Below are 54641 nucleotides of genomic sequence, written 5' to 3'. Positions count from 1 at the left end.
GTTTCATGGGGTGGATTTTACCATCCAAGAGGTCAAGCCTTGGTCAGGGGCTTCTTTAGCGCCTCTCCACCCCCATGGCCTTCCTCTGGGCCTCCTCGAGGGCCATCTGGGGCTTCACCCCCTGCTTCAGGCTTCGTTCCAGGGCTTCCTCCAGGTAGCTGTACCAGACCACCAGCTCCGGGTCCTGGCTCCACGGGCGCCCCACCTCCGCCTGGGCGAAGACCGCCTGCCTTTCGGGGTCTTTCAGGAAGTCGGCAAGCTCCCTTTCCGCTTCTTTTCGCAAGGGCAGGTACCAGGTGGTCCGCACCCACTCCGCCTGGCGTTTGGGTTCCAGGAAGTGGAGCCAGAAGGCCACGGCTCCCCGGGCCTGCTCCGGGCTTGCCCCCTTGAGCACCGCCAAAGCTGCCCCGGAAAGGGGTACCGCACCCCCTTCCCGCCGGGGCAGGGGGGCCAGGCCCACACCAAAGGGCAGGGAGGTTTGGGAAAGCACCACCGGCAAGGCGGTGGTGGGTCCGATTCCCATGAAGGCCTTGGTGCGCAGGAAATCGGCCACGGCGAACTGGGCCTCGGCCAGGTTTCTGGCCTGGGCGTGCCCCTTCTGCACCATGCGGTAAAGCATCTCCAAGGCCTCCACCACCTCCTTGGAGGTGAAGGCGGGAAGCCCATCCCTGACCAGGCTACCTCCCAGGCTCATCACGAGGGCGTTGAAGCTCCAGATGTCCGTGGAGATAACAAGCCCCTTACTGGTGCGGCTGGTGAGCCTGCTGGCGGCTTCCTCCACCTCGGCCCAGGTCCTGGGGGGCTTAAGGCCCCGGGCGCGGAAGGCATCCTTGTTGTAGTAGAGGACGGGCACGGATAGCCCCAAGGGAAGGCCATAGGTCTGCCCCCGGACCTGGGTGGTTCGCATCATCTCCGGATACAGGTCCTTGGGCAGGTTCTGGAGGTAGGGGTTCAGGGCCAAGGCCACCCCTTCCTGGGCCAGGCGGGGGAGGAAGGAAAGCTCCCCGTGGAAAAGGACCGGGGCACCCCCTGAGCGCAAGGCGGCCAGGAGCTTTACCCCCGCCTCCCGGTAGTCCCCCACGTAGCGGGCCTCAATCCGGTAGGTGCGCTGGGACTCGTTGAAGCTTTTTATGGCCTCCTCCAGGACGGTATTCCCTGGGGGGCCTGCCGTGTGCCAGAAGGGGATGACCACCTGGCCCTGGGCCAGGGTGGCGACGATCAGGGAGAGGGATAGAAACCGCCTCATCCCCTAAAGGTTATCCCGCCCGGGGTGAGAGGGCTGAGAGGGGGAGGGAGAGCTTTTTAAGGAAGGGTTCGGTCTGCCGGTAAAGGGTTTCCCGAAGGGAGAGGAAGCGCTCCCGGGCGAAGGGGCCTGGGAAGCCTGGGGGAAGGAGCTCGGGGGGAAGAAGAGGGTCCAGGAAAAGGAGCTTGCGCATCTCGTGAACCAGGCGGGTCAGGGTCCGGAAGGCCAAGAGGGGGTCCTCGAGCACCGGGGGCACGCTGGAGAAGAGGGTTTGGTAATGGGCCGAGGCCTCCTTAAGGGAAAAGGCGCGGAGCACTTCCTCCTTCGGCCCGAGGTGCTCCGCCCGGAAGAGGGTGGCGGAAAGCCCGTAAAAGGCGAGGAGCTCCTGGGTGGCGGCGAGGTCCGCCCTCGCCCCCAGGTAGACCCCGCTTTGCAGGCTCCCAAAGCCCAAAAGGGCCATCTCCCGCCGAAACCGCTCCCGCTCCCCCCGCGTCCTCGGCCCCTCGGGCAGGACCAGGAGGAAGGTGCCGTCCCAGGGGGGTAGGGGCCCGTAGAGGCGGCGGCGCACCTGGCGCACCTGCCAAAAGACCCGGTCGGAGAGGGCGTAGTGGGCGGCCCGGCCCTCCTTTAGGGGCACCACCCAGCCCCGCTTGGCGCTCCGGGAAAGCGCCGCCCGCACCGCCGCCTCGGAGAAGCCTAGGGCCTCCATCATGGCGATGAGGGTTCCCACGGGGGCCCTGCGGTCGGGGTAGATGTATTCCAGAAAAATCGTGAAGAGGGTGGACCTCGCCCGCATCAGAAGGCCGACTCCAGAAGCCTATCCCGGTATTCCCTGAGGACCCCTTCCAGAAAGGTGGCGAGGGGCATGCTCCCCAGGTTCCCCCGGTGCCGCCTGCGCACGCTCACCGTGCCCTCGGCCTTCTCCCGCTCCCCCACCACGAGGATGTAGGGCACCTTCTGCACCTCGGCGTCCCGGATCCGGGCCTGCATCCTCTCGGGCCGGGTGTCGGCCTCGGCCCTAAGGCCCGCCTCCTTGAGCCTTTGGGCCACCCAAAGGGCGTAGTCCTCCTGTTTCTCGGACACGGGGACCACCACGGCCTGCACCGGGGCGAGCCACAGGGGGAAGTCCCCGGCGAAGTGCTCGATGAGGATGCCGATGAAGCGCTCCAGGGAGCCGAAGGGGGCCCGGTGGAGCATCACCGGCCGGTGCTCCTCCCCGTCTTGGCCCACGTAGGTGAGGCCGAAGCGCTCGGGGAGGTTGTAGTCCACCTGGATGGTCCCAAGCTGCCACTCCCGCCCCAGGGCGTCCTTCACCACGAAGTCCAGCTTGGGGCCGTAGAAGGCGGCGTCCCCCGGCTCCACCGTGTACCGGAGCCCGGCCTCGGCCGCCGCCTCCTCAATCTGCCGCTCCGCCAGGGCCCACTTGGCCTCGTCCCCCACGTACTTGTCGCTTCTCGGGTCCCGCACCCCGATCCGGGCCCGGTAGTCCTTGAGGCCCAGGGTGGCGAAGACCTTCAGCACCAGGTCCAACACCCCCAGAAACTCCCCCTTCACCTCCTCGGGGGTGCAGAAGATGTGGGCGTCGTCCTGGGTGAAGCCCCTCACCCTTGTGAGGCCCAGAAGCTCCCCCGCCTTCTCGTAGCGGTAGACGGTGCCGAACTCGGCGAGCCTCAGGGGAAGCTCCCGGTAGGAGCGCTTCCTGTAGGCGTAGATCCTTATGTGGTGGGGGCAGTTCATGGGCTTGAGGAGGTACTCCTCCTCTTCGCCCCTCTCCTTGAAGCTGATGGGGGGGAACTGGCTTTCGGCGTAGTAGGGGTAGTGGCCCGAGGTCTTGTAGAGCTCCAGGCTCCCGATGTGGGGCGTGGCCACCAGCTGGTAGCCCCGCCTCACCTGCTCCTCCCGCATGAAGGCCACGAGCTCCTCCCGGACCACGTTCCCCTTGGGAAGCCAGAGCACCAGCCCCTTCCCCACCATGGGGTCTATGAGGAAGAGCTCCAGCTCCCGCCCAAGCCGCCGGTGGTCCCGCTTTTTGGCCTCCTCCAGCTGCCAGAGGTACTCCTTAAGCTCCTCGGCGGTGCGGAAGGCCACCCCGTAGACCCTTTGCAGCATGGGGCGCCGCTCGTCCCCCCGCCAGTAGGCCCCCGCCACGTGGGTGAGCTTGAAGTGGGGGGGGATGCGGCCCGTGGAGGGGACGTGGGGCCCGCGGCAGAGGTCGGTGAAGCCATAGGCCTCGTCCCCCTGCTGGTAGAAGCTGATCTCCTCCCCCTCGGGGATCTCCAGGATGAGCTCCGTCTTGTAGGGGTCCTTTCCCCGGTAGCGGGCCAGGGCCTCCTCCCGGGGGAGGACGAAGCGCCTCAAGGGGAGGTCCCGCCTCAGGATCTCCCGCATCTTCTCCTCTATGGCGGGGAGGTCCTCCTCGGAGAGGGGCTCGGGGGCTTCTATGTCGTAGTAGAAGCCCTTCTCAATCACGGGCCCCACCCCGAGCCTCACGCTTTCCGGGTCGTAGCCCTTCTCCCGGAAGAACTCCTTCACCGCCTGGGCCAGGACGTGGGCCAGGGTGTGGCGGAAGAGGCGCTGGTACTCGGGGTCCTTCTCCGTGAGGAGGCGCACCTTCGCCCCCTCGGGGAGGGGCTTGAGGAGGTCGTAAAGCTCCCCGTCCACCAGGGCCCCCACCGCCCGCCTCTCCCAGCCCTCCCCGAGGGCCCGGGCCACGTCCCAGGCGGTGGCCCCCTCGGGAAGCTCCAGGGGCTTGCCGTCCTGAAGGTAGACCGTCATGCCCTCTACTATACGTTCCCCGTTCACCCCCCGTTCAGGGGTCGTTCAGCCCCTTCCGGCTACCCTGACCCTGCCCTGACGGGGGCGTGGTACCCTCGGGGGAAGAGGGGGTGAAAGAGTGGAAACCGCTAGGAAAAACCCGGCTAAAGGAGGCCTTAAGGAAGGCCAGGCCAGGCTTGACATGAGGGGGCGGTGTGCGTAAGATTAGCCTCGGATGCCGCGCGAGGAGGGGCTTCAGGCAAGGCGGGCCCGGCCCGCGCGGCGCCGGACCCGAAGGGGGCAACGCGGAAACCCTTTCGGAAGCAGAAAAAGGAAAGGGAGGTAAGAGGCTATGAAGGGAAACAGGCTTAAGACGCTAGGCTTCGCCTTGGTGGGCGGCCTCGCCCTGCTCTTCGCGGGGTGCGGGCAGCAGGTGCAGACGCCGCCGCCGCCCGGCACGCCCACCACGGTCGCGGTGGAGGGGCTGTATAACGCTAATACCTCCATTCCGGTGGACCCCAACAACGTCTCCGGGCTCGTCATCGTGCGGGCCAAGGTGGTCCTGGGCTCCGTGGTGCCGGACAAGGTCCAGTTCCTGCTGGACAACAACGTGGAGTACGAGGTGAACTTCGGCGCTGCCACACAGGGTATCCGGCCCCAGCAGGCCACCTACACCTTTGAGTGGAACCTGAACACCGCGGCCCTGGCTAACCTCGCGCCCAAGTACCCCAACGGCGCCCACACCGTTCAGGTCCGCTTGGTCAAGGGCGGCAACCCGGTGGCCACCAGCACCGCTACGAGCGTCAAGTTCAACAACTCCGACTTCGCCGTCCTCAAGATCTCGGGCAACGCCCTCAACAAGGGGGGTAAGCGCTACTACGGCGGAGGCCCGGTGACCCTGGAGGTGGTGCCCGTTCTCTACTCGGGCAAGGGCGTGCAGAGCGTTGAGCTGGATCTAAGTGGGGTTGGCGGCGGCGTTGACCTTGACGCGAGCACCTCTGGGGTCCAGTCCACTGCCACCCTTACCAGCGCGCCCTACGTCTTCACCATCCCCTACAACAGCACCAACAAAAACTCCTCTCTAGATGGCGCCGCTCTGGGGGCGATGCTGGTCACGGTTACCTACGCCGACACGACTTCCCTCTCTGTCCCTCCTAGCGCCGTGTTGGATGGCTCGCAAGTCCTGGTGGACAGCACCGGGCTCTTCTCCAACAACCCCCCCTTCGCGCTGAGCACGTTGAGGCTTGACTTCTACGTGCCGACGATCGGGACCGGTGCCCTGGTGTGCAAGGCGACTACCTCCCTTGGCCCCGGGCAGTTCGCCACCTCGGGCAATCTGCTTGTCGGGTTCAGCAGCTACACCCCCGACGCTGGCGTGGGCGGCGATCAGATCGTGGTGGACGTCAACACCACCACCAACACCCCGGTTCTCACCGGTCAGGCGGTGAGCATCACCGGCGGTGGGTGCGCGGGGGCCGGGGCGCTCGCCGGCCTTCCCGAGGGCGGCTTCTTCCAGGTCTACGTGAAGGCGGTGAAGGACGCCCTGGGCAACACCTACACCTACTCCACTCCCCCCGCGAGCAACGCCTTCGGCATTGACAACACCAAGCCCACCCTCGCCCTGAGCACGGGCTACGACAACCGGGCCTACTTCAACTCCGCGTCCCTGAACACCGGGAACGTTTCTGGCAAGGACCTGAACGGCAACAGCGTGGGCACCACGATCGTCGGCTGGCTCACGGTCAACGACCCGGCCAGCGGGACGCCGCCCGTGGCCTCCGGGATTAACACGAGCGGGTACATCTGGAAGGTGAACGGGCAAACCATCACCGCCGTTACCACCAACACTATCCCCGGCCTGAACGACATCGCCGCCACCCTCGGTAGCGCGCCCCAGGGCTACTACACCCTGACCGTGCAGGCCACGGACAACGCCGGGAACGTCTCCGACCCCGTCACCCTCAACGTCCTCTACGACAACACCGCGCCCAACGTGGTCTTCACCCAGCCCACGGTCACGGCCCTCACCGGCGGCACCAGCTTCACCGCCACCGCCCACGCCACGGACAACGTGGACCTGCGCCAGGGCCTGATCTACTGGAGTAAGGGCACCATCCGCTTCACCGCCCTTACTTCCACCCCCAAGGCCTTCGGCGCACCGGGCGTCACCAGCGCCGACTATACCGGCACCCTCACCGCCCTCAAGCCCAGCACCGGCGGGGACTTCACCCTCTTCGCGTGGGTGCAGGACATGGCGCGCAACGCGCCGGCGACCAGCACGCTGGCCATCAGCGTGACCCCGGCCAACGCCAACACCGCCGGTACTCTGGGGGGCTTTAGCGAAGTTCCGGACATTAACCAGGCATCCGGTGGTAGCACCACGCTCACCTTCACCCACACGGGCGGTACCGCGCAGGTCAAGGCGGTGCACGTCTACCTCTGGAGCAGCAACGACGGCACCAACGATTACTACAACTACGTGGCCGACGCTACCCCGATCGGCGGTGGGCAGTACGCCGTGGTCTTCTCTGCGCCCGCCAACTTGAGCACGCCCCAGGTCTTGGTGGTCGTGGAGTACGACAACGGCTTGGCGATAGGCTACACCTATAACTACGGGACGAACACCCCTACCCCCGTCTTCTAGCCCCTAGGCCTGTCTCCGGGCCCCCGGCGGTGCCGGGGGCCCGGGCCTTTGGGCGCCCCTCCGGCGCACCGGGGCGGGGCGAGCAACCCCTTTCCCCTGGCATCGGCGAGGGGTTGGCGTTCCCAGGCCCTTACCCTTCCTCGGGAAGCCTCTTCGCGAGGAGGAGGGCCAGGGCGTAGAGGAGTGCGGCCAGGAGGAAGAGGGCGGGAAAGCCCAGGCGGTCCGCCAGGTATCCCCCAAGCACCGGAGAGAAGGCGAAGAGGCCTGCCAGGGTGTTGGTGAGGCCGATGGCGGCGCTGCGCTCCCCCGGGGGGGCCAGGTTGAGGAGGTAGGTGGTGGTGGAAAGGCCGAGGGCGGCGAGGTACGCCCCTTGGAGGAGAAAGACGAGGCCGAAAAGCCCCGGGGGCAGGAGGAGGGCGAGGAGGGGGCTAAGGAGGGCGAGGAAAGCCCCCGCCTTGAGCACCCCCTTGGAGCCCCGTTCCGCCATGCGGGCCCAGAGGAGGTTGGAGAGGGTGAAGGCCAGGGCGTAGAGGGAGAGGTAAAGGCCAAGCTCTTTCCCCTGGCCCAGGGCCCTCACGGCGTAGGCGGCGTAGAAGGGCTCGGCGAGGCCCGCGAGGGCCAGGAGGAGCCGCACCCCCAGGTAGCGGCGGAAGGCGGGGCGGAGGAGGGGGGCCTTCAGGTCCAGCCTCGCCTCCTTGGGGGCCTCCTCGGGTTCCTCCGTGAGGCCGAAGAGGTACCAGCCAAGCCCGTAGGCCAAGGCCCCCAGGGCGAAGAGGAGGGCGTAGGGCAGGGGGAAGGGGAGGGGGAGGGAAAGCACCTCCCGCACGAGAAACCCCGCCAGGAAGGCGAGAAGCCCCCCCACCAGGTTCCGGGCGGAGAAGAGGTGGGCCCGCCTCCCTTGGGGCGTGGTCTTGGCCACCACCTCCCAGAAGGGGAGGCTGGAGACCCCGGTGAAGAGGGCGTTTAGGAGGAGGCCGAGGAGGAAGCCGAGGAGGAGGAGGGAGGGGTTTTGGCCGAAGAGGAAGGCGGAGAGGGCCATGAGGACGAGGCCGGATAGCCTCAAGGCGGCCACCTTCCGGTAGAGGACGATCTTCCGGGGAAAGCGGGCCACGTAGGGGGCCAGGAAGGCCTGGGGGATCATACCTCCAGCCTGCAGCAAGGCGGGGAGGAGGCCGATCAGGGCCCCGGGGGCCCCCAGCTTGGCGGCGAAGCTGGTGAGGACGATGTTGGGGTTCAAGAAGGTATCCCCCAGCCACACCAGCCAGCCATTGAGCGCCGCCAGGCGGTAGTTGCGTTCCCGGAGGTCTAAGATGGTGAGGATGCTGCTTCTTCCTTCCCTTGGGCCCTTCCACATCCTGCATCCACACTACAACGCCGCCACGGTGCTGGCCCTTTTGGAAAAGGCCGGTGCCCCCGTCCTCTACCTGGCCTCCCACTCGGAGGAAAGCCTGCGGGAAGGGCTTTGGCGGGAGGAGGACCCCCTCCTCTTCCACCTCCTCCCCTGGGCCGAGGAAAGGGGCGTCCCCGTGGTGGCCCTGGACCGGGAGGCCCACCTCAAGGCCGAGGCCGAGGCCTTCCGGGAGGCCCTGGGCCAGTTCCCCGGGGGAAGGCCCCACCTGGAGGCCATGGCCGCCTTTGACGAGGCCCTTCTCGCCCTCCTGAAGGAGCCCCTGACCCCGGAGGCCCTGGGCTCGGAGGCCTTTTTGGGGCGGCTTCGGGAGGTCTATGGGGGCTTCGCCCGGGCCTTCGGGGAGGGCCCGGCCACGGGCTTCCGGGCAAGGCGCATGGCCCGGGTGGCGGAGGCCCTAAGGGGGAAGGAGGGGGCGGTGGTGGCGGAGCTTTTGGACTACCTCTTCCTGGCGGAGGCCTTCCCCGGGGCGCTTCCCAAGGCCCACGAGCCCACGGAGGCGGAGAGGCAAAGGGCCCTTTTGGACCGGGCCTGGCGGCTTAAGGAAGAGGACGACTGGGCGGGGCTCTTGGAGGAGCTCTTCCAAATAGGGGATCCCGAGGCCCTGTACCTGGCGGCCCAGATCTACCTGGCGGCCGGGGAGTGGCAGGAGGCCTTAAGCCTCATGGAGGAGGTGTTCCGCATGGACTTCCAGCACCCCGGCTACCTGCCGGGCTACGTGCTGGCCCGCTTTGGCCAGCTTCTGGACCTGGCGGGGGAGCGGGAAAGGGCTCTGAGGGCCTACCGGGGGGTCCTGGCCCTCTCCTGGGCCCCGGAGGAAGCCAGGACCCTCGCCTTGGCCGGGCTGAGGAGCCCTTTCCGGCTTCCCTAGCCCTCTGGGGCATTTGTCCCGGTGGCCCTTGTCTAAGATGGAACCATGGAGGTGGAGATTCGCCGTGCCCGCCACGCTGCGTACCTCCGCCTGGCCGCGGCCCACGCGGGGCCCCTGGGGCCTGCCCTTTTAGGGCATCCCGAGCTGGCTCCCCTGTACTCCAAGGCCTATGCGGCCTGTGGGGGTGCGGAGGGTCTTCCCTGTGCTGGGGTGGGGGGGGAGCCCAGGGTGTGCGTGGTGCGGCGGCTGGAGCATCTGGCCTACAGCGCCCTGCGGGGGGGCAAGCGCCGGCGGGAGCAGGAGAAGGCCATGGTGGAAGGGCTTCTGGTGTGCATGGGCCACCTGACCCGGGAGTTTCCCCCCGAGTTTACCCCCGTTCTCGAGGCCACCCGCAAGGCCCTGGAAAAGGACCTGGAGTATCTTCGCAAGGAGCTTGCTGAAAGGGAAACAAGCCGGGTTTCCTGAGGTGGGAAACCCGAAAGTGCAAAAGGCGCCCTCCTTTGGCCGGAGGGCGCGGAGTTTAAAGCAGGTGGTGCATCTTGCCCAAGATCAGCATCAAGGCCACCGTGCCGGCGGCCAGGATGATGAGCATCAGCATGAAAAGGATAAAGCGCAGGTCAAAGGTTTCCCCCTCGGTGGTGAGCACGCGGGGGTTCAGGATCAGGTAGAAGAGCAGGGTAACCAGGGCGGCTCCCAAGGCAAACAGCGCGATGTACATCATATTCTCCCTCCTGTTACCAGAGGCTGAGAAGCGCCTCCAGGCTTGCCCGTAAGTTTACCAAACCCACCCCGTAGGTGGGAATCCCCAAGGCCAAGCCCACGCTTCCCCAATAGGGCCCTGGGCTTATGGGTAGGTCCAGGGGAAGGGGAGGGCTTTCCCAGGGCCCGTAGGCCCGCACCTCCTGGTAGGTGAGGCCCGTGGGCGCCTCCACCCGCAGGACCAGGGGTTCCTCCTCAGCTTCCAGGGGTTGCCAGCCCCTTGGGGTTTCCTTGGCTCCCGGGAAGCCTTGGCCAAGCCCCTCCCCGGGAAAGGCTAAGAGGAGGCGGTCTGGGCGGGTTTTTTCCAGGAGGTGGGCCAGGGGTGCCCGGGTGGGGCCGGAAAGGGGAAGGCCCTCTAAGGTGGGAGAGAGGGGCGAGGGATCCAGGGCCAGAAGGATCCGTCCCCGAAAAGAGAGGCCGTTTAGAGCCTGGAGCACGGCCAAGGCCTCCTCGTAGGGGGCGTGGAGGAGGTAGGTCCTTCCTCCTCGGCCGCCTTCCAGGTAGCAGTAAAGGGTGCCGAATTCGTCCAGTCCTGCCCGGAGGTGTTCCGAGAGGACCTCGAGGTCCGCCGAAAGCTGTTCCAGCAGGGAAGAAGCCATGTTCTCATGGTATCCTGAACCCCGTGCGCTACCTGGTCCTCTCCGACATCCACGGCAACTGGCCGGCCTTGCAGGCGGTCCTCGAGGCGGCCCCTTCTTTTGATGGGGTGCTCTTCCTGGGGGATGCGGTGGGCTACTATCCGGATGGGGACCGGGTGCTGGACTGGCTCATGGAAGTGGAGGCCCAGTGCGTCTTGGGCAACCACGATGCCTGGCTTCTGGCCCTGGACCGTTTGCCCCAGGAAGGGGTGGTCCTGGAGATCCTTTCCTGGCAGCGGAGGAGGCTTTCCCAAAGGCACCTGGATTTCCTCTCCTCCTGGCCCTGGCAAAAGGAGGTGGAGGGGGTGCTTTTGGTCCACGGCAGCCCCTGCGATCCCATGGAGTACCTGGATGCGCTGGAACTGGCCCGCCAGGCCTTCGCCTGTACGGACCACCGCCTCACCTTCCACGGGCACACCCATCTGGCCGGGGCCTTTCTGGAGCTTTCCGGGCCCCGGCCTTGGGTGCGCTACCAGCGCTATAGCGCAGGAGGAGAGCTCCTTTTGCCTCCCACGGTGCGGGCCCTGGTCAACCCAGGTTCGGTGGGCCAGCCCCGCGACCACGTGCCGGGGGCGGCCTTTGCCCTGTGGGAGGGGGACGGGATCACCTTTTTCCGGGTGGGGTACAACCTGGACCAGGTGGCCCATCGCCTGGCGGAGGAGGGGTTTCCCACGTGGCTCTACGAGCGTCTGACCCTGGGGGAATAATCGGCCACGAGGCCATTTTGGAGCTCCTACCCCGGCTTGGCGCCTCCACCCTGCTCTTTTCGGGGCCGGAAGGGGTGGGGAGGCGCCTGGTGGCCCGCTGGTACGCCTGGGGGCTGAACCGGGGGTTTCCTCCCCCCGCCTTGGGGGAGCATCCCGACCTTCTGGAGATAGGTCCCCCGGAGCGGGGTTTGAAGGGGCGGGTGGAGATCCGCCTCGAGGAGGTGGAACCCCTTTTTGAATGGTTCGCCACCCACCCCCGGGAGCGGGTCAAGGTGGCCATCCTGGACTCGGCCCACCTCCTCACCGAGGCTGCGGCCAACGCCCTTTTGAAGCTTCTGGAGGAACCTCCCTCCTACGGGCGCATCGTCCTCATCGCCCCAAGCCGCGCCACCCTGCTTCCCACCTTGGCCAGCCGGGCCCTGGAGGTGGCCTTTGCCCCGGTGCCTGAGGAGCGGCTTTACCCCTTGACCCAGGACCCGGAGCTTCTGGCTTACGCCGGCGGGGCTCCAGGCCGGCTCTTAAGGGCTCTGGCCGACCCCACTGCCTTTCGCGCCCGCATGGAGAAGGCCAGGGAGGTGGGTGGCGCCTCCTCCTGGCGGCGGTTTGCCCTCCTGAAGGAGCTCTTCGCGGACGAGGAAGGGATTTTCGCCCTTTATGTCGCCTTCCGCCACCGTCCGCAGGCGCTTCTGGCCCTCGAGGCCGCCCGGGAGGCCCTGGAGCGGTATGTGAGCCCGGACCTGGTCCTGGCCCGATTGGCCTTAGACTTGGAAACATGACCGTGGGCGTTCGCCTGCACGCCGATCTGCGCAAAGCCCGCACCCCTGTCCTGCGCTACTTCCGTTTCCAAGGGAATCCCCCACCCCTGGAGGCGTATGTGGTGGTGCGCACCAGCCGGGGCCTGGAGGTGGGCAAAGTGCGCACCCCGCCCCGCAAGGAGAAGGAGGCCGGGGAGGTGGTGCGCCTGGCCACCAAGGAGGATCTGGACCTGGCCTCGAGGCTCCGGGCCAGGGCGGAGGAGGCGGCCTTTTACCTGCGGGCCCGCCTTCAGGAAGAGGGAGTGAGGGCCAAGGTCCTGGGGTGCGACTTCACCCTGGATGGCCGCCACCTCACCGTGCACTACGCCGCGGAGGAGCGGGTGAACCTCAGGCGTTTTACCCGGGAACTTGCCGAGCGCTTCGGGGCCCGGGTGGAGTTTTTGGCCGAGGGCCCCCGGGAGGAGGCTGCCTACCTGGGCACCCTGGGTGCCTGCGGGATGGAGTCTTGCTGCTCCACCTGGCTACAGGGTTTCGCCCAGGTATCCATCAAGCTGGCCCGCGACCAGGGGCTTCCCCTGAACCCCGAGAAGATCTCGGGTCCTTGCGGACGGCTCCTTTGCTGCCTGGCTTACGAGCATCCCGTGTACCAGGAGCTTTTGGCGGAGCTTCCCCGCAGGAACGCCCGGGTCTGCACCAAGGAGGGGGTGTGCGGCAAGGTGCAGAAGGTGAACCCCTTGAAGGGGACGGTGGAACTCCTCCTGGAGGAGGGGAAGGCGGTGGAGGTGTCCAAGGAGGAACTGGCCTGAGAGGATGAGTGGGGCCCAAGTGTTCGCCCGAAAGGTGCGCCGCCTGGTACTGAACCGCCAGGGCACCGAGGCCCAGATCTTCCTCCTCTCCCCTTGGGAGGAGGGTTTCCTCTACCTGCGCTCGGATGGCTTCGCCCACTTTGCCCAGGGTCTGGGGGCGGAGGAGGTGGTGGGCTTCGCCTTGGGAAAGGGGCGGGTGGAGCTCCGCTTCCAAGACGGCAGCGCCCTCACCCTCCGCTACCGCCTGGGGCGATGGGTCAAGGTCCTTCACTTTTCGTAGGGCCTTCCCACCGCCGCCGGGGGTCGGCTCTTGCCCATGAAGCCCGCCAGCACCAGAACGGTGACCACGTAAGGGAAGGCCTGCACCAAGACCGCGGGCAGGATCTCCGTGCCCTGAAGCTGGATGGCCAGGGCGCTGGCGAAGCCAAAGAGCAAGGTGGCGAAGAGGATGCCCAAGGGGTGCCACTTCCCGAAGATCATGGCCGCCAGGGAGATGAACCCCATCCCCGCGGACATGCCCCGCACGAACTGGTTGAGGAAGCCGATGGCCAGGTAGGCCCCGGCGAGGCCCGCCAAAACTCCGGAGAGCACCACCCCGATGTAGCGCATGCGGTACACGTTGATCCCCAGGGTGTCGGCAGCTTCGGGATGCTCGCCCACGGCCCTGAGGCGCAGGCCAAAGGGGGTTTTGAAGAGGACCCACCAGGTCAGGGGAACCAGGAGGAAGGCCAGGTAGACCAAGGGGGAAAGGGCAAAGCCCTCAGGCCCCCAAAGGGGCAGGCGGTTTGCCACCTCCTTGGAGTTGGTGGCGTTGCCGTAGAAGTAGGTGAGCACCAGGCTGGGGGCTCCCAGGGCCAGGAGGTTGATGGCGGTGGCGCTGATGATCTGGTCGGCCCGGTATTTGATGGAGACCACCGCATGCACCAGGGCCACCAGCCCTCCCACCAGCATGGCGCTTAGGACCCCAAGCCAGGGAAGCCAGGGATGGGGGCCGGGGCCTAAGGTGTGTTCCACCCTTTCCACCACCACTGCGGCGGTGAGGGCTCCGAAGAGGATGATGCCCTCGAGGGCGATGTTCACCACCCCGCTCCTTTCGGAGAACATGCCCCCTAAGGCGGTGAGCAAAAGGGGCGTGGTCTGGCGCAGGGTGGAAAAGAAGAGGGCGATCCAAAAGGCAGCGTCCAGGTTCATGGGGTCTCCTCCCTTTCCTCTCGCTTTCGGCTTTCTTCCCTAAGCTCCACCTCGGCTGCTCGCAGGGGGTCGGTGAAGTAGCGGGGCAAAAAGCCCCCGGCGGCGATGAAGAGCACGATCAAGGCCTGCAATACCGCCACCAGCTCCCGGCTGATGCCCAGTTGCAGGTTCACCTGCAACCCCCCGGTGAGGAGGATGCCAAATAGCCAGGCGGCCAGGCCCACCCCCAAGGGGGTGTTCTGGCCCATCAGGGCCACGGCGATGCCGTCAAAGCCCACGGAATAGGGAAGGGATTGCTTCAGGCGGTACTCGTCAATCCCCCCGCCCAGCACGTAGTGGGTGGCGGCCAGACCCGCCAAGGCCCCTGCCAGAAACATGATGAGGACCATCTTCCGCCCGGCCAGCACCCCTCCGTACTCCGCCGCCTTGGGGGCCAGGCCCATGGCCCTAAGCTCGTACCCTCCCACGGTGCGGAAGACGTAAAAGTGGAAGAAGAAAAGGGCCAGGATGGCCAGAAGAAAAGCGCCGTTAAGGCGCACGGAGGTAAGGTCGGGGCCCAAGCTCACCGCAGGTCCCGGTAGAAGGCCGCCCACCGCGTAGCCCGCCACTCCTCCGAGGAGGCCCATGAGCACCCGGTGGCCCAGGCTCTTCCGGGTGAGGAAGTAGCCCAATAGGCCCAGAAGGAGGGCGAAGGGCAAGGCCCAGGATAGCTCTCCCCCCGGGGCCAAAAGCTCGGTCCAGTGGGGGATGCGGGCCTCTGGTCGGATCTCGTAGCTCCGGGCCTCGTACCCTGGGTATTTGAAGGGCAGGTACAGGGTGCGGCCGAAGAACTTGTACTCGTTGGAGGAGATAAGGAAGAGGAAGAGGCTTGCGGCGATGTAGTTCAGCATGATGGTGTTGATGACCTCGTGGGCCCCGAAGCGGGCCTTGAGCCAGCCGGGCAGGGCACCCCATAGCCCCCCGGCCAAACCGGCGGCCAGGATGGCGAGGGGCAGTACCAGCCACCTGGGCCCTGGCAGGTACACCCCCACCAGCATGGCGGCGATGGCCCCCAGGATGAGCTGCCCCGGGGCCCCGATGTTGAAAAGCCCCCCGCGGAAGCTTAAGGCCACGGCTAAGCCGGTGAAGATCAGGGGAGTAGCCAGGAGGAGGCTTTGCAGGAAGCCCGAGGGGTTGACCAAGGGGCTATAGAGGAGCTGGTAGGTGTAGGTGATGAGGTCCAGCTTCAGCATCCAGGCTTCCCTTAGGGTCTCGGCCTCTCCTGGGGCCTTCTTCATCACCGCCACGATGATCCCGCCCAACAAGGAAGCCAGGAGGAGGGAGAAGAGGGGCACCACCACCCCCCGGCGGCGCACCAGAAAGGCCACCCCTCCAGGGGAGAAAAGCCGGGCCAGAAGGAGGAGGTAGAGGCTATAGGCCAAGGTGGCGTAGCTGCCAAGCCCCAGGGTGTACCGCCTGAGGATGGGCCTTTCCGCACCCGCGTTCACCTGGGCCACGCTGGCTTGGAAGAGAAGGTAGGTGAGGAGGAAGAGGCCTAGGCCCAGGATCCCCATGAGGAAAAGCTTCCGGGCGGGCTTGGGAGTCCAGGCCAGGACCAGGGTGAAAGCCAGCCAGGCCAGGGAGGGATAGAAGACACCCCAAAGCCAGCCGTCCCCGTAGCCCGGGGGCAAGGTTCCCTGGGGGAGATGGTGGCCGAAGGGGCTTAAAAGCACGCCTTCCCCGCCAAAAAGGCGATGGGGTACCGCCCAGGGCGCCAGGTACCAGAGGAGGAGGAGAACCCCTCCCCCCAAGGCCACCAGGATTCCCAGGCGCTTACGGTCCTTCCACACGCCCACGATTGTACCCTAGCCCCGTAGGTCTACGGCCCGGGGCGGTGCTAGACTTCTTTCGTGGAGATTTCTCCCCGGGAAAAGGCCGAGCGGGTGCGGCGCATGTTTGCGGAGATCGCTCCCCGCTACGACCTTTTGAACCGGCTTCTTTCCTTTGGCGCCGATCTTCGCTGGCGCAGGCGGGCGGTGGCCCTGGCTTTGGAAAAAAATCCCGGGCGCATCCTGGACCTGGCCACGGGCACGGGAGACCTGGCCCTTATGTTGAAGAGGAAGGCGCCCACGGCCCAGGTGGTGGGGGCGGACTTCGCCCTGCCCATGCTGGAGATCGCCCGCAGGAAAGCCCGGGCGCAGGGCCTTGCGGTGGAGTTTCTGGAAGCCGATGCCCTGTCCCTGCCTTTTCCCCAAGGGAGCTTTGAGGCCATCACCATCGCCTTCGGTTTCCGCAACTTCGCCGACTACCGTAAGGCTCTTTTCGAGCTCCGCCGGGTCCTGGCCCCGGGGGGGCGGCTGGTCATCCTGGAGTTTCCCCCGCCTCCCAGGGGGGCCTTTGGCCTGGTTTATCGGGTTTACTTCCAGAGGCTCCTTCCCTTCCTGGGGGGGGTGGTCTCGGGGAGCTTCGGGGCCTACCGCTACCTGCCGGAAAGCGTGGAGGCCTTTCCCCCGCCGGAAGCCTTAAAGGGCATGATGGAGGAGGCGGGCTTCAAGGTGCGCTACGAACTCCTCACCTTCGGGGTGGCGGCCATCCACATTGGGGACCTCGAGGCCGGGTCAGCCCGATAGGGCTACCTTGCGGCTTCCTCCAGCTCCTCGTCTGTGGGGATACGGCCAACTTTCAGGTTTTCCACCAGGTAGCGGGCCATGCGCCCGAGGGCGTCCCGCACCCTGTGCCACTCCTCCAGGGGCTTTCCCGAGGGGTCGGGGAAGGAAACATGGCGCTTTTCCGTCTTTGCGGGGTAGGCGGGGCAGGCTTCCTTGGCGGCATCGCACACGGTGAGAACCAGGTGGAAGTTCCAGGGATCGGGGAGCTCAAAAAGGGTTTTGGAGAAGTGCCCCGTAAGGTCAATCCCCACCTCGGCCATCACCCGCTTGGCCTCTTCCTTGACGAAGGTCTTCTCGGTGCCGGCGGAGTGGACCTCGAGGTCCACTCCCATTTCCCCGGCCCAGTGCCGGAGCCAGCCCTCCGCCATCTGGCTGCGGGCGGAGTTGTGGGTGCAAAGAACCAAAAGGCGCATCCTATAAACCTAACCTTCCCCAGGTCAGGGAAAGGTCAGGAAGGTGCCCGGCTGGACTAGGCAAGCCTCCTCTCCAACTCCTCCACCTTCTCGGCCAGAACCGCAAACCCCTTTCGCCAGAAGGCGGGGCTTTCCAGGTCAAAGCCGTAGCGGGCCGCCAGCTCCTTGGCCCGGTACATGCCCGAGGTGGCCAGAAGCTCCTCGTAGCGCCCGGCAAAGCCCGGGTCCTCCTTGGCCTCCTGGTACACGGCCAAGCCGAAGAGGAGGCCGAAGGTGTAGGGGTAGTTGTAGAAGTCGGAGCCGTAGTAGTGCCCCTTCACCGCCCACATGTAGGGGTGGTGGGTGGCGAGGACCTCCCCGTAGGCCTCCTTCTGGGCCTTCAGCATGAGCTCCTTGAACTCCCTGGGGGAAAGCTCCCGGGCCTTCCTTCCCTCAAAGACCCAGGACTCAAAGAGGAAGCGGCTATAGATGTCCACCACCACCTGGGCCGCTCCTTGCAGGTAGGCGTCCAGGATCAGAAGCCCCTCTTCCGGGGAGACTTCCTTAAGGGCCGCCTCCACCACCAGGGTTTCGTTCATGATGCTGGCGGTCTCCGCCAGGGTCATGGGCACCTCCCGCAGGCTGGCGGGCACCCGGGCCAGGGCGAAGTTGTGGTAGGCGTGGCCCAGCTCGTGGGCCAGGGTGGAAACCGACTCAAAGCTTTCCTCGTAGTTGGCCAGGATGAGGCTTTTGCCCCCGCCCCTTCCCATGCAGTAAGCCCCGCCGATCTTGCCCTTGCGGGGCAGGAGATCCATCCAGCGCTCGTGGAATGCGGTTTCCGCCACTTTAGCGGCGTTCGGGACCAGGGTGGCGAGCTTTTCCCGGATGAAGTCCCGGGCCTCCTCCAGGCTCCAGCGCCGGCCCTTTCCGATGGGGGCAAAGAGGTCCCACCAGTCTAGCCTTTCCTTGCCCAGAGCCTTGGCCTTCAGGAGGTAGTAGCGGTGGAAGAGGGGAAGGCTTTCCCGCACCGCTTCCAGGAGGGCCATGAGGGCCTTCCGGGTGATGCGGTTTCGGTGCAGGCTGGGCTCGAGGTCATCCCGGTAGCCCCGCCTGCGGTTCAGGACCGAGGCTTCCCCCTTGACCCCGTTTAGGGCGTAGGCCAGGGGCACCTCGTGGCCTTCCCAGGCTTTGAGCTCCGCCTGGTAGGCCTTCTTGCGCACCTCCTCCTCGGGGCGGAAGTAGAGGTTCCGCACCTGGGTGATGGGCAACTCCTCCCCGTCCACCACCGCGGTGATCTGGCTGGTGAGGTTCTCGTGGAGCTTGGACCAGGCCTGGCGCCCGGAGAGGGATAGCTCCGCCGCCAGGACCTCCTCTCCTTCAGGCATCATGTGCAGGGCCTCCTCCCGGGCCTCCTCCACCAGGATGCGGTAAGGCCCTGCCTCCTCCGGGTCCTGTAGGGCCAGGTAGCGGGTGAGGCGGGGCCTGAGGCGGGCGAAGTCCAGGAAGAGCACCTCCAGCTCGGAGAGCTTGGCCAAGGCGGCCTCGTCGGTGGTGTCGGCGGTGAAGCGGGCGTAGAGGTAGGCCCAAAGGGGGGTGGATTCCTCCAAAAGGGCGTCCAGGGAGGCCAGGACCTCCTTTAGAGGGGCTTGTTGGTCCACCTGCTCCTTGAGCTGGCCAATCCGCTTCCTCACGCCTTCCCAGGCTGCCTGGAACTCGGGGCTTTCCAGGCCGGGGAAAAGGGGGGTTAGATCCCACGTGGTTTCCATGGCCCCACTATACCTGACCCGCGGGTCAGCCCTGGTATACTCTGGCTTCGTGGAGGGTTTTCCCGTATCCGTACCCATACAGGTGCGCTTCCGCGACCTGGATGCCCTGGGGCATGTGAACAACGCGGTCTACCTCACCTACTTTGAGGTGGCCCGCGCCGCCTACTTCCAGAGATTGGAAAGGGACTGGGTGGAGAAGGGGCATTTCATCCTGGCCCGGGCGGAGGTGGATTTCCTGCGGCCTATCCTCCTCGAGGATCCGGTGGAGGTGGGGGTGCGGGTGGTGCGCATCGGTCGGAGTAGCTTTGACATGGAGTACCTCCTCCTGGCCAGGGGGGAGGAGGCCGCCCGGGGCAAGACGGTCCAGGTTTGGCTGGAAGGAGGCAGGCCTGCTCCTTTGCCCCCGGTCATCCGAGAGCGCATAGAGGCCCTGGAAGGCCGCTCCTTCTAGCCTTTCAGCACCACCACCGTGACCCCGTGCCCGCCCTCGTGGGGAGGGGCGTCGGCGAAGGTTTCCACCCGTTTGTCCCGCCTTAGGGCCTCGCGGATGGCCTGCCTGAGGGCTCCGGTACCCTTGCCGTGAAGGAGGCGCAGGGTGGTGAGGCCCAAGGCGCGGGCCTCCTCCAGGGCGGAGTCCACCTCCAGGAGGGCTTCCTCCACGGTAAGCCCCCTGAGGTCCACCTCCTTCACCTCCCTTCGCGGCTTTAGGCCGATGGCCTTGGGGGTTTCCTGGGCCTTGAGGGGGGTAAGCTCCTTGGCCTTCACCGTCATCTTCACCGGCCCCACCTGGACCAGGGCTTCCTCTCCCCTTAGCTCCAGAAGCCTTCCCTGACGCTTCAGGGAGGGGATCTCCACCATCTGTCCCGCCTCGAGGCCCCTAGGCACCTCCAAGGCCCCCTTGGGCGTGGCCCTGGCATACCTTTCCCTCAGGGCCAAAAGCTCCCGCAGGGCGTCCTTTTTCCCCTGGGTTTTGGCCTTTTCCTTGAGGGCTTTGAGCTCGGCCTCCACCTTTAGGAGCTTCTGGCGGACCTCCTCCTCCAGGGCCTTGAGCCTTTCCTGCCGCTCCTCCTCAAAACGGGCTTCCCGCTCCTCCAGCCGCTTCCTTAAGGCCTCCACCTGGGCCATCTGGGAGAGGAGCTGGCTTCTTTCCTCCTCCAGGCGTAACCTTTCCGCCTCCAGCTCCTCCAGGAGGGCTTCCAGCCTTCCCCCTTGGGGCAGAAGGCTTTCCGCCCGCTTCAGCACCGCCTCGGGCAGGGAAAGCCTCCTGGCGATGGCCAGGGCGTAGCTCCGCCCAGGCACCCCCAGGACCAGCTCGTAGGTGGGGCGCAGGCCCTCCAGGTCAAAGCGCATGGAGGCGTTTTGGATGCCCGTTCGCCCCTGGGCGAAGGCCTTCAGGGGGGAGAGGTGGGTGGTGACCAGGCCCTTGACCCCTTTTTCCAGGAGGGCTTCCAGGATGGCCTGGGAAAGGGCAGCTCCCTCCTCGGGGTCGGTGCCGCTACCCAGCTCGTCGATGAGGACCAGGCTTTGGGCCGTGGCGCTTTCCAGCATCTCCTTGAGCCTGCTTAAGTGCCCGGCGAAGGTGGAAAGGTTTTCCTGAAGGGATTGCTCGTCGCCGATGTCGGCGAAGACCCTGTCGGGCCAGGCCAAGGTGGCCTTCTTGGCCGCCACGAAAAGCCCCGACTGGGCCATGAGCACCCCAAGGCCCAGGGTTTTTAGGAGGGCCGTCTTTCCCCCCATGTTGGGGCCGGAGATGAGGATGAGGCGCCTTTCCCCGTCCAGGGCCAGGGAGTTGGGGACGGGATTGGGGATAAGGGGGTGGAAGGCTTGGAAAAGCTCGTAGGTTTCCCCGAAGCGGGGCCGGCTAAGCCCGAAATCCCGGGCCAGGCTCGCCTGGGCCTGGACGAGGTCCAGAAGGCCCAGGGCCTCAAGGGTGCCGGGCAGTTCCTCATCGGCCGCCAGGGCCTCGGAAAGCTCCCGTAGGATGCGGTTTACCTCCTCCTCCTCCTGAAGGCGCAGGGCCTGGAGGCGGTTGTTCAGCTTCACCACGGAAAGGGGCTCTATGAAAAGGGTGGCCCCGGACTCGGACTCATCCAGGAGAAGGCCGGGGATCCTTTGGGCCATCCCCGCGCGCACGGGGATGCAGTAGCGCTCGCGGCGCAGGGTGACGAACCGGTCCTGGATCGCCTCGGGGTGGCGGTCCATAAGGGCGTAGAGTTTGTCCAGGATCTGCTGGCGCAGGGGCTTGAGTTCCCGGCGGATGGCGAAAAGCTTGGGGCTTGCCTCATCCCGCACGGCTCCTTCCTCGTCCAGGGCTTTCCTGACCTTGGTGAGGAAGGCCCCGTGGTCCCCGATGCCCGCCGCCACCTGGCTCAGGAGGTTTTGTAGGGGAAGAAGCTCTTCCTTGAGGGCTATGGCCTCCTCCAGGGCCTGGGCTCCTTTTAGGAGCTCGAGGCCCGAAAGCCTGGCCCCGCCTTGGGCCTTTTGGTAGGCTTCCTCGAGGGCCCCCGCCTCGGGAAGGGTGTAGGGATAGGCTAAGGCCTCCTGGGTTAGCTGGTGGCGCCTTTCCGCCTCCTCCTGGGAGAGGGGGGCAAGGGCCAAGGCCAGCCTTCGCCCCAAGGGGGTCTTGGCCCTTTCCGCAAGGAGGGCGCGGACCTTGGGGAACTCCAGGACCTCGAGGACATCCCGCACAAAAGCCCAGTATAGCTCTTGGACCCTAACGCTTCAGGAGGCGGAGCAGGGCGGCAAGGGCAAGCTGTCCCCCAGGGCCTAAAGCCTTCCTCAAGAGCAACCCTACCCGTCCGAGCCGCCCCCAAGGCAGGAGGGAGAGCAAGGTGGTAAGAGAGGCAAGGATGGCCTGTTTTTGTTCCTGGGGGAGGCTATTCCAACGGTCATGAGCTTCTTGAATCAGAGCGATGAACCGCTTATAGAAGCCAGGGTCCTTGGGGTTTTCCCCCTTTAGCGCTTCCATCTGGGCCAATAACTCTTCTGAGGAGACCCTTCCCCCAGCCTGGGCTTGAAGGGGGGCTGCATCCTGGATGCCTTCCCCTGGCTTGGCGTCGGTGCTCCCAACCCGCCTCACCCTTCTATTGAAACTTTTGAGCCGCATCTGGCTTGCATTATACGGGTTGGAATAACAGGAAGGAGGTTTCCACCTCCCCCGCCACTTCCTTCTCGGCAACGAGGTCTATTCCAGGGGGAAGGGTGAGCCTTGTCCCTTCCGGGGCGAAGAAGGCCCAGACCTCCTGGCCTCGGTACCGCCTTTTGAAGGCCAGCACCTCTTTGCCGGCCTCTAAGGGAAGAAGCCCTCCCAGGCGGAGGGCAGGGTGGGTGCGCTTGAGCTTTACCAGCCTGCGGATAAGGGTCAAGACCTCAAGGTTCCATGCGCTTTCGTTCCAGGGGAAGGGGGCCCGGCAGTAGGGATCCCCTTGCCACTTTGCGTAGGGGTTGGGTTGGGAAAGGCCCACCTCGTCCCCGTAATAGATGGCGGGGCTTCCCGGGAAGGCGAAGAGGAGGGCATAGGCCAGCTTGAACCGTTCCACATCCCCCTTAAGCCGCCAAAGGGCGCGGGGGATGTCGTGGGAGGAGAGGAGGGTGTACATGCTGTGCCGAAGCTGCACGGGCAGGGCCTGGTAGTGGTCCCAGAGGACTTGCCAGGTCTCCTGGGCATCCAGGTGGACGGGCCTTCCGCGCACATCCCTTCCAGAAAGCCACTCCATCACGGGGTGGGCGAAGCCCGCATAGTGCATGGCCCCATCCAGGGTATGGGCCCTTAGGGTGGGGGTGGCGTCGTAGGAAAGTTCCCCGAATACTATGGCCTCGGGTCTTTCCTCCTTAGCGGCCCGGGCCAAGGCGCGAAGCCAGCGGGCGTTCTTGCGGTTGGTCCCCCCTTCCCCGATGGAGTGGGCCACATCCAGCCGGAAGCCGTGGGCCAGGCGCATCCAGTAGCGGATGGGAGCCTTTTTACCGTGGACGAAGCGCTCCTGGGTGAGGGGGGAGGCATAGTCCAGCTTGGGCATGGACTTGACCCCCCAGAAGGCGGCGTAGGAGCCATCGGGGTAAAAGGTGAACATGCTCCGTTCCGGGCTTGCCAGGTTCTTTAGGGCCCTTTGAAACCAAGGGTGGGTGGCCCCCACATGGTTGAAGACGCCATCCAGCACCAGGCGCATACCCCTCTTTTCCAAAGCCTGGAAGAGGGCTTCCAGGGCCTCCTCTCCTCCCAGGTGGGGGTCCACCCGCAGGTAGTCTTCCGTGTCGTAGCGGTGGCTGCTTGGGCTTTGGAAGATGGGGGTTAGGTAGAGGGTTTCCACCCCCAAGGCCTCCAGGTAGGGGAGGGCTTCCAGGATGCCAAAGAGGTCTCCTCCGTAGAACTCCCACGATCCCTCCGGGCCCGGGGGTTCGTTCCAGGCCTTCTTGCGGATGGGCCTGCCCATGAGAAGCCATTCCCCGTCTTTAGGGGAAAGCTCCGGGCGCCCCTGGCGGAAGCGGTCGGGGAAGATCTGGTAATAGACGGTGCCCAGGGCCCACCAGGGGGGAAGGGATCCCGCCAGGAGGTGGAAGAAACGGTCGTAGCGGGGAAGGGTTTTTTCCAGGCCGTGGCTGCCCAAGAAGCCCTCGGGCAGGAGGAAGCAGTAGCGAAAGGGGCTTGCGTGCACGGAAACCCGCACCCTTAGGCCCCCCTTGGCCCGTTCCATGGGTTTTTTGTGGATCTCCCCGTCCTTTTCGTAAAGGAGGAGCCCTTCCTTGGCCTCGGTTTCCAGGTAGAGGGTCACCTCCTCCCCCAGCTCGGGCAGAGGGGGATGGATGTGCTCGAGGTCGTGGTAGTGGGCCATAGGGCTACTCCTTCACCGCTCCTGCGGTGTACCCGGAAACGAAGTACTGCTGGAAGCCGTAGAAGAGGAAGAGGATGGGCAGGGAACCGAGGACGCTGGCGGCGGCGAAGATCCCCCACTTGGTCTGGAACTGGCCGGTGGTGAAGCTCCGAAGCCCCACACCCACGTTCCAGCTTTCCACCCCCGTGAGGACCAGGTTGGCCAGGACGAACTCCGAGTAGGTGCCCACGAACTGGAGAAGGAAGATGAAGACGAACATGGGGGCGGAAAGGGGGAGGAGGATCCTGGTAAAGACCTGCCACTTAGTGGCCCCGTCCACCATGGCCGCCTCCTCGAGGCTCGGGCTGATGCTTTCCAGGTACCCCTTGTACACCCAGGTGCCGAAGCTGATGATCCCCCCGGAGTAGGCCAGCACGAGCCCGGTAAAGGTGTTCAAGAGGTTCAGCCGGGAAAGGAGGTAGTAGATGGCCACCAAGGCCAGAAATCCGGGGAACATCTGCACGAAGATGAAGAAGAGGAGCACGGGGTAGCGGCCGGGCAGGTGGCGGAAGCGGGCGAAGGCGTAGCCCGCGGTGGCGGTGAGCAACACGGCGAGGAGTCCCGTAAGCCCGGAGATGAGGAAGGTGTTGCGCACCCAGAGCAGAAACTTGGCCTCGGTTCCCTGTCCGGTGAACTGCCTGGGGGAAAGGGTGAGGGCCAAGGCGAAGACCGCCAGGGCCAGGAGGAGGAGGAGCCTTCCCTGCCAGAAGTCCATCCATTCTTCCGGGGTTAAAAGCCGCCTCAGGAGGCCGATGAGGGCCACACCCAGGAGGGCGAGCCCCCCGAGGAGGAGAAGGCCCACCTGGTAGGGGTAAAGCACCACCCCCTCCACCAGCTTGGCGTAGTTTTCCAAGGAGGGCTCGGGCACGTAGGGGATGACCTTGGCGTCCAAAAGGAGAAACCCCGTGTCCGGCCTGCGGAAGCTGAAGAGGTTGTTGGTGGGGTCAAAGCTGGCGGCCACCACCTGCACCACGGGGTAGTAGACGAGGAGGATCAGGATCCAGAGGAAGAGGTGGGTCACCCCCTGCCAGAAAAAGGGCCAGGGGCTTCGTTTGCGCCCCTGGATGCGGTTGGCCAAGGCGGTGTGAATCACGCTGTAAAGGAGAAGCAGGAGGACCAGGCTCAAAAGGATGCCCAGGGCATAGGCCCAGCCATAGGGCACGAAAACGCTGCCGAAGGCCACCTGCTTGCGGTAGGAGCCTACGTCAAAGAGCCGGTTTAGGGCAAACCAATAGACCCCGTAAAGGGCGAGGCCCACGAGGAGGAAGGCCAGAAGCCGCCGCACCTACCTCACCTCCCTTAGGGCCCCGGTGATGCGGAAGTTCACCAGGCTGATGGCCACGGTGATGGCAAAGATGAGGAGGCTGATGGCCGCCCCCAGGCCGTAGGCGGACTGCCCCTCGGCGCTGAAGGCGGTCTTGTAGGCCCAGGAGATGAGGATGTCCGTGGCCTGGGCCGTGGCCAAGCGGCCTTCCTGGGCGGGGCCTCCGCCGGTAAGGAGGTAGATGATATAGAAGTTGTTGAAGTTGAAGGCGAAGGAGGAGAGGAGGATGGGCACCATGGGTTTTTCCAGAAGGGGCAGGGTGATGCCCCATAGAGCCTGCCAGGGAGTGGCCCCGTCCACCTTGGCGGCCTCGTAGAGCTCGTCGGGGATGGTGGAAAGAGCCCCCAAGGTGGCGGTCATCATGTAGGGGAAGCCAAGCCACAGGTTCACCAGGAGGATGGCCACCTTGGCCCAGTCGGGGTCGTTGAGCCAGGGGATGGGGTAGATGCCCAGGACCCCTAGGAGGCGGTTGATGGCCCCAAAGTTGTAGTTGAGGAGGGCCACGAAGACCTGCACGGTGATCACCCCCGGAAGGGCCCAGGAGATGATGAGCACCGTGCGGTAGAAGTTCCTTAGCTTTAAGGCTTTGTTGTTGAGAACAAGGCCCAGTATGAGGCCCAAGAGGGCATTGAGGAGCACGGTGCTTAAGGCGAAGGCCACGTTCCAGGCGAAGACGGGGAAAAGGGCCTTGCTGGCTTGGGAGAGGATGAAGCTGAAGTTTCTAAGGCCCACGAAGCGGAAGGCATTCACCTTCGCCACAAAGGCGGCCTGAAAGGGCGGGATGCGGTCTAGGACCAAGGTGTTTCCCTCAGCCTCGAGGATCCTGGCCCGCAGGCGGTGCCCCTCGGCGTACACCTCCACGGTTTCCCCTGCGCAGGGACGGCAACGAAGGGCTTCCTCTACGGCTTCCTCCAGAAGAAGCTGTGGCCCTTGATGTGCCACCACCCGGGTTTCCGTGGAGCGGTCGGGGAAGCCGCTTCGGGCCCCCGAGTAGTCGGTGAAGGCCAGGTAAACCGTGAGGGCGATGGGGTAGAGGGTGAAGACCAAAAGAAAGGAGAGGGCGGGGAGGAAGTAGTACCAGTCGGTCAGCCAGGGAAAAAGGCGTCCCACCAGGATGGCCCCTGGCACCAGCACCAGAAGGGCCAGGACCAGGATGGTCCAGCCTGGAGGGGCCAGGTAGGCCTCGAGGGCCAGATACCCCAGGATGCCCACCCCTGTGGACAGGATCAGGAGGCCCAAAAGCAAGAACAGGGCCAGGAGAAAACCCTTAAGGCCAGGAGGGTGTTTCATGGCTTAAAGATACGCCCCCCACGGGGGAAGGAGGTCCCATGGGGGGCCCGCATACGTGTGCATTTCCGCTACGCGGTGTGTTCCAGGATCCCCACCCGGGCAAAGTCCGGGTGGGATGGTGTTACCTGCCGATGCCCTTCCTGATCTCGGCCACCATGTCCTCCACGATCTTCTTCAAGTTGGAGTCGGGCCGCTGGATGGCCAGGTTGATGGCGTTGGCCCACGGACCCCATACCTTGCCCATCTCGGGGATGTTGGGCATAGGGGTGCCCAGGGCGAAGACCTTGGAAAAGCCCGCCACCACCGGATCCTTCTCCAGGGTCTTGGCGGCGCTCTTGGACACGGGGATGCGGCCACCCGCCTGGTTGAAGGAAACCAGGTTCTTGCCGGTGACCAGGGTCTTGGCGAAGTTGACCGCGGCGGTCTTGTTCTTGGAGTAGGCGTTCACCACCACCCCTTGCACCCCCAGGAAGGGACCCCAGGGGTTCTTGGCCCCGGGCGGGGTGGGGAAGGGGGCGATGCCGAAGTCGATCTTGGCCTTCTTGTAGTCGCCCAGGGCCCAGGGGCCGTTGATGATCATGGCCAAAGCCCCGTCCTTGAAGGCTCCGTCCGCCACACCGTAGTCCACCCCTTCGGGCACCAGGTTGTAGCGGAAGCGGAGGTCCTTGATGAACCCTAAAGCCTTTTCCCCCACTTCCCCGCCTATCAAGAGCTTGGAGGGGTCCAGGTTGCCCTTGGCGTCCTTGGCGAAGACGTTGTCCGCTCCAAAGGCCCGGAAGAAGCCGAAGTTGAAGTAGGGGTCGCCAATGTTATACAGGAAGCCGAAGGTGGAACCGGTGGTGAGCTTCTGGGCCATGGACAGGAACTCCTCCCAGGTCTTGGGGGGTTCTTTTACGTACTTCTTGTTGTAGATGAGGGCCACGCTTTCGGCGAAGGCGGGAAGGCCCATGAGCTTGCCCCCGAAGGTGAAGGCCTCCACCGCCACGCTTTGCAGATCGGAGAGGTAGCTTTGCGTCACGTACTTGCCCATGGGCTCCAGCACCCCGGCCTGGGCCATCTCCCCCAGCCAGTCGTGGGGGATGGAGACCACCAGGTCCGCCGCCTGCCCCTGGGGTGCCCCCAGGATGAACTTCTGCTTGATGTCCCCGAAGGGAACCTCCACCACCTCCACCTTGGTGCCGGAGGTCTTCTCGTAGGCCTGGGCTTGGGCCTTGAGCCACTCCAGCTCGGGGCCGCCAAAGTGGGTCCACACCGTGATCTTCCCCTGGGCAAGGGCCAGGGAAAGCCCGAGGGCCAGTACCGCCAGTGCTCGTTTCATATCCCACCTCCGGGCGCGTGGTAGCGTTTCCGCTTAGCTTTTTTTCCGCGCCCTGCAGGCTGAGTATACTCCTACCTTCCCGGGACGCAAGTCCCCCCTAATAGAGGGCCCGCACCACCTCAAAGGCGATGAGGGCCAGGATCCCCACCTCCACCGCCTGGCTTCTTAGGTGCACCACCTCCTCGGTGACCATCTCGTAGGTGGCCTCAAGGACCCTGAGCTTCTCCTCCAGGCTCCGCTCCAGCTCGTGGGCCCCGTAGAGCTCTAAAGCGGCCCGGTAGATCTTGGCGTAGAAGAGATCCTCGGTGATGCGCAAGGCCCCCTCCATCCGGGCCCGCACGTCGGCGATCTCCGCATGCCGGGCCATGAGGCGCCGCCTTAGACGCTGTAGGTTGCCGTAGCCCCAAAGGCCCCGGTGCCTGAGCACCTGGGGCACGGCCTCCAGCTCCTGGGTGAGGACCCCGTCATAGTAGGAAAGCTCCAGAAGCTGGGCGTGCACGAACTCCACCAGATCGGCCACGTCCCAGATGCCCTCCGAGTCCAGGATGAAGACCCGGTCAAACCCCAGAAGGGCCAGGTCCTCGGTGGAGTAGCTGTAGCGGTAGCGCTCCATCTCCCGCCTGACCTCGGGGGCGAACTCCTCCTTGGCCCCCATCCAAAGGGGGGTGAGGTCCACGGTGGGGGCGTGGGCCTTTTCCCCTTCTATTCCCAGGGCATGGTAGACGGTGAACTCCTCGCTCAGGCGCTTTTCCTCGGGGTGGAGGAGGGCGCCTTGCAGGTAGGGCTCGAGGGCCGCCAGCTCCGCCAGGAAAAACCCTTCCCAGAAGGGAAGCTCGGGAAGGGCCAGGGCCTTTTCCAGAAAGGCTTCCCAGGGTACCTTCTCCCCCAGGTGCACCCGGAAGGAAAGGGAGGCTACCCCGAACTCGTAGAGCCGGGCGGTGAGAAGGCCGGAGATCCCCTCCACGCTCCTCACCCCAAGCTCCACCTGCGCCGGGGGGTTTTCGAAGCGCACCGCCCCCAGCCGGGGCCGGGAAAGGCGAAGCCTGGGGGTGGCCAGGCGGGAGAGGTCGATCTCGTCCGCCAGGTCGTAAAGGCGGTAAAGGGCGATGTGGGGCGAAAGGAGGTTCATGGGAAGGCCGGGCTCATTCCAGCTGGGAGATCTCCCGGGGAGGGGGACCCTGCTCGTAGGCTTTGAGGAGGGCCTTTATGGCCTGGCCCCGGTGGGAGTAGCGGGCCTTTTCCTCCAGGGTCATCTCCGCAAAGGTCTTACCCGCCTCGGGCACGTAGAAGAGGGGGTCGTACCCAAAGCCCCCTTCCCCCCGGGGAGCCTCGAGGATATACCCCTCCACCTGTCCCTCGTAGGTTTCCACATGCCCGTCGGGGTAGGCCAGGACCAGGACCGCCACGAAGCGGGCCTTGCGCTCCTCCCCCTTGAGGTGGCGCATCCTCTCCAGAAGGTAGACGTTCCGCTCCCGGTCGGTTTCCCTTCCCCCATAGCGGGCGGAGTAGACCCCGGGTTCCCCCCCTAGGGCGGGCACCTCGAGGCCCGAGTCATCCGCCAGGGCGGGAAGGCCCGTGGCCTTGGCCACGTAGGCGGCCTTGAGGAGGGCGTTTTCCAGGAAGGTGGCGCCCTCCTCCTTGGGCATGCGCAGGGGAAAGTCGGCCAGGGAAAGAAGGGTCCAGCCCAAAGGAGCCAGGCCCTCCTTAAGCTCCCGCACCTTCCCGGGGTTGCTGGTGGCCAAGACCAGGCGCATCCCTTCTAGGATACTCCCTTAAGGGCCTGGACCACTTCCTCCGGGGAATCCAGTGGGGTAAGGAGGGCAAGGTCTTTGGGATCGATGGCCCCTTGTTCTTTCAGGGATTCCATCCAGCTCAGAAGCCCTTGCCAGTACCCCCGGTCCAAGGCGAAGACGGGGAAGGGGTGGACCTTTTCCGTCTGGATGAGGACCAGGACCTCGGAGAGCTCGTCCAGGGTGCCGAAGCCCCCGGGCAGGAAGACGAAGGCGTGGGCGTAGCGCACGAAAAGCACCTTGCGCACGAAGAAATAGCGCAGGGTGAGGGTGTGGGTCTGGTAGGGGTTGGGCTTCTGCTCGTGGGGGAGCTCGATGTTCAGGCCCACGCTCACCCCACCTGCCTCAAAGGCCCCTCGGTTCACGGCCTCCATGACCCCACCCCCGCCGCCGGTCACCACCCCGAAGCCTGCTTCCGCCAGGGTCCTTCCTAACCGGTAGCCCAGGGCGTAGGCGGAGTGGCCTTCCCCGAAGCGGGCCGAACCGAAGACGGAAACCAGGGGGACCTCTATCTCCGAAAGGGTTTCAAACCCCTCCACGAACTCCGCCAGGATGCGGAAAAGCCGCCAGGCGTCCTCGTGGTGAAGCTGGTCGATCAGGGGCTTCTTGGCCATCAAAGCTCCTCCAGGCTGACCTGCTTTAGCTCCTCCACCCTTACCCCCAGGCGCTCCGCCAGGTTCCGGTAGCTTTCCGGGTCCCCCGTGACGAAGTGCACCACCCGGCTTTGGCCCTCGGGGTTTAAGAGCCCTTCCCGTTTAAGGGCTTTGGCCACCGCTTCCGCCGTGGCCTCGGCGGAATCGATGAGCCTCACTCCGGGCAGGACCTTGGCCAGGGTACCCTTCAGGAAGGGGTAGTGGGTGCAGCCCAGGATCAGGGCCTCGAGGTCCTGGGGGGCGTCCTCGAGGTAGTGCCGGGCCACCAAGAGGGCCACGGGGTCATCCCAAAGCCCTTCCTCCACCAAGGGCACGAAGAGGGGACAGGCCCTGGCCCAGGACACCTCCACGTAGCGCTCGTAAGCCCGGCTTTCCACCGTGGCCTGGGTGCCGATGAGGCCCACCTTGCCGTGCCCCTGGGCGGCCTTGGCCACGGGTTCCAGCACCCCGAAGACGGGCACCGAAAGATCCTCGGCCAGATCGGGAAGGGCCGCGGAGCTTGCGGTGTTGCAGGCCACCACAATGGCCTTGACCCCTTGCCGGAGCAAAAATCCCGCGATCTCCCAGGCGAAGCGCCGCACCATGGAAAGGGGTTTACTGCCGTAGGGTACCCGGGCGGTGTCGCCGAAATAGAGGAAATCCTCCTGGGGCAGGGCCCGGCGCAAAGCGGAAAGCACCGTAAGCCCCCCTACCCCCGAGTCAAAGACGCCGATGGGCCGCCTAGGGTCCTTCACGAGCCGCCATCATACCCTGGACGGAAAAGGGGGGGTGCTATACTATCAGGGTTGCCCCGGTGGGGGGCAAGGGAGGTGCGCAAGTTGAGGCTGGTCACGTCCGAGTCGGTCACGGAAGGGCACCCGGATAAGCTGGCGGACCGTATCTCCGACGCCATCCTGGACGCCCTGATCGCCCAGGATAAGAAGGCCCGGGTGGCGGCGGAAACCCTGGTCACCACCGGGCTGGTGTTCGTGGCGGGAGAGATCTCCACCGAGGGGTATGTGGATATCCCCGGCCTGGTGCGCAAGACGGTGAGGGAGGTGGGCTACACCCGGGCCAAGTACGGTTTTGACGCCGACACCTGCGCGGTCCTCACCGCCATCGACGAGCAGTCTCCGGACATCGCGGGCGGGGTCAACCTCTCCTACGAGTGGCGGGTGCTTAAGTCCACGGATCCTCTGGACCGCACGGGCGCGGGGGATCAGGGCCTCATGTTCGGCTACGCCACCGACGAAACCCCGGAGCTCATGCCGCTTCCCATCACCCTGGCCCACCGCCTCACCATGCGCCTGGCGGAGGTGCGCAAGACGGGGCTTCTTCCCTACCTGCGTCCCGACGGCAAGGCCCAGGTCACGGTGGTCTACGAGGGGGACCGGCCCCTTTACGTGAAAACGGTGGTGGTCTCTGCCCAGCATTCCCCGGAGGTGGAGCAGGACCAGCTTCGCGAGGACCTGATCCGCGAGGTGGTGCGCCAGGCCATCCCCCCCGAGTACCTGAAGGAAGGGGAGACGGAGTACCTCATCAACCCCTCGGGCCGGTTCATCCTGGGGGGGCCCCATGCGGACACCGGGCTCACCGGGCGCAAGATCATCGTGGACACCTACGGGGGAGCGGTGCCCCACGGAGGCGGGGCCTTCAGCGGCAAGGATCCCACCAAGGTGGACCGTTCCGCCAGCTACTACGCCCGCTATATGGCCAAGAACCTGGTGGCGGCAGGCCTGGCCCGGCGGGCCCTGGTGGAGCTGGCCTACGCCATCGGCAAGGCCAGGCCCGTTTCCTTGCGGGTGGAAACCTTCGGCACCGGGGCCTTGCCCGATGAAAAGCTCACGGAAATCGTGAAGCGGGTCTTTGACCCCAGGCCCTTGGCCATCATCGAGGAGCTGGACCTCCTCCGTCCCATCTACACCCCCACCAGCGCCTACGGCCACTTCGGCCGCGCGGGCTTCCCCTGGGAGGAAACCGACCGGGTGGAGGCCTTGAGGCGGGAAGCAGGTCTCTAAGGCCACCCCACCCTGGGGGCCCCGGTGGGGAGGGGTGGGTTTAACCCACCTCCACCCGGTTTTTCCCCCGGCGCTTGGCCTGGTAAAGGGCGTCGTCGGCCCGCTTGAGGAGGGAAAGGGGGGAGTCTTCGGGGCGGGCCTCGGCCACGCCGATGCTGACGGAAATCCCCTCCGCCGGGAAGACCCTCAAGGCGGCCACCGCTTGCCGGAGCCGGCTTGCCATCCGCACCGCCTGGGCCAAGGGGGTTTCCGCAAGGAGGACGGCGAACTCCTCCCCCCCGAGGCGCACCGCCCGGTCGCTTTGCCGGATGTGCTCCTCCAGGCAGCGGGCCAGGGCTTTGAGCACCCGGTCCCCCACCGGGTGGCCGTGGGTGTCGTTGATCCGCTTGAAGTTGTCCAGATCCAGAACCAAAAGGGATAGGGGCCGGCGGTAGCGCTGGACGCGGAAGAGTTCTCTTTCCAAGACGAGATCCAGGTAGCGCCGGTTCCTGAGCCCGGTGAGGGGGTCGGTGTAGGCATCCAGCCGGGCCTCGAGGTAGCCTTCCCTGATCCGAACCAGCATGTAGAGAAGGCTTACGTAGGCCAGGTTGGCCCCGAAGAACTGGGCCAAGGCGTTGAGGTGCTCCGCATGGAAGTGGCCGCGGAAAGCTCCCAGGAGGGATAGGAGGAAGAGGGTGAGGAGGTAAAGAAGGGCCAGGCGTACCGCCTGTTGGGTTCGGAAGAAGAGGAAGCTGCTGAAGTACACGAAGGGAACCCAGTGGGCGGCGGGGGATAGGCCCAGGGGATTCGGGGCTATAAGGAGCTGGAAGGCCAGGGTGGCAAGGAGGTACGTGGCCACGAGGCCGTGGGCCAGGGGAAGAACCCAGGAGCTGGTGCGGGGAAGGCTCCATAGGGCCAAGGCCAGTAGGGAAAAGCCCAGGGCCAGGAGGGGAAGGAAGAAGCGGTCCACTGGGTCCAGGCCCACGGCCCTCGAGGCGGCAAAGGCCACCAGGGCCAGAAGGGCCCCGAGGGGCAGGAGCCATAAGGCCATCCTGCGCCTTAAGGGATGCAAGGGATCCAGGAGCTCGAGGGTAGGGTACAAGTTAGCTCCAGTATAGGGGTTTCCTGCCTGGGCCATGCCCCCAGGATGACCCTACCCCCCTTAACGGATCCTTAACGGGCCTTCAGTCCTCCAGGTAGGTGTAGCCCTGGAGCTCCCGCATGTATCGCTCCAGGAAGGCTCCCTTTTCCACGGGGGAGAGGCGGCTTTGCCGCACCAGCCGCTCCACGCCCAGGAAGAGCTCCCGGGCGGTGAAGCCCATCTTCTCGATGACCTTTTCCACGGTCTCCCCGGGAACGAAACGCTCTATGGCAAACCCTTCCTCGTCCACCACCACGTGGGCCTCCCCCACCTGGCCGAAGAGGTTGTGGTTGCTGCCCAACACGTCCTGGTAGCCTCCCACCAGGAAGACCCCCAGGTAGTAGTCCTCCCCCGGGCGGATGGGGTGGACGGGCAGGCTCTGGCGCACATCGTGCAGGTCGATGAAGCGGTCTATCTTGCCGTCGGAGTCGCAGGAGATGTCCACCAGCGTGGCCTGGCGGGTGGGGGGCTCGTTAAGGCGGCTTAGGGGGACGATGGGGAAGAGCTGGTGGATGGCCCAGGCGTCGGGAAGGCTTTGAAAGATGGAAAAGTTGCAGACCAGCTTGTCGGCCAAGAGCTTCTCCAGATCCTCAAACTCATCGGGAGCGTAGGGCAGCTCCCGCACGATGGCGTAGACCCGCCGGGCGATGTGGTAGAAGATCTCCTCCGCCAGGGCGCGGTCCCGCAGGGACACGAGCCCCAGGTCGTAAAGGGTCTGCAGGGTTTCCTTGTCGGCGAAGGCATCGTGGTAGACCTCGCGGAAGTTCTTGGGGGAGAGGTTTTCCAGGCTCTCCCAAAGCTCTTTAACCAGAGGGTGGGCCTCCGCGGGCGGGGGAGCAGGCCGGGTCTCCCCCGGGGGGGTGATCACGTCGATGACCTCGAGGACCAGGACCTCATGATACGCGGTCACCGCCCGGCCCGACTCCGTGACCAGGATGGGGTGGGGCTCCCCCTGGGCCTCCACCACCTCCTTGGTCACGTAGACCAGGTCCTCGGCGTACTCGGGAAGGGTGTAGTTGGCGGAGGCGTAGAAGTTGGTCTTGGAGCCGTCGTAGTCCACGGCCAGGCCCCCGCCCAGGTTCAGGTACTGGAGGGGAGCCCCCAGCTTCCGGAGCTGCACATAGGTCTGGGCTGCCTCCCGCACCGCCGCCTTGATCTTGCGGATGTCCGTCACCTGGCTGCCGATGTGGGCGTGGACCATCGCCAGGGTGTCCAGGAGGTCTTCTTCCTTCAGGATCTCCACCGCCCGGATGATCTCCGGGGTGGTGAGGCCGAACTTGGCGTTTTCCCCGCCGCTGGCTTCCCACTGCCCTGCTCCCTTGGCCTTCAGCTTGTAGCGGATGCCCAGCTTGGGCCGCACGCCCAGCTCCTTGGAAATGCGGATCACCCGGGAAAGCTCGGCGAACTTCTCCAGGGTGATGACCACGTTCCGGGAAAGCTTCCTTCCCATTAGGGCCAGGCGGATGAAGTCATCGTCCTTGAAGCCGTTGGTGGTGATGAGGGATTCCGGGGAAAGGTCCTGGGCCAGGATCAGGGCGAGTTCCGCCTTGCTTCCCGCCTCGAGGCCATAGTGGTAGGGCCTCCCCGCCTTGGCCACGGTTTCCAGCACCAGCCGGCGCTGGTTCACCTTCACGGGGTAGACCCCGCGGTAGCCTCCCGTATAGCCGTACTTTTCCATGGCCCTGCGAAAGGCCTCGTTCAGCTCTCGCACCCGGGCCTCGAGGATCTGGGGGAAGCGGAGCACCAGGGGCAGGGGCCGCCCCTCGTCCCTGAGGGCTTCCACGATCTCCAAAAGGGAAGCGGAAGGGCCTTCCGGGCCCAGGGGGGTTACCTCCAGCTCCCCGTCCCGCCCTACCCGGAAGAACCCCGCCCCCCAGTAGGGCACCAGGTAGATCTCCTCAGCTTCCTTGGGGGAAAAGCGCCTGGCGGTTTTCAATCCCGTTCAACCTCCGCCCTTGAGTGTAGGGCGGAAGGGGCGGCTTGGGAAGAGGTTGGGCTCCGGTAAAGGTACCCCTCGCCTTCCCTGGGGATTTCCTCCGGGTCCACCAGGTAGAGGAAAGGGCCTCCCGTTTGGTTTACCAGGGCATAGCCCCGTTCTTTGAGAAGGGGATGCAAGGCCTCCTCGGCTTGAAAGGCAAGGGGTACCGGGCCCACTTCTTTCAAGACCTCCTCCAAAAGGTCCAGCCAGCGGGCCAGTTGGGTGGGGTCCAGGCCCTGGGGGACTGCAATCCGGACCGCTCCCCTTTTCTCGCCGAATAGCCCAAACCGCCTTAAGAAACGCCTTAAGGTACGCCTCTCCTCCCCGGAAGGCTGGAAGGAGAAGTGCTTGTGGCCAAAGACGCTGAAGCGGAATCCCGCCGGGGCCAGGCTCCTCAAGCGGCTTATGGTCCTTTTGTCCCCCACCCGGTGCCACCAGGAGAGTTCCACCGTGGGGAAGGCTTTGGCGTAGGCCTTGAAGCCCCCAGGGTAGCCCCTATACCCCTTAAGGCCTTCCAGGATCAAGCCACGTCTCCAAAAAGGCCAGCCCCATCCGGGCCATCAAGGGGGTGATGGTGTGCCCGGCTCCTTCCTCCACAAACCAGGCTAAGCGGCCTTCGGGGTAGTGGGGCCTCAAGGCCTCCACGGTTTTCTCCATGCGGGAAAGGGGCACGATCAGGTCCTTGGTGCCGTGGAGGTGGAGCAGGGGCACACCTCCATAGGCTTCCCCCCTCTGGGCAGGAGGGGTTTCGTAAAGGGCCAGGACCCGGGTATCCCGCACCTCCTGACCCTGGGGAAGCTTCATGGGGAAGCCGCTTCCGATGAAGGCCAGGGCCCCTTCCGCCCGGAAACCCTGGGATAGAAGCAGGTGCACCACAAAGGCTCCCAGGCTCCCCCCCGCCAGGAAAAGGGGTAGGCCGAAGCGCCCCCTGGCCTCCTGGGCCACTTCCCTGGCTTCCTCGGCGAAGGCCAGGGCCACCTGGTACACCTCCTCCACATACCTGGGGCTTTTGGAGGAAGGGGGTGGGCCCTCCCGTTTCCCGTGCCGGGGGGCGTCAAAGGCCAGGAGGAGGAAGCCCCTTTCCACATACCCCGGGAGGAGGGAAAGGATGTGCTCCCTCGAGCCCTGAAGCCCGTGGAGGACAAGGAGGAGGGCCCTCGGGCGCTCGGGGATGTGGGCCAGCACGCTTTGCCCCGCCAGGGTGAAGGCTTCTTTCCGCATCCCGCTTCCCTCAGGTGAACAGGCTGGACACCGACTCTCCCCGGTGGATGCGCCAGATGGCCTCGGCGAAGATGGGGGCCACGGGGAGGGTCTTGAGCTTGGGACCCTCCTTGGGAGGGCAGGTGTCGGTGGCGGCCACCTCCTTCACCGGGCTTTGGGCGATGCGCTCCAGGGCCGGGCCCACATAGACCCCGTGGGTGGCGGCGGCGTAGACTTCCCTGGCCCCAGCTTGCAGGAGGGCTTCTACTGCCTCCACCAGGCTTCCCGCGGTGGAGATCTCGTCGTCCACGATCAAGGCGGTTTTCCCCCTCACCTCCCCCACCAGCATCCTGACCCGCACCTCGGTGTCGGATACCCGCTCCTTGTCGATGAAGGCCAGGGGAAGGCGAAGGCGCCGGGCCAGGGAGCTGGCCCTCTTAAGGTCGCCGGCATCCGGAGCCACCACCACGGCATTTTCCAGGTCCACCCGGGTGGCGAAGTGGTTGGCGATGACGGGCTCGGCGGAAAGGTGGTCCACGGGCACCTTGAAGAAGCCGTGGACCTGCGGGGAGTGCAGGGTCATGGTGAGGACCCGGTCGGCCCCGGCGGTCTGGAGGAGGTCGGCGATGAGCCGGGCGGCAATGGAGATGCGGGGGGCGTCCTTCTTGTCGCTACGGGCGTAGGAGAAGTAGGGGATGACCGCGGTGACCCGGGCGGCGCTGGCTCCTTTGGCGGCGTCCACCATCATGAGGAGTTCCATGAGGTGGTCCTGCACCGGAGGGGTCAGGGACTGGACGATGAAGACATCCCCTTCCCTCAGGCTTTCCTCGAAGCGCACGAAGAGGTTGTCGTTGGCGAAGCGCTGGGTGGCGCTTTTGCCCAAGGGCAGGCCTAGGGCCTCGGCGATGGCTTGGGCCAGGGGTTTGTTGGACTGACCGGAGAAGATCAGGAGGGGGCGGTCCATGCCGTTCCCCAAGATACCACGGGAGAGGGGTATGCCCAAGTCGGCCCCGAAGGGGGCTACTTGGGTCAGCCCCGAAGGGGCTACTTAAAGGAGGGTAAGGGCTTCCTGCAAGGGAGTGGTGACCTCCGGACCCGTGGGGTGCAGGTAGACGTTCACCTCGGTGCGCACCCCGAAGCCAGGCAGGTAAAGCCCGGGCTCCACGGTGAAGGCGAGGCCCGGCACCAACGGGCGGAAGTCGTGGGTTTCCAGGTCATCCAGGTGGGGACCTGAGCCGTGGACCTCCTCCCCCAGGTTGTGCCCTGTGCGGTGGCGGAGGTAGGCGCCGTAGCCCTCCCCTTCCAAAAGGCCCCGGGCCACCCGGTCCACCTCGAAGCCCTTGGGGTAGCGCCCTTTTTGGTAGGCCTCGGCCACGAAGCGGATGGCCTCATCCCGGGCCTTTACCACAGCCTGGAAGGCTTGGTGGGCAGCCTCGGGAGGCCTTAGGCCGGCCATCCAGGTGACGTCGGCGTAGACCCCTCCTTTTTCCTTAGCCCAAAGGTCCAAGAGCACCACTTCTCCCTCCTCGAGGGCCTTCCCCGTGGACGCATGGTGGGGGTTGGCGGCGTTTTGGCCGAAGGCCACCATGGGGGGGTGGTCGAAGACCAGGCCCCGTTCCTCCAGGGCCTGGATCAATATGGCCTGTACCGCCTGTTCCGTGGACCCAGGGTTTTGGCGCAGGAAGGCTATGGCCTGGTCCTTGGCGGCCACCAGGCCCTCGGCTGCCCGGCGGTGGCTTTTTAGCTTCTCCTCCTCCCAGGTCTGGAAGAGGAGAAGCAAGGGCCAGGAGGAGGTGAGCTCGAGGCCCATTCCCCTGAGAAGGTCCAAACTGCCCCCGTCCACCCGGGACAGGTAGGGGATAAGCCCTCCTGGCACGTACTCCAAGGCGATGCGCCGCTGTCCTTCCAAAAGCTCCGAAAGGGCTTCCAGGTACCCTCGCCAGGTGTGGTAGGTGCGCCTCTTCCCGGGAAGGAGGGGAAAGAGACTTTCCTCTATGGCGTGGCAGAGGAGCAGGGGTTCCCCTTCCTGGGGAATGAGGTAGGCAAAACGGCGGGTTAGGTGAAGGTGGGTGAGGGCAAGCACCTCGAGGGCCACGGGATTGCTCCGGCCAAAGGAGAGGAGGAGCCAAGCATCCAGCCTCTCTTCCCTGAGGATTTCCTGCACGCGGGTGAGCTCCACGTTCCCATGCTACCCCTTGGAACCCACCTCACCTTTTCGTACCCCTGACGTGCTACGTTAGGGGTAGGGAGGTTTGGAAGATGGTCGAGACGCAGGAGGCGGTCATCCGCATTACCCCCTTGGCGGCGGAGAAGGCTAAGGAGATCCTGGCCCGTTATGGCAAGGAGCATGCGGCCATCCGGGTCTACATCAAGTCCGGCGGGTGCTCGGGCTTCCAGTACGGCATGGCCGTGGACGAGAGGGAGCTCGAGGGGGATACCCTCGTGGAGATGCACGGGGTGCGCTTGGTGGTGGACCCCATGTCCCTGCCCTACCTGGTGGGCTCGGAGATCGACTGGGTGGAAAGCCTCATGGGCGGCGGGTTCACCGTGCACAACCCCAACGCCGCCAGCACCTGCGGTTGCGGCCACTCCTTCCGCACCAAGGACCAGGAAGGGGAGGCCCGCACCTGCGGCCACTAATTGCCTCTTTTGAGCGCCTTTTGGGGGCCCAGATCCTGGGCCCCTTTAACCTTTTTCCCATTGACCTTCATGGGAGGCGCCGTATAATAGCCTCGGCCACTAAGGATAGTGCCGCGACCACGAAAGGAGGCCGTATGAAAGAAGTAGGCAAGCTGGCTGTACTCGGTTTGACCGCCCTGGGCCTGGCCCTAGCAGGTCCCCAGGACAACAGCCTGGTCATAGGGGCTTCCCAGGAGCCCAGGGTGCTGGCGGGTGACTTCCTCAGCATCATCTCCAACCAGGCCATCAAGAGCGAGATCGAGGGATACCTCTTCGCTCCCTTCATCGGCTTCAACGCCGACAGCCAGAACTTCCCCGTTCTGGCCACCGAGGTGCCCACCCAGCAGAACGGGCGCTTGCGGGTGACGGACATCGGCGGGGGCAAGAAGCGGCTGGAGATGGACCTCACCATCCGCCCCGATGCTCGCTGGTCCGACGGCAAGCCCATCACCACCGAGGACGTGCAGTTCTACTTTGAGGTGGGCAAGGCCAAGGGGATGCCCGTCCTGAACCCCGACTACTGGGAGCGGGTAAGCCTAAAGGTAAAGGATGCCCGGAACTTCACCGTTACCTTTGAGCCCGCCTACTACTACGACACCTACGGCGGCACCTACGGCTCCCCCATCGGCTATGCTCCCAAGCACATCATGGGGCCCGAGTGGGAGAAGGTGAAGGCGGCGGCCCGGGGCCTGGACCCCGACAAGGATGCGGAGAAGCTCAACGAGCTCTACCGCAACTTCTTCCTCAAGTTCGCCACTCCCCAGGCCCTAAACCGGGGAGCCATGGTCTACTCGGGGGCCTTCAAGCTGCGGCGCTGGGTGCCGGGGAACTCCATCGAGATGGAGCGGAACCCCAACTTCCCCATCAAGCCCGAGGGCGGGGAGAGCAGGTACGTGCAGAGGGTGGTCTACCGCTTCATCCAGAACACCAACTCCCTCCTGGTGGCGGTGATCGGCGGTTCCATCGACGCCACCTCCAGCGTTTCCCTCACCTTTGATCAGGGCCGTAGCCGGCAGCTCACCTCCCGCGCCCCCGGCCGCTTTGACATCTGGTTCGTGCCCGGGGCCATCTGGGAGCACATCGACATCAACAAGTTCTCTAACTGCCAGCAGGTGAAGGACCTAGGCCTGGACGATGTGCGCACCCGCCAGGCCATCCTGCACGCCCTGAACCGGGAAGGGCTGGTAAAGGCCTTCTTTGACGGCCTCCAGCCCGTGGCCCACACCTGGATTGCTCCCGTCAACCCCCTCTTCAACCCCAATGTTCAGAAGTACCCCTTTGACCTGAAGAAGGCCGAGGCCCTGCTGGCCCAGATGGGTTGGAAGAAGGGGCCAGATGGCATCCTCCAGCGCACCGTGGGCGGGCGTACCGTTCGCTTCGAGATCGAGTACGTGACCACCGCGGGCAACGCCATCCGCGAGCGCACCCAGCAGTTCTTCGCCGAGGACCTGAAGAAGATCGGCATCGCCGTCAAGATCAACAACGCCCCCAGCGCCGTGGTCTTCGCCGACGACTACATCCAGCGGGCCAGCGAGTGCAAGTGGACCGGGATGTTCGAGTTCGCCTGGGTTTCCAACCTGGCGGAGGATGGCTCCCTCTTCCAGTACAGGAACCTGAACACCGGGGCCATCATGGTGCCCACCAAGGAGAACAACTACCAGGGGCAGAACATCGGCGGCTGGCGGAACGACGAGTTTGACCGCCTCACCAGCCAGGGCGTCCTGGAGTTCGACGAGGCCAAGCGGAAGCAGCTCTTCTGGAGGGCCCAGGAGATCTGGGCGCAGGAGCTTCCCGCCCTGCCCCTCTACTTCCGGGCCAACCCCTATGTGGTGCGCAAGGGCCTGGTCAACTACGTGGCCAGCGCCTATGCGGGCGGCTACGGTTACCCCGGCTGGAACGCTTGGGAGATCGGCTGGGAAAGCCGCGGCGCCGTGAAGAAGTGGGACCAGGCGAAGTACGCCCTTTCCGTCAAGTAGCCTGGGTTGTATAGTGATGCCCGCTGGGCTTTTAGCCCAGCGGGCTTTTTGGGGCTGAAAAACAGGAGGTACAAAGGTGTTTGCCTACACGGTGCGCAGGCTTTTGCAGATGATCCCCTTGCTCTTTGCGGCCAGCGTGGTGATCTACACCCTGCTGGCCCTGCAACCCGGGGATCCTTTGGAGGAACTGAAGCGGCAGAACCCCCGCATGACCGCCGAGCAGTTTGAGGCCTTGAAGCGGGCTTACGGCCTGGACCAGCCCCTCCATATCCGCTACTTCAAGTGGCTTTCCCGGGCGGTGCGGGGGGATCTTGGCTACAGCCGTACCTACGGCATCCCTGCGGCGGAGTACATCTTCGTGCAGCGCTTGCCCAAGACCCTGATCCTCTCCGGCTTGGCCCTGACCCTGGCCTTGGTGGTGGCCATCCCCGTGGGCATCTTCTCCGCCGTGCGCCAGTATTCCCTGGCGGATTACGTCATCACCTTTTTCTCCTTCGTGGGGTTTTCCATGCCTGTCTTCTTCCTGGGCATCCTGCTCCTTTACCTCTTCGCCATCTGGTTACCCGACCACATCCCGGGCTTCCCCCGTTTCCCCACCGGGGGGGTGCCCGGGGTGCTCTGGGAGGATGTGCGCTCGGGGGCGATAAGCTTTTGGTACTTCCTGGGGCAATGGGCCTGGCACCTCATCCTGCCGGTCATCGCCCTTTCCTCCTTGCAGATGGCGGAGTGGACCCGGTTCATGCGGGCTTCCTTGCTGGAGGTGCTTTCCCAGGACTACATCCGCACCGCCCGGGCCAAGGGCTTGGCCGAGCGGGTGGTGCTCTACAAGCACGCCCTCAGGAACGCTCTTATTCCCATCGTGACCCTGGTGGGTCTGGCCATCCCCGGGGTATTGGGCGGGGCCACCATCACCGAGACCATTTTCAGCTACCCTGGCATGGGGCGGGCCATCTTTGACGCCCTGGTGGAGAAGGACTACAACGTGGCCATGGCGGCCCTGGCCTTCTTGGCCTTGATGACGGCGCTTTTCAACCTGCTGGCGGACCTGGCCTATGCGGTGGTGGACCCCCGCATCCGCTACAGCTAGAGGTGCATCATGGCAACGCAAGCTTTGAAAGCCAAGCCCCGGACCTTCTTCGGCCTTTTCTGGCGCCGCTTACGGCGGCACAAGATGGCCATGGCTGGGTTGGTGGTCATCCTCCTCCTGATCCTCATGGCCATCTTTGCTCCCTGGATCGCTCCCTATGACCCCACCGCCCAGCCCACGGGCGAGGATGTGGGTCAGTACTACTTCAATCCCCCTTCCCGGGAGCACCTTCTGGGCACCGATGACCTGGGCCGGGATGTGCTTTCCCGCATCATCTACGGTTCCCGGATCTCCCTTTTGGTGGGCTTCGCCGTGGCTTTTTCCAGCGTCATCCTGGGTACCATCATGGGCACCCTGGCGGGGTACTTCTCGGGCCGGCCCCTGCGGTTCTACCTGGGGCCTTTAAGGCGGGAGCGGGAGGGGTTTTATCCCTGGAGCTTTGCCCTGTGGCGGGTGTCCTCCTGGTTCCTCTATTACGGGGCCTTGTACCTGGCCCTTTCCATCGCCTGGGCCTTGGCCGAGGATGGAATCCAGGCGGGAAGCGTGGGGAGTTACCTGGGCTTTGGCCTTGTCTTGGCCCTGGTGCTCTGGGCTGCCTGGTATGGGCTTAAGGGGGAGATCCGCCTGGATTTGGACGTGGCCATAAGCCGTCTTATCGACTTCATGCTCACCATTCCCACCCTGCCCCTTCTTCTGGTGCTTTCCGCCTTGTTGCGCGACCCCGGGGTGAAGGTGGGGCAGTGGGCCCAGGGAGTCTTCGGCGATGCCGCCAGCGTTTTCATCATCACCATCCTGGTGCTCTTCGGCTGGCTGGGCACGGCCCGGCTGGTGCGGGGGAACATCCTTTCCCTAAGGGAGCAGGACTACGCCACCGCCGCCCAGGCCCTGGGGGCCAGCGATGCCAGGATCATGTTCCGGCATCTTGTGCCCAACACCCTGGCTCCCCTCATCGTGCAGGCCACCTTGCAGATCGGCGGGGCCATTTTGGTGGAGGCGGCCCTTTCCTTCCTGGGCTTTGGCATCCAGCCCCCGGTGGCCACCTGGGGCAACATGCTCACCAATGCCCAGGAGTACATCTTCACCGCTCCTTGGCTGGCCTTGCCCCCGGGGTTCATGATCTTCATCACCGTCTTGGCCTTTAACTACCTGGGGGATGGGCTTCGGGATGCTTTGGACCCGAGGAGCCGTCTCTGATGCCACCCCACCCTGGCTTTGCCAGGGTGGGCCCCTGGTCTACCGAGGGGATAGCTTTTCCGGGGGATAGGCCGCCTCGAGGAAATATAGCCCCTGGGGCGGCGCCGAGGGGCCCGCTTGGCCCCGGTCCTGGGTTTGCAGGATGAGCCGGATGCTCTCCGGGGAGCGCTTGCCCAGGCCCACCTCGATGAGGGTTCCCACCATCCCCCGCACCTGGCCCCTCAGAAAGCTTTGGCCCCGGAAGTAGAAGCGAAGCTCCCTACCTGCTTCCCCTTCCACCTCCTCCATGCGGGCCTCGTAAAGCTCCCTTTTCCCTGCCCGCACTTCTTCCTTGGCGAAGCCCAAGAAGCTGTGCCGGCCCGGGAGGTGGGCGAGGGCCTCCCGCACGGCGGCGAGGTCCAGGGGGTGGCGGATCCAAAGGGCCCGGTGGCGGAGGAGGGGGGAGGGGTGGGGCCTCAGGAGGATGCGGTAAAGGTAAGCCCGCCAAAGGGCGTCCTTACGAGCATGGAAGTCTGAGGCCACCTCCTTGGCGGCGATCACCTTTAGGTCCTCAGGGAGAAGGCGGTTCAAGGCCTCGGGGATCCTCTCCGTGGGAATCCTGCTTAAGAGGTCAAAGTGGAAGGGCATGGCCAGGGCATGCACCCCAGCGTCGGTGCGGCCTGCGGCCACCGCTTTGGGCAGGGCCCCGATTTCCGGCAAAATCCTTTCCAGCTCGCCCTGCACGGTGCGCAGGCCCGGTCGCTGGCGCTGAAGCCCGGCGAAATGGGTGCCGTCGTACTCGGTGAGGATCAGGATGCGGCGCACGGGCCCAGCTTAATCCGCACCCACCGGGGCCTTGGAGGGATGCCCCTCGAGGGCCACCCCTTTCCCCACCACCTTTAGCCGCACCCGGTCTCCCTCCCGGAAAGGGCTTTCCGGACCTTCCTGCACCAGGATCTCCTTCTCCGGGGAGAGGAGGCGCACCCGGTAGGTGAGGTCGTGCCCCTTGAACTCCCGGGCCAGCACCTGTCCCAGGGCACCCTCCGGAGTCTCGGGGGGAAGAAGCCTTAGGGCCTCGGGGCGCAGGGAGAGGAGAAGGGGTCCGTGGGCGGGCTCCGCCAGGGGCACGGGGCCCAGGCAGGTTTGCGCATGCCGGCCGAACCCCTCCCCGGAAAGGAGGTTGGTCCGGCCAAGGAACTGGGCCACGAAGGGGGTCTTGGGCCTTAGGTAGACCTCCTCGGGGGTGCCCACCTGCTCTAGCCTTCCTCCCCGCATCACCCCCAGGCGGTCGGCGAAGGAAAGGGCCTCCTCCTGGTCGTGGGTGACCAGGAGGGCGGTGGTACCCGTTTCCTTGAGGATTTTCCGCACCTCCTCCCGGGTGCTGGCCTTGAGGCTGGCGTCCAGGCTGGAAAAGGGCTCGTCCAGGAGGACCAGCTTCGGCCCCGGGGCCAGGGCCCGGGCCAGGGCGATGCGCTGCTGCTGCCCCCCGGAAAGCTCGCCCGGCCTGCGGTCCTGGAAAAGGGTCATGCCCACCCGCTCCAGGGCCCTTTTGGCCCTCTCCAGGCGGTCCTTCCCCTTAAGTCCAAAGGCCACATTGCCCAAGGCGGTGAGGTGGGGGAAGAGGGCGTAGTCCTGGAAGACGAAGCCGATGCCCCGCCTCTCCGGGGGCAGGAGGGTGATCTCCCTGCCCTCCAGGAAGATCCGCCCCCTATCCGGGCTCTCCAACCCGGCCACCACCCTTAAGAGGGTGGTCTTGCCGCAGCCCGAGGGCCCCAAAAGGGCCAGGATCTCCCCGGGGTAGACCTCGAGGTCGATTCCCTTAAGCACCTCGTGCTCCCCGAAGCGCTTGACGATGCCTTCCAGGATTAGAAGCGGCGCTCGCTCCAAAGCAACACCCCCACGAAGGCCGCCGAGAGCAGGACGATGAGAAGGGCAAAGGGAGCGGCCTCGGCGAACATGGCTTCCTGAGTGTAGCCGAAAACCCGGGTGGAGAGGGTGCTATAGCCCATGGGGGCCAGGAGCAGGGTGATGGGAAGCTCCTTCACCGCCCCGATGAAGGCCAAGGCCCCTCCCGCCACCGCTCCCCGCCAGAGGAGGGGAAAGGTGACGCGGAAGAAGGCCCGCGCCGGGGTGTCCCCCAGGGTCCTGGCTGCCTCCTCGAGGCGCCTTGGCACCTGGTAAAGGGCCGCCCGCACCGGCCCCAGGCCCTCGGCCAGGAAGTGGAAGGCCAAAACCAGGATGAGAAGGGGCAGGGTCCCGTAAAGGAAGGGAAGGCTCTTCAGGCTGAAGAAGATCCAGGCTAGGGCGAAGGCCAAGGGGGGAATGGTGTAGCCCAGATAGCCCAGCCTTTCCAGGAAGCGGGAGGCCGGCGAGGGGTAGCGCACCGCCAGGTAGGCGATGGGCAGGGCCATGCCCACCGCCAGAAAGGCGGCGGGGATGGCGGCCATGGCGGAGTGGGAGAGGGCTTCCCAAAGCCCGGTGAGGTGTTCCCGGGGAAAGCGGCTTGCCAGGTGGAAAAGGGCATAGAGGGGGAGGACCAGGGCCAGGAGGACGGGGAGGAGGAGTAGGAGGTAAGCCCAGGGGGTGAACCTGCCCAGGCGCACGGACCTGGCCTTTTTCCCGCTACCCTTTCCCGTGCGGGCCAGGCTAAGGCGGCGGAGGAAGGCGCCTTCCAAAAGGAGAAGCCCTCCGGTAAAGAGGAGGAGGAAAAGGGCCAGCCAGGCGGCGTACACCCGGTCAAAGGCGGCGCTGTACTGAAGGTAAATGGCGTAGGAGAAGGTTTCGTAGCGAAGGAGGCTCACGGTGCCGAAATCCCCCAGGACGTGGAGGCCCACCACCAGGTAACCCGAAAGGAGGGCGGGGAGGAGTTGCGGAAAGACCACTTGGAAAAAGGTCCTTAAGGGTCCCACCCCAAGGGTTCGGGCGGCTTCCTCCAAGCTGGGGTCCAGCCCCAAAAAAGCAGCCCGCAAACCCAGAAAGAGGTAGGGGTAGGTGATGAGGGAGAGGACCAAAAGCGCTCCCCAGTACCCCTCGAGGCGCGGCAGGGGGAGGACCCCCCCGGGCCCCGTGGCCGAAAGGATCACGTAGGCTCCCACGTAGCCGGGGATGGCCAGGGGCAGGGTGAGGAGGATGGAGAAGAGGCGCTTCCCCTTGAGGTCGGTGCGAGTGGTGAGGAAGGCCAGGGGCAGGGCGATGAGGGTGGTGAAAAGGAGGACCCCGAGGAGGAGGGAAAGGGTGTTCTTCACCAGCTCCAGGTTCTTGGGGCGAAGGAGGATATCCCGAAGGGTTTCGGGATCGGCCTCGAGGGCCCTTAAGGCTAGGTAGAGGAGGGGAAGGGCCACCCCGCCCCCCGTGAGGAGGGCGGGCACCAAAAAGGGCAGAAGCCCGGGAAGTTGGTGGAGCCTTCTTGCGCTGGTCATCTTCGGCTTCGGCGCTCGCCCCCGGATCCGGGGGGAGGGGGTGGTCCTAGAGAATCCCCAGTTCCCTTAGGAGCCTTAGGGCCTGGTCCAGGGGGAGCTTCTCAAAGTCCAGCTTGGGGCTTTTCGCCAGGGCCTCCTCGAGGGGCAGGAGGTGGGCATCGGCCACCACTCCCTTGACCAAGGGGTATTCCCCCACGGTGCCCGCGAAGTACTGCTGCCCCTTGGGGGAGAGCAGGTAGGTGAGGAAGCGGTTTGCGGCCACCAGGTTCTTGGAGCTCTTGAGGATGCCCGCTCCCGTGACCAAGGCCAGGTTGCCGACGTCCCCATCCTTAAAGTAGTGGAGCCCCAGGTTGTACCCGGCCCGGCGGAAGCGCACCACGTAGTAATGGTTGGTGGAGCCGAGGTCCACCTCCCCGGCGCGGATGGCGTCCAGCATGGCTGGGTTGGAGGCGTAGCTCTTGGGGTTTAGGGCCTTCATGGCGGAAAGCCATTCCCGGGTCCTGCCTTCCCCGTAGAGGGCGATCATCCCCGCCACCATGTCCTGGAAGCTGGAGTAGGTGGGGGTCCAGCCCACCCTGCCCACCAGGCCCTTTTCCTGGGCGAAGCGGGGGAGGTCCAGGATGCTTGCGGGAAGCTCTTCCGGCTTAAGCTTCTGGGGGTTATAGGCCAGCACCCTCAGGCGCAGGGTCACCGGCACCCAGGCCTTGGAGGCGGGCACGAAGGCTACAGGTTGCCTAAGGAGGGTGTCCCCCAGAGGCCTTAAGAGGCCTTTGCTGGCCGCCTGGCCCAGGGCGCCCGCGGTGTTGGCCCAGAAGACATCCGCCGGGGAACGGCTTCCTTCCTCCTGCAGGGCCGCCAGGATCTGGGCGTCGGTGCCGTAGCGCACCTGGACCCGGATACCCGTTTCCGCCTGGAACTGCTTCACCAAGGGTTCCACCAGGCTCTGCCCCCGCCCGGAGTAGAGGGTTAGGGTCTGCTGCTGGGCGAAGACTAGTCCTAAAGCCGCAAGGCCGATCAGGGGTATGAACCTTCTAAGCTGCATCTTGCCTCCTTCCTGCATCCCCAGGGGTTCCCCGGGGCGAGGGCGCCCTCTGCCTGGGGACTTTACCCCAAGGGGGGATTAAAGTCAAGTATTCCGGTCGGATTTTGTAAGTTTAGAAGTGATAATCACTTGCAGCCAGGAAAACACCCCCACGAGGTCCTGCGGCCAGAAGGGGGTTTTCCCGGTATACACCAGGGGTACGGGGTTTCGGGTGTGCTTGGGGTGCCAGGGCTCCTCGGCATTCCCGTGGTCGGAGGTGAGGAGGAGGGTGCCCCCTTCCTCCAGGAAGCCCTTCAGGAACAGGGAGAGCTCGTGGAAGCGCTCGGGAAGGGTATCCGGATGGCGGTGGGCAGCCAGGTCCAGGGCCCAGTACTCCAGGACCACCAGGTCAAAGGCCCGGGTCAGGGTCGCCGCCTGGGCACCTGCTTTATAGGGATCCTCCCAAAACCCCGGGGAAAGGGCCTCTGGGTGGCCCAGGGGCAAAAGGGGAAGCCCCGCCAAGAGGGCAGCCTGGGCGAAGGCGGAAAGAAGAAGCCTTCTTCCCTCCGTAGCCCGCTTCAGGTATTCCGGGCGGTAGGCGTTGGCGTGGAGGACTTTAAGCCCCGCCTCCTTAGCCCAGGCATAGAGGCCTTGTCTGAGGAGGGGCCTGAGCCTTGGGCTCGGGAAGGGCCCTTGGTGATGGCCCAGGAGCTTGGCGGCGTTGACTCCGGTGAGGAGCGTGGTCTGGCCCGTGCCCGACTGGGGCAGGCCCTCCACCCCCAAGGTGGCGTCCAGGGCCCTGGGGGAAAGCTCCAAAAGAAGGGGGAAAAGGTCCTCCAAGGCCTCCCCCAGGCCCAGGCCGTCCACGAAGAGGAAGAGCACCTTTCCATCCTAAGGGGGGGCATTTGTCCTGGAGGGTGAGGGCTATCCTGAGCTTGGGAGGTGAAGGGATATGGGAAGCTACAACCCGCTGGTCTTCGTTTTAGGCCTGGTCACGGCGGCCGGGGTCTCGGGGGTGGCCTACTTGCTCGCCGTGGCCCGGGGTGGGGACGAGAAGGCCCTGGGCCGGCTTTACGGTCCCCTCTTCTTCACCCTTGGGGTCTTTGCCCTTGGGGCGGTGGCCCAGCTCTACTGGACCAACTGGGCGGGCCGTCCGGCGCCCCAGTACACGGAGCTTTTCGGGGTGGCCACGGGGCTTTTCGCCTTCATGATGGTCCTCGCTGGCTTTTACCTCTACCAGGGCCTGGAGCTTAAGGCCCTGGCCTGGCCTTCGGTTTTCCTCGGGCTTTACCTCCTCCAGGGAGCGCGGGCGGTGTTGGACTTCGGCCTCACCCGGAACCCGCCCCTCACCGCCCTCATGTGGGGGGCGGCGGGCCTCGCCAGCATCGGGATCCTCTTCTACGCCTATAGCCGCCCCGAGGCCCGGCGCACCTGGGCCTACCTCGGGGCTTTGGTCCTGGCCCTGATGGCCCTGGGGGCCTTCCTCACCGGCTTTATGGCCTACTACGGCCACATCGCCAGCGCCGTGGGGGGCGGGGGCTAAGGCGCCTTGGGGTTTGTGTCCCCATGCCCAAAGGGCCTTTGGGCATGGGGTAAGCTTTGGGGGAAGGAGGGTATTATGCCGGTTCGCAAGGCGAAGGCGGTATGGGAAGGCGGGCTTAGGCAGGGAAAGGGGGTTATGGAGCTAGAAAGCCAGGCCTTCAAGGGGGCCTACTCCTATCCCTCCCGCTTTGAGGAGGGGGAGGGGACGAACCCCGAGGAGCTCATCGCCGCGGCCCACGCGGGGTGCTTCTCCATGGCCCTGGCGGCCTCGCTGGAACGGGAGGGATTTCCCCCCAAGCGGGTTTCCACCGAGGCCCGGGTGCACTTGGAGATGGTGGAGGGGAAGGCCACCATCACCCGGATTGAGCTCATCACCGAGGCGGAGGTGCCGGGGATAACCCCAGAGAAGTTCCAGGAGATCGCCCAGGCGGCCAAGGAAGGGTGCCCGGTCTCCCGGGCCCTGGGGGGGGTGAAGGAGATTACCCTCGAGGCCCGCTTGGCCTAGCCCTCCCCCTTCCAGAGGAGCCGGCCGCAGGAGGGGCAGCGCACCAGTTGCCCCTGTACCACCTTTTGCGCCACGTGGGTGGGCAGGACCACGTTGCACCCCTCGCAACGGAAGACCTGGCCCTGGCGGTGCATGCGGGCGATGCCGGTGCCCTTCCGGGCCCGGCGGATGGCCTCGTACTCCTTCAGGACAGGGGCAGGGATGGCCTGGGCCATCAGGGAGCGTTCCTCCAGCCTGACGGCAATCTCGGCCTTTAGGGCCTCCACCCGCACCCGGTTGGCCTCCAAGAGTTCTTCCAGGTGGGGCCTTAAGGCCGCCAGCTGGGCTTCCACCTCCTGGATCTCGTTTTCCAGGTTCTCCATGGCCTCCATGATGGGGGTGGAAAGCTCCAGGAGCTCCTTGATGCGGTCCTTGATCTGCTGGATGCGGTTTTCGTACTGGGTCTGCTCGCGGGCGCTTTGGGCCTGGCGCTGCTCGGCCTCCGCCTGCTTTTCCTTGGCGGTGAGGTCCTCGATGTCCAGGCTGTGGCGGTTGTACTCCTTGCGGAGCTCTGCCTGGCGCTCCAGGAGCTCGGCAAGCCGGTCTTCCAGGGCCTCCACCTGGGCCTTCACGGAAACCAGGTCCTCGGGAAGGGTTTCCGCCTCCTTTTGCAATCGGTCTATCTCCAGGTCCTTTTCCTGCAGGTCATAAAGAGCCTTGAGCGCCTCAAGCTGTCCCCTGTGGGGAGCATCCGCCCCGTTCACGTTTCCCATTCTAACCCGAGGAGGAAGGGGTTGGTCTTGGCCTCGAGGGCCAGGGTGGTGGGGGGTCCGTGCCCCGGGTAGACCTCCGTTTGTGGGGGCAGGGTGAGGAGGCGCTTTAAGGAGCGGAAAAGGTCCTCCCGGCTTGCCCCTGGCAGGTCGTAGCGGCCGATGCTCCCTTGGAAGAGGAGATCCCCGGAAAGAACCCGGGGGGGTTCCCCGGCCTCGCCGGGATGGATGAAGGCCACATGGCCGGGACTATGGCCGGGAAGGTGCCAGACGGTGAAGCCGTAAAGGACCTGCCCCTCTTCCAGAGGCTCTACCGGGAGGGGAGGGTCGGGGATGGCGAGGCCCCACATGCGGGCCACTTCCGCCGCATGCCGGTAAAGGGGAAGGTCCAGGGGGTGGAGGAAGACCGGCAGGGAGAGGGCCTCCACCAAGGGGGCCACCGCTCCCACGTGGTCAAAGTGGGCGTGGGTGAGGAGGATGGCCTTGGGGGTTAATCCCGTGGACTCCAAAAGGGCCAGGATCCTTTCCGCCTCGTCCCCGGGGTCTATGAGCACCGCTCCTTCCTTCCCCTCCACCAGGTAGGTGTTTTCCTGGAGGGGGCCCACGCTTAAGCCGTACACCTTCATGGCTCGGTGGGAAGCCCTTCCTGCAGCCACTCGTGCATGGAGCCCAGGTAGTTTCTGGCCCTCACCCCCAGGCTCCTAAGCACAAAGAAGGCCACGGCGCTCCGGGCCCCGGAGTGGCAGTAGACCCCCACCTCCTGTCCCGGCTCCAGGCCGAGTTGCTTTAGCACCTTGTCCGGCTCCAGGAAAAGCTCCAGGGGGGCATTCCGGCTCCCCGGGATCCGTCCCCCCTTGGGGCAGCAGGGGGGGTGGACCTTGCCCTGGTATTCCTCGGGGCTTCGCACATCCAAAAGAAGAGGGTGCCTGGCCGCCTCGTCCGCGGTGAGGAGCCAGTCCCGCCGGAGCTGGGCCCGGGTTTCCGTGCGCTCGGGCTTGGGCTCTTCCCGTTCGGTGGCGTAGGGTTCCCAGCCCTCCGTCCAAAGTTCTACCTCTAGCCCCCCAAGGCCCAGGAAGAAGGCGGTGCGGCAAAGGCGGCTGGTGAGCCCCTCGTCGTAGAGGACCACCGGGCTTCGTAAGCCAAGTTCCTGGAAGAGGTCGGTGAGGCCGGCCTCGAGGGCCTTAAGCTCCGCCTCTTCCCGCAGGCGGAGCCTGGGGACGGAAAGATCCAGGTGGCGGGCGCCTGGCAGGTGGCCTGCCTCGTAGGCGGCCCTGGGCCGGGTGTCCACCAAGACAGCCTCAGGAGGGATCTCCATGCCCTTGATTATAGGGGGCGCAAGGGTAGGTGCGTAAGCCTAAAGGTACTTGACAAGAAGGCGCGCAGGTGATATAAGTGAAAAGGGAGGTGATAGGTATGGCCCTGGTTCGTAGGGATGTGCGTCCTGCGGAGATCACTCCCTTCCGTACCTGGGGTCCTTTCTCCCTCCTGGAGGAGGCCAACCGGCTCTTTGAGGAGGTCCTGGGCGACTTTGCCCGGCCCGTGGCCACCTACGTGGCTCCGGCCGACCTCTACGAGACCGACGAGGCCTTGGTCCTGGAGATGGCGGTGCCGGGCCTGGCTCCCGAGGACCTGGAGGTGAGCCTCGAGGGGGGCAAGCTCACCGTACGGGGCCAGGTGAAGCCCGCCGAGGAGGTTAAGGTGCGCCGCTACTACCTGCAGGAGATCCCTCACGGCTCCTTCGTGCGCACCTTCACCCTCCCCGTGGAGGTGGATGCCTCCCAGGCCAAGGCGGAGTTCCGCCACGGGATCCTGCGCCTCACCCTGCCCAAGGTGGCCGAGGCTCGGGCCAAGCGGATCCCCATCGAGGTGGTCCAGTAAGCCCGGAAGCTCCTTCCCCCCGGGGAACGTCCCCGGGGGGTTTACACTTTCTTTAGAGCCTCGGCAAGGCGCTTCAGGGCTTCCTCCAGCACCTCGGGGTAGGTGGCGAAGTTGAGGCGCACGTAGCGGTCGTATCCTTCCCCGAAGTTTTCCCCGGGGTTCAGGGCCACCCGGGCCTCCTTGAGGAAGAAGGAGGCCGCCTGGGGAATGGGGGTTTTGAACCAGGCCAGGTAGGTGCCCTCCGGGGGGAAGTGCCCGAGGCCCACCTCCTTGGCCCAGGCCGCCACCCGGTCGCGGTTGGCCCTAAGCCGGGCTAGGGTTTCCCGAAGCCAGGGCCCAGCCTCCAGCAGGGCGGCCTTCCAGGCGGCCATGGCCAACACGTTGGGGAAAGTGTGGGGCAGGTGGCGCTTGAAGGCCTCCACCAGGGGCCTAGGCCCCACCACCGCCCCTATGGGCAGCCCAGCCAGGTTGTAGGCTTTTCCCGGACCCAGCAGGGTGAGGGTGCGCTCGGGGAGGAAGCGGGCCAGGGGCACGTGGGGCTTCTCGTAGGTCAAAGGGGCGTGGAGCTCATCGGAAACCACGATGAGGTCGTGCTTGCGGGCGATGGTGGCCAGGGCGGAAAGCTCCTCCTCGCTGTAGACCCTTCCCGTGGGGTTTTGCGGGTGGCAGAAGAGGAGGAGCCTGCTGGCGTAGGCCAGGCGCTCGAGGCCCGCAAGGTCCAGCCTGTACCCCTCCTCCGTTTCCCGCAAGGGATTCGCCAAGATGGTGCGCTTCTGTTCCCGGATGGCGGCGAGGAAGGGCGGGTAGATGGGCACCTGGGTCAAGACCCCCTGCCCGGGTGCGGTGAAGGCGGCCACGGCGGCGTAAAACCCCACCACCACCCCGGGCATGAAGGCCACCTCGCCTTCCAAGCCCGTTTGTTCCAGGATGAGGGCCTTGAGCTCCAGGTCCCCTTCCCGGGGTGGGTAGCCCAAGAACCCCTTGGCCCTTTCCTCTATGGCCCGGCGGATGGGTTCGGCCACGGGGAAGTCCATGTCCGCCACCCACAGGGGCAGGACATCTTCCGGATAGGTGCCCCACTTGAGGGAGTCCTTGCGGGGCGGAAGCTCCATGGGGTTATCTTAACCGGGGCCCTTCCCCAGCCGGCGGAGCATGTACCAGGAAAGGAGGATGAGGGGGAGGCTCACCACCTGGGTGGCGGTGAAGAGGCCGATGCCCAGCTCGTCATTGCGGTACACGGGAAGCCACAGGGGATTCAGCCGGAAGGGCTCCTCGAGGACCGAGCGGAGCACGCTGTACCACAGGATAAAGTTCCAAAAGGCGTATCCATAGAAGGGCTTTTTGCGAAGCCAGTAGTAGGAAAGGGGCAGAAGGATGAGGCCCACCAGGGCCCCATAGATCTGGGTGAGGTGCACGGGGCCCCGGAGGAGCTCCGCGCACCGGTAGACCTGGGAGATGTCCTCTATGCCAGGGCAGATTCCCGGGAAGCCCTTGGCCCACTCCGGCCAGGTGAAGCCGATGGGCAAGGAGGTGAGGCGCCCCACGGTATCCGAGCCATTCATCAGGTTCCCGATCCTGCCGGCGATGATGCCCAAGGCCACCCCCGGGGTGGCGGCGTCCAGGTAGGGCCAGAGGGGGTAGCCCTTTCGCTTATGGAAGTAGAAGAAGACCAAAGCCCCGCCCAGAATGGCCCCGTGGAAGGAGAGGCCCCCCTGCCAGATGTACAGGACCTCCACGGGGTTTTGCAGGAAGTAGCTGGGGGAGGTGAGCACGTAGCCCAGCCTGGCCCCCACCACCCCGAAGATGACTGCCCAGAAGGCCACCACCTCAAACTTCTCCGCATCCAACCCCCAGGCCCTAAGCCTGCGCTTGGCCAGCTCAAAGCCGATGAAGATGGCCAGGGTCAGGAGGAACCCGTACCACTGGATGCGCAAGGGGCCGATCTGGATCATGGTGGGGTTCATGCTTTACCTCCAAGGGGCCTGGGGCCCGGAAGGTTCTCCATCAGCGTCAATAGCTCCCTCTCGGCAAAACCCCCCTCCAAGAGCACCCTGTCCCCAAGAAGAAGCACCGGCACCCGGAAGGTGTAGAGGCGGAAGAGCTCGGGGTCCTGGTCCACATCCCGGCGCACGTAGGGGATCCCCAAGGTCCAAAGGGCCCGTTCCGCTTTCTCGCAAAGGCCGCACCCCTCGCGGGTGACGAAGACCAGGTCCATGGGGAAAAGCATACCTTGCTCTGGGGTCGTACCGCCGGGGGCCCCAACCTGGTTTGGCCAGGTTGGGGTGGCATCAGAAGATGGCCCGGATCACCAGGATCCCCATGGCCACGTGGACGATCACCTTGGCCACCACGCCCCCCATGAGGCCCACCAGGGTGCCCCAGGCCGCCCGAAGGGCCTCCTCGGGTTTCCGCCCCGAAAGGTACTCAAAGAGCCAGGCCAGGACAAAGGGGAGCACCAAAACCCCCACTACCCCCAGGAAGAGGCCCAAAAC

General features: G+C 65.4%; 56 protein-coding genes (2 of these 56 running past the window's edge). 17 read left to right on the top strand and 39 right to left on the bottom strand.

Annotated features, from left to right (window positions below; genetic code table 11):
• The 4 genes in view from KQ693_RS01810 to thrS are tightly spaced (at most 48 nt apart) and all read right to left on the bottom strand, a layout consistent with a single transcriptional unit that may run on beyond the window.
• On the bottom strand, positions 1–7 hold the 5' end (the start) of the coding sequence (locus KQ693_RS01810) for an ABC transporter substrate-binding protein (RefSeq protein WP_267261752.1). It extends 1211 nt beyond the left edge of the window; 7 of the gene's 1218 nt are visible here — the first part of the coding sequence; its start codon is at positions 5–7; its stop codon lies off the left edge, out of view.
• Between the two features lie 48 nt (positions 8–55).
• On the bottom strand, positions 56–1246 hold the full coding sequence (locus KQ693_RS01805; protein ID WP_054391574.1) for an ABC transporter substrate-binding protein: 1191 nt from the start codon (positions 1244–1246) through the stop codon (positions 56–58).
• A 10-nt stretch (positions 1247–1256) separates the two neighbouring features.
• Positions 1257–2039: a PaaX family transcriptional regulator C-terminal domain-containing protein gene (locus tag KQ693_RS01800; protein ID WP_267261751.1), complete on the bottom strand. Its 783-nt coding sequence runs from the start codon at positions 2037–2039 to the stop codon at positions 1257–1259.
• Complete coding sequence (thrS, locus tag KQ693_RS01795; protein ID WP_267261750.1) at positions 2039–4018, bottom strand: threonine--tRNA ligase; 1980 nt, start codon at positions 4016–4018, stop codon at positions 2039–2041. The genes KQ693_RS01800 and thrS overlap by 1 nt, the downstream gene beginning before the upstream one ends.
• 331 nt (positions 4019–4349) lie before the next feature.
• Here thrS and KQ693_RS01790 point away from each other — a divergent pair, with 331 nt between their 5' ends.
• Positions 4350–6641: a hypothetical protein gene (locus tag KQ693_RS01790; protein ID WP_267261749.1), complete on the top strand. Its 2292-nt coding sequence runs from the start codon at positions 4350–4352 to the stop codon at positions 6639–6641.
• 130 nt (positions 6642–6771) lie between these two features.
• On the opposite strand, the gene KQ693_RS01785 is transcribed toward KQ693_RS01790, so the two are convergent.
• Positions 6772–7995: an MFS transporter gene (locus KQ693_RS01785; protein ID WP_267261748.1), complete on the bottom strand. Its 1224-nt coding sequence runs from the start codon at positions 7993–7995 to the stop codon at positions 6772–6774.
• Between KQ693_RS01785 and KQ693_RS01780 the strand changes: the two genes are divergently transcribed.
• Both KQ693_RS01780 and KQ693_RS01775 read left to right on the top strand, forming a co-directional pair.
• Positions 7952–8920, top strand: coding sequence for a tetratricopeptide repeat protein (locus KQ693_RS01780; protein WP_267261747.1), 969 nt, complete (start codon positions 7952–7954; stop codon positions 8918–8920). The genes KQ693_RS01785 and KQ693_RS01780 overlap by 44 nt on opposite strands.
• Before the next feature lie 45 nt (positions 8921–8965).
• On the top strand, positions 8966–9385 hold the full coding sequence (locus KQ693_RS01775) for a hypothetical protein (protein ID WP_019550349.1): 420 nt from the start codon (positions 8966–8968) through the stop codon (positions 9383–9385).
• A gap of 55 nt (positions 9386–9440) precedes the next feature.
• Here KQ693_RS01775 and KQ693_RS01770 read toward each other — a convergent pair whose 3' ends face one another.
• Together KQ693_RS01770 and KQ693_RS01765 are read right to left on the bottom strand one after the other, a co-directional pair.
• Positions 9441–9641 carry a hypothetical protein gene (locus KQ693_RS01770; protein ID WP_267261746.1) on the bottom strand — a complete coding sequence of 67 codons (201 nt, stop codon included), beginning with the start codon at positions 9639–9641 and terminating at the stop codon, positions 9441–9443.
• 13 nt (positions 9642–9654) lie between these two features.
• Positions 9655–10278, bottom strand: a complete 624-nt coding sequence (locus tag KQ693_RS01765) for a hypothetical protein (RefSeq protein WP_267261745.1) — start codon at positions 10276–10278, stop codon at positions 9655–9657.
• Positions 10279–10301: 23 nt separating this feature from the next.
• On the opposite strand from KQ693_RS01765, the gene KQ693_RS01760 reads away from it, so the two are divergent.
• Genes KQ693_RS01760 through KQ693_RS01745 form a run of 4 tightly spaced genes read left to right on the top strand, consistent with a single transcriptional unit; the run spans position 10302 to position 12865 of the window.
• Positions 10302–11024, top strand: coding sequence for a metallophosphoesterase family protein (locus tag KQ693_RS01760; protein ID WP_267261744.1), 723 nt, complete (start codon positions 10302–10304; stop codon positions 11022–11024).
• Positions 10991–11800, top strand: coding sequence for a DNA polymerase III subunit delta' (locus KQ693_RS01755; protein ID WP_267261743.1), 810 nt, complete (start codon positions 10991–10993; stop codon positions 11798–11800). The genes KQ693_RS01760 and KQ693_RS01755 overlap by 34 nt, the downstream gene beginning before the upstream one ends.
• Positions 11797–12585 carry a PSP1 domain-containing protein gene (locus KQ693_RS01750; protein ID WP_267261742.1) on the top strand — a complete coding sequence of 263 codons (789 nt, stop codon included), beginning with the start codon at positions 11797–11799 and terminating at the stop codon, positions 12583–12585. Before KQ693_RS01755 ends, KQ693_RS01750 begins: the two co-directional genes overlap by 4 nt.
• A 4-nt stretch (positions 12586–12589) precedes the next feature.
• Entirely contained in the window at positions 12590–12865 is a 276-nt protein-coding gene (locus KQ693_RS01745; RefSeq protein WP_267261741.1) for a hypothetical protein, read from the top strand.
• On the opposite strand, the gene KQ693_RS01740 is transcribed toward KQ693_RS01745, so the two are convergent.
• Complete coding sequence (locus tag KQ693_RS01740; protein WP_267261740.1) at positions 12853–13776, bottom strand: ABC transporter permease; 924 nt, start codon at positions 13774–13776, stop codon at positions 12853–12855. The genes KQ693_RS01745 and KQ693_RS01740 overlap by 13 nt on opposite strands.
• Positions 13773–15605: an ABC transporter permease gene (locus KQ693_RS01735; RefSeq protein WP_267261739.1), complete on the bottom strand. Its 1833-nt coding sequence runs from the start codon at positions 15603–15605 to the stop codon at positions 13773–13775. Before KQ693_RS01735 ends, KQ693_RS01740 begins: the two co-directional genes overlap by 4 nt.
• 102 nt (positions 15606–15707) lie before the next feature.
• On the opposite strand from KQ693_RS01735, the gene ubiE reads away from it, so the two are divergent.
• Positions 15708–16385, top strand: coding sequence for a bifunctional demethylmenaquinone methyltransferase/2-methoxy-6-polyprenyl-1,4-benzoquinol methylase UbiE (gene ubiE / locus KQ693_RS01730; RefSeq protein WP_267262400.1), 678 nt, complete (start codon positions 15708–15710; stop codon positions 16383–16385).
• Between the two features lie 2 nt (positions 16386–16387).
• Here the strand turns inward: ubiE and KQ693_RS01725 are convergent, their stop codons facing one another.
• Positions 16388–16837 (bottom strand): arsenate reductase ArsC, encoded by a 450-nt coding sequence (locus KQ693_RS01725; protein WP_267261738.1) that lies wholly within the window; start codon positions 16835–16837, stop codon positions 16388–16390.
• Positions 16838–16893: 56 nt separating this feature from the next.
• Positions 16894–18582, bottom strand: coding sequence for a M3 family oligoendopeptidase (locus KQ693_RS01720; protein WP_267261737.1), 1689 nt, complete (start codon positions 18580–18582; stop codon positions 16894–16896).
• 49 nt (positions 18583–18631) lie between these two features.
• Here KQ693_RS01720 and KQ693_RS01715 point away from each other — a divergent pair, with 49 nt between their 5' ends.
• Positions 18632–19033, top strand: a complete 402-nt coding sequence (locus KQ693_RS01715; protein WP_267261736.1) for an acyl-CoA thioesterase — start codon at positions 18632–18634, stop codon at positions 19031–19033.
• Here the strand turns inward: KQ693_RS01715 and KQ693_RS01710 are convergent.
• The 10 genes from KQ693_RS01710 to murI form a co-directional block, all read right to left on the bottom strand.
• Positions 19030–21270 carry an endonuclease MutS2 gene (locus KQ693_RS01710; RefSeq protein WP_267261735.1) on the bottom strand — a complete coding sequence of 747 codons (2241 nt, stop codon included), beginning with the start codon at positions 21268–21270 and terminating at the stop codon, positions 19030–19032. The two genes, KQ693_RS01715 and KQ693_RS01710, sit on opposite strands and share 4 nt — an antisense overlap.
• A gap of 25 nt (positions 21271–21295) precedes the next feature.
• Positions 21296–21688 carry a hypothetical protein gene (locus KQ693_RS01705; RefSeq protein WP_246584416.1) on the bottom strand — a complete coding sequence of 131 codons (393 nt, stop codon included), beginning with the start codon at positions 21686–21688 and terminating at the stop codon, positions 21296–21298.
• A gap of 10 nt (positions 21689–21698) precedes the next feature.
• Positions 21699–23411: a glycoside hydrolase family 13 protein gene (locus KQ693_RS01700; protein WP_267261734.1), complete on the bottom strand. Its 1713-nt coding sequence runs from the start codon at positions 23409–23411 to the stop codon at positions 21699–21701.
• A gap of 4 nt (positions 23412–23415) precedes the next feature.
• Entirely contained in the window at positions 23416–24735 is a 1320-nt protein-coding gene (locus tag KQ693_RS01695; protein ID WP_267261733.1) for a sugar ABC transporter permease, read from the bottom strand.
• Positions 24736–26064, bottom strand: a complete 1329-nt coding sequence (locus KQ693_RS01690; RefSeq protein ID WP_267261732.1) for an ABC transporter permease subunit — start codon at positions 26062–26064, stop codon at positions 24736–24738.
• 121 nt (positions 26065–26185) lie between these two features.
• Positions 26186–27382 carry a sugar ABC transporter substrate-binding protein gene (locus KQ693_RS01685; RefSeq protein ID WP_267261731.1) on the bottom strand — a complete coding sequence of 399 codons (1197 nt, stop codon included), beginning with the start codon at positions 27380–27382 and terminating at the stop codon, positions 26186–26188.
• 97 nt (positions 27383–27479) lie between these two features.
• Positions 27480–28511 carry an RMD1 family protein gene (locus tag KQ693_RS01680; RefSeq protein WP_219760164.1) on the bottom strand — a complete coding sequence of 344 codons (1032 nt, stop codon included), beginning with the start codon at positions 28509–28511 and terminating at the stop codon, positions 27480–27482.
• A gap of 13 nt (positions 28512–28524) precedes the next feature.
• Positions 28525–29136 carry an XTP/dITP diphosphatase gene (locus KQ693_RS01675; protein WP_267261730.1) on the bottom strand — a complete coding sequence of 204 codons (612 nt, stop codon included), beginning with the start codon at positions 29134–29136 and terminating at the stop codon, positions 28525–28527.
• A gap of 5 nt (positions 29137–29141) precedes the next feature.
• Positions 29142–29786 carry an LOG family protein gene (locus KQ693_RS01670; protein WP_267261729.1) on the bottom strand — a complete coding sequence of 215 codons (645 nt, stop codon included), beginning with the start codon at positions 29784–29786 and terminating at the stop codon, positions 29142–29144.
• Entirely contained in the window at positions 29786–30559 is a 774-nt protein-coding gene (gene murI, locus KQ693_RS01665) for a glutamate racemase (RefSeq protein WP_267261728.1), read from the bottom strand. Before murI ends, KQ693_RS01670 begins: the two co-directional genes overlap by 1 nt.
• Positions 30560–30643: 84 nt before the next feature.
• Between murI and metK the strand changes: the two genes are divergently transcribed.
• Entirely contained in the window at positions 30644–31822 is a 1179-nt protein-coding gene (gene metK, locus KQ693_RS01660) for a methionine adenosyltransferase (RefSeq protein WP_015718193.1), read from the top strand.
• Positions 31823–31862: 40 nt separating this feature from the next.
• Here the strand turns inward: metK and KQ693_RS01655 are convergent, their stop codons facing one another.
• The 6 genes from KQ693_RS01655 to KQ693_RS01630 form a co-directional block, all read right to left on the bottom strand.
• Entirely contained in the window at positions 31863–32939 is a 1077-nt protein-coding gene (locus KQ693_RS01655; RefSeq protein ID WP_267261727.1) for a GGDEF domain-containing protein, read from the bottom strand.
• A gap of 46 nt (positions 32940–32985) precedes the next feature.
• Entirely contained in the window at positions 32986–34878 is a 1893-nt protein-coding gene (gene speA / locus KQ693_RS01650) for a biosynthetic arginine decarboxylase (RefSeq protein WP_267261726.1), read from the bottom strand.
• The gene (locus KQ693_RS01645; RefSeq protein WP_038031011.1) at positions 34875–35444 is read right to left on the bottom strand and encodes a DUF72 domain-containing protein; all 570 of its coding nucleotides are present in this window, start codon (positions 35442–35444) and stop codon (positions 34875–34877) included. Before KQ693_RS01645 ends, speA begins: the two co-directional genes overlap by 4 nt.
• Positions 35425–36141 (bottom strand): alpha/beta hydrolase, encoded by a 717-nt coding sequence (locus tag KQ693_RS01640; RefSeq protein WP_267261725.1) that lies wholly within the window; start codon positions 36139–36141, stop codon positions 35425–35427. Before KQ693_RS01640 ends, KQ693_RS01645 begins: the two co-directional genes overlap by 20 nt.
• Before the next feature lie 10 nt (positions 36142–36151).
• Positions 36152–37084, bottom strand: coding sequence for a ribose-phosphate diphosphokinase (locus KQ693_RS01635; protein ID WP_038031005.1), 933 nt, complete (start codon positions 37082–37084; stop codon positions 36152–36154).
• An 84-nt stretch (positions 37085–37168) separates the two neighbouring features.
• Positions 37169–38299, bottom strand: a complete 1131-nt coding sequence (locus KQ693_RS01630) for a M24 family metallopeptidase (RefSeq protein ID WP_267261724.1) — start codon at positions 38297–38299, stop codon at positions 37169–37171.
• An 80-nt stretch (positions 38300–38379) separates the two neighbouring features.
• Here KQ693_RS01630 and erpA point away from each other — a divergent pair, with 80 nt between their 5' ends.
• The 4 genes from erpA (at position 38380) to KQ693_RS01610 (ending at position 43056) form a co-directional block, all read left to right on the top strand.
• Entirely contained in the window at positions 38380–38760 is a 381-nt protein-coding gene (erpA, locus tag KQ693_RS01625) for an iron-sulfur cluster insertion protein ErpA (protein ID WP_015718186.1), read from the top strand.
• Positions 38761–38894: 134 nt separating this feature from the next.
• A complete protein-coding gene (locus KQ693_RS01620; protein WP_267261723.1) occupies positions 38895–40775 on the top strand; it encodes a peptide ABC transporter substrate-binding protein in 1881 nt (626 codons plus the stop codon).
• A 76-nt stretch (positions 40776–40851) separates the two neighbouring features.
• A complete protein-coding gene (locus KQ693_RS01615) occupies positions 40852–41862 on the top strand; it encodes an ABC transporter permease (RefSeq protein WP_219759471.1) in 1011 nt (336 codons plus the stop codon).
• A 9-nt stretch (positions 41863–41871) separates the two neighbouring features.
• A complete protein-coding gene (locus KQ693_RS01610; protein ID WP_267261722.1) occupies positions 41872–43056 on the top strand; it encodes an ABC transporter permease in 1185 nt (394 codons plus the stop codon).
• A gap of 39 nt (positions 43057–43095) precedes the next feature.
• On the opposite strand, the gene truA is transcribed toward KQ693_RS01610, so the two are convergent.
• The 5 genes from truA to KQ693_RS01585 form a co-directional block, all read right to left on the bottom strand.
• Complete coding sequence (gene truA / locus KQ693_RS01605) at positions 43096–43860, bottom strand: tRNA pseudouridine(38-40) synthase TruA (protein WP_267261721.1); 765 nt, start codon at positions 43858–43860, stop codon at positions 43096–43098.
• 9 nt (positions 43861–43869) lie between these two features.
• Positions 43870–44922 (bottom strand): ABC transporter ATP-binding protein, encoded by a 1053-nt coding sequence (locus KQ693_RS01600; protein WP_267261720.1) that lies wholly within the window; start codon positions 44920–44922, stop codon positions 43870–43872.
• Entirely contained in the window at positions 44901–46454 is a 1554-nt protein-coding gene (locus KQ693_RS01595; protein ID WP_267261719.1) for an ABC transporter permease, read from the bottom strand. The genes KQ693_RS01600 and KQ693_RS01595 overlap by 22 nt, the downstream gene beginning before the upstream one ends.
• A gap of 46 nt (positions 46455–46500) precedes the next feature.
• Complete coding sequence (locus KQ693_RS01590) at positions 46501–47496, bottom strand: iron ABC transporter substrate-binding protein (RefSeq protein WP_126200219.1); 996 nt, start codon at positions 47494–47496, stop codon at positions 46501–46503.
• 84 nt (positions 47497–47580) lie between these two features.
• The gene (locus KQ693_RS01585) at positions 47581–48357 is read right to left on the bottom strand and encodes an alkaline phosphatase family protein (RefSeq protein ID WP_267261718.1); all 777 of its coding nucleotides are present in this window, start codon (positions 48355–48357) and stop codon (positions 47581–47583) included.
• A 70-nt stretch (positions 48358–48427) separates the two neighbouring features.
• On the opposite strand from KQ693_RS01585, the gene KQ693_RS01580 reads away from it, so the two are divergent.
• On the top strand, positions 48428–49018 hold the full coding sequence (locus KQ693_RS01580; RefSeq protein WP_267261717.1) for a DUF981 domain-containing protein: 591 nt from the start codon (positions 48428–48430) through the stop codon (positions 49016–49018).
• 75 nt (positions 49019–49093) lie between these two features.
• Positions 49094–49522 carry an OsmC family protein gene (locus KQ693_RS01575; protein ID WP_038031587.1) on the top strand — a complete coding sequence of 143 codons (429 nt, stop codon included), beginning with the start codon at positions 49094–49096 and terminating at the stop codon, positions 49520–49522.
• Here the strand turns inward: KQ693_RS01575 and KQ693_RS01570 are convergent.
• Genes KQ693_RS01570 through KQ693_RS01560 form a run of 3 tightly spaced genes read right to left on the bottom strand, consistent with a single transcriptional unit; the run spans position 49519 to position 51586 of the window.
• Positions 49519–50274 carry a zinc ribbon domain-containing protein gene (locus KQ693_RS01570; RefSeq protein ID WP_015718175.1) on the bottom strand — a complete coding sequence of 252 codons (756 nt, stop codon included), beginning with the start codon at positions 50272–50274 and terminating at the stop codon, positions 49519–49521. The two genes, KQ693_RS01575 and KQ693_RS01570, sit on opposite strands and share 4 nt — an antisense overlap.
• Positions 50262–50897 carry an MBL fold metallo-hydrolase gene (locus KQ693_RS01565; RefSeq protein ID WP_019551377.1) on the bottom strand — a complete coding sequence of 212 codons (636 nt, stop codon included), beginning with the start codon at positions 50895–50897 and terminating at the stop codon, positions 50262–50264. Before KQ693_RS01565 ends, KQ693_RS01570 begins: the two co-directional genes overlap by 13 nt.
• Complete coding sequence (locus KQ693_RS01560) at positions 50894–51586, bottom strand: sulfurtransferase (RefSeq protein ID WP_019551376.1); 693 nt, start codon at positions 51584–51586, stop codon at positions 50894–50896. Before KQ693_RS01560 ends, KQ693_RS01565 begins: the two co-directional genes overlap by 4 nt.
• 98 nt (positions 51587–51684) lie before the next feature.
• Here KQ693_RS01560 and KQ693_RS01555 point away from each other — a divergent pair, with 98 nt between their 5' ends.
• The gene (locus KQ693_RS01555) at positions 51685–52149 is read left to right on the top strand and encodes an Hsp20/alpha crystallin family protein (protein ID WP_038031621.1); all 465 of its coding nucleotides are present in this window, start codon (positions 51685–51687) and stop codon (positions 52147–52149) included.
• Positions 52150–52190: 41 nt separating this feature from the next.
• Here KQ693_RS01555 and KQ693_RS01550 read toward each other — a convergent pair whose 3' ends face one another.
• The 4 genes from KQ693_RS01550 to KQ693_RS01535 form a co-directional block, all read right to left on the bottom strand.
• A complete protein-coding gene (locus KQ693_RS01550) occupies positions 52191–53261 on the bottom strand; it encodes a cystathionine beta-lyase (RefSeq protein ID WP_267261716.1) in 1071 nt (356 codons plus the stop codon).
• A gap of 9 nt (positions 53262–53270) precedes the next feature.
• Complete coding sequence (lgt, locus tag KQ693_RS01545; RefSeq protein WP_126164419.1) at positions 53271–54101, bottom strand: prolipoprotein diacylglyceryl transferase; 831 nt, start codon at positions 54099–54101, stop codon at positions 53271–53273.
• 8 nt (positions 54102–54109) lie between these two features.
• Positions 54110–54376, bottom strand: a complete 267-nt coding sequence (locus KQ693_RS01540; RefSeq protein WP_126200222.1) for a glutaredoxin family protein — start codon at positions 54374–54376, stop codon at positions 54110–54112.
• A gap of 61 nt (positions 54377–54437) precedes the next feature.
• Positions 54438–54641, bottom strand: the final stretch of a protein-coding gene (locus KQ693_RS01535) for a DUF456 domain-containing protein (RefSeq protein ID WP_267261715.1). 273 nt of this gene lie beyond the right edge of the window; 204 of the gene's 477 nt are visible here — the last part of the coding sequence; the start codon falls outside the window, past its right edge; its stop codon occupies positions 54438–54440.

It is taken from the genome of Thermus brevis, from assembly GCF_026427635.1.
Taxonomy (GTDB): domain Bacteria; phylum Deinococcota; class Deinococci; order Deinococcales; family Thermaceae; genus Thermus; species Thermus antranikianii.
Note: the sequence above shows the minus strand (reverse complement) of the source record. Positions and strands in the feature narration are given on the sequence as shown.

Bases quoted from the DNA above. Each gene is read 5' to 3' on its own strand.
- KQ693_RS01805 (WP_054391574.1), bottom strand. From the start codon at position 1,246: ATGAGGCGGTTTCTATCCCTCTCCCTGATCGTCGCCACCCTGGCCCAG.
- KQ693_RS01800 (WP_267261751.1), bottom strand. From the start codon at position 2,039: ATGCGGGCGAGGTCCACCCTCTTCACGATTTTTCTGGAATACATCTAC.
- thrS (WP_267261750.1), bottom strand. From the start codon at position 4,018: ATGACGGTCTACCTTCAGGACGGCAAGCCCCTGGAGCTTCCCGAGGGG.
- KQ693_RS01790 (WP_267261749.1), top strand. From the start codon at position 4,350: ATGAAGGGAAACAGGCTTAAGACGCTAGGCTTCGCCTTGGTGGGCGGC.
- KQ693_RS01780 (WP_267261747.1), top strand. From the start codon at position 7,952: ATGGTGAGGATGCTGCTTCTTCCTTCCCTTGGGCCCTTCCACATCCTG.
- KQ693_RS01785 (WP_267261748.1), bottom strand. From the start codon at position 7,995: ATGTGGAAGGGCCCAAGGGAAGGAAGAAGCAGCATCCTCACCATCTTA.
- KQ693_RS01775 (WP_019550349.1), top strand. From the start codon at position 8,966: ATGGAGGTGGAGATTCGCCGTGCCCGCCACGCTGCGTACCTCCGCCTG.
- KQ693_RS01770 (WP_267261746.1), bottom strand. From the start codon at position 9,641: ATGATGTACATCGCGCTGTTTGCCTTGGGAGCCGCCCTGGTTACCCTG.
- KQ693_RS01765 (WP_267261745.1), bottom strand. From the start codon at position 10,278: ATGGCTTCTTCCCTGCTGGAACAGCTTTCGGCGGACCTCGAGGTCCTC.
- KQ693_RS01750 (WP_267261742.1), top strand. From the start codon at position 11,797: ATGACCGTGGGCGTTCGCCTGCACGCCGATCTGCGCAAAGCCCGCACC.
- KQ693_RS01745 (WP_267261741.1), top strand. From the start codon at position 12,590: ATGAGTGGGGCCCAAGTGTTCGCCCGAAAGGTGCGCCGCCTGGTACTG.
- KQ693_RS01740 (WP_267261740.1), bottom strand. From the start codon at position 13,776: ATGAACCTGGACGCTGCCTTTTGGATCGCCCTCTTCTTTTCCACCCTG.
- ubiE (WP_267262400.1), top strand. From the start codon at position 15,708: ATGTTTGCGGAGATCGCTCCCCGCTACGACCTTTTGAACCGGCTTCTT.
- KQ693_RS01725 (WP_267261738.1), bottom strand. From the start codon at position 16,837: ATGCGCCTTTTGGTTCTTTGCACCCACAACTCCGCCCGCAGCCAGATG.
- KQ693_RS01720 (WP_267261737.1), bottom strand. From the start codon at position 18,582: ATGGAAACCACGTGGGATCTAACCCCCCTTTTCCCCGGCCTGGAAAGC.
- KQ693_RS01705 (WP_246584416.1), bottom strand. From the start codon at position 21,688: ATGCGGCTCAAAAGTTTCAATAGAAGGGTGAGGCGGGTTGGGAGCACC.
- KQ693_RS01700 (WP_267261734.1), bottom strand. From the start codon at position 23,411: ATGGCCCACTACCACGACCTCGAGCACATCCATCCCCCTCTGCCCGAG.
- KQ693_RS01690 (WP_267261732.1), bottom strand. From the start codon at position 26,064: ATGAAACACCCTCCTGGCCTTAAGGGTTTTCTCCTGGCCCTGTTCTTG.
- KQ693_RS01685 (WP_267261731.1), bottom strand. From the start codon at position 27,382: ATGAAACGAGCACTGGCGGTACTGGCCCTCGGGCTTTCCCTGGCCCTT.
- KQ693_RS01680 (WP_219760164.1), bottom strand. From the start codon at position 28,511: ATGAACCTCCTTTCGCCCCACATCGCCCTTTACCGCCTTTACGACCTG.
- KQ693_RS01675 (WP_267261730.1), bottom strand. From the start codon at position 29,136: ATGCGCCTGGTCTTGGCCACCAGCAACCCCGGGAAGGTGCGGGAGCTT.
- KQ693_RS01670 (WP_267261729.1), bottom strand. From the start codon at position 29,786: ATGGCCAAGAAGCCCCTGATCGACCAGCTTCACCACGAGGACGCCTGG.
- KQ693_RS01655 (WP_267261727.1), bottom strand. From the start codon at position 32,939: ATGGCCCAGGCAGGAAACCCCTATACTGGAGCTAACTTGTACCCTACC.
- KQ693_RS01640 (WP_267261725.1), bottom strand. From the start codon at position 36,141: ATGCGGAAAGAAGCCTTCACCCTGGCGGGGCAAAGCGTGCTGGCCCAC.
- KQ693_RS01635 (WP_038031005.1), bottom strand. From the start codon at position 37,084: ATGGACCGCCCCCTCCTGATCTTCTCCGGTCAGTCCAACAAACCCCTG.
- erpA (WP_015718186.1), top strand. From the start codon at position 38,380: ATGGTCGAGACGCAGGAGGCGGTCATCCGCATTACCCCCTTGGCGGCG.
- KQ693_RS01620 (WP_267261723.1), top strand. From the start codon at position 38,895: ATGAAAGAAGTAGGCAAGCTGGCTGTACTCGGTTTGACCGCCCTGGGC.
- KQ693_RS01610 (WP_267261722.1), top strand. From the start codon at position 41,872: ATGGCAACGCAAGCTTTGAAAGCCAAGCCCCGGACCTTCTTCGGCCTT.
- KQ693_RS01595 (WP_267261719.1), bottom strand. From the start codon at position 46,454: ATGACCAGCGCAAGAAGGCTCCACCAACTTCCCGGGCTTCTGCCCTTT.
- KQ693_RS01590 (WP_126200219.1), bottom strand. From the start codon at position 47,496: ATGCAGCTTAGAAGGTTCATACCCCTGATCGGCCTTGCGGCTTTAGGA.
- KQ693_RS01580 (WP_267261717.1), top strand. From the start codon at position 48,428: ATGGGAAGCTACAACCCGCTGGTCTTCGTTTTAGGCCTGGTCACGGCG.
- KQ693_RS01575 (WP_038031587.1), top strand. From the start codon at position 49,094: ATGCCGGTTCGCAAGGCGAAGGCGGTATGGGAAGGCGGGCTTAGGCAG.
- KQ693_RS01570 (WP_015718175.1), bottom strand. From the start codon at position 50,274: ATGGGAAACGTGAACGGGGCGGATGCTCCCCACAGGGGACAGCTTGAG.
- KQ693_RS01565 (WP_019551377.1), bottom strand. From the start codon at position 50,897: ATGAAGGTGTACGGCTTAAGCGTGGGCCCCCTCCAGGAAAACACCTAC.
- KQ693_RS01560 (WP_019551376.1), bottom strand. From the start codon at position 51,586: ATGGAGATCCCTCCTGAGGCTGTCTTGGTGGACACCCGGCCCAGGGCC.
- KQ693_RS01555 (WP_038031621.1), top strand. From the start codon at position 51,685: ATGGCCCTGGTTCGTAGGGATGTGCGTCCTGCGGAGATCACTCCCTTC.
- KQ693_RS01550 (WP_267261716.1), bottom strand. From the start codon at position 53,261: ATGGAGCTTCCGCCCCGCAAGGACTCCCTCAAGTGGGGCACCTATCCG.
- lgt (WP_126164419.1), bottom strand. From the start codon at position 54,101: ATGATCCAGATCGGCCCCTTGCGCATCCAGTGGTACGGGTTCCTCCTG.
- KQ693_RS01540 (WP_126200222.1), bottom strand. From the start codon at position 54,376: ATGCTTTTCCCCATGGACCTGGTCTTCGTCACCCGCGAGGGGTGCGGC.